We start from the raw sequence: 56,328 nt of genomic DNA on the forward strand, positions 1-56,328 counted from the left end.
GGTCGAGTCCACCAGGAACAGGTCGACGCCCTCGTCGCCGAGCCGGGAGAACCCGGCCAGGTCGGTCAGCCTGCCGTCCAGCGGCAACTGGTCGAGCTTGATGTCACCGGTGTGCAGCACCACGCCGGCGGACGTGCGGATGGCGACCGCGACGGCGTCCGGGATGGAGTGGTTGACCGGGAAGAACTCCAGGTCGTACGGCCCGAACGAGCGCCGCTCGCCGTCGCCGATCTCCACCAGCCGCGGCGTCTGGCGGTGTTCCCGGCACTTGGCCGCGAGCAGCGCCAGGGTGAGCCGGGATCCGACCACGGGCACGTCCGGGCGCAGCTTGAGCAGGAACGGCACGGCGCCGATGTGGTCCTCGTGGCCGTGCGTCAGGACCACGGCCTCGATGTCGTCCAGCCGGTCCTCGATGGCCCGGAAGTCCGGCAGGATCAGGTCGACGCCCGGCTGGTCGTCCTCGGGGAACAGCACGCCACAGTCCACGACGAGCAGCCGGCCGGCGTGCTCGAACACCGTCATGTTGCGGCCGATCTCGCCGATTCCGCCCAGTGCGACGAGGCGGAGGGCTCCGTCTGGCAGCGCGGGCGGGGGTGAGTTCGGGTTGATCACGCGTTGACTCCCAATTCGGCCTCGACGGCCTCGATGTCCTCGGTTGAAGCGGGTACCAGCGGCAGCCTCGGGTCGCCCACGTCGAGTCCGCGCACACGCAGCGCGGTCTTCGCGTAGGTGACGCCGGGCATCCGGCTGAAGGGCCGCAGCAGCGGCAGCAGCGAGTGGTGGATCGCGGTCGCGCCGACGACGTCGCCGGACTCGTAGGCGACGAGCATCTCGCGCAGCCGGTCCGCGGCGAAGTGCGAGATGACGCTGACGAAGCCGACCGCGCCGACCGACAGCCAGGGCAGGTTCAGCGGGTCGTCACCGGAGTAGTAGGCCAGGTCGGTGCCGGCGATGACCTTGCTGCCCGCGAGCAGGTCGCCCTTGGCGTCCTTCACGGCCACGATGCGGGGGTGCTCGGCGAGGCGCAGCAGGGTTTCCACGTCGATCGGGATGACGGTGCGCGGCGGGATGTCGTACAGCATCACCGGCACGCCGACCTGGTCCGCGATGGTGGTGAAGTGCGCGTACACACCCTCCTGGGTGGGCCGCGAGTAGTACGGCGTGACCAACAGCAGGCCGTGGGCGCCCGCCGCCTCGGCCTCCTTGGCCAGGTGCACGCTGTGCGCTGTGTCGTACGTGCCGGCGCCGCTCACCACGGTCACGCGGTCGCCGACCGCCTCGACCACGGCGCGGATGAGGTCTGCCTTCTCGGCGTCGCTCGTGGTGGGGCTCTCGCCGGTGGTGCCGTTGAGCACGAGACCGTCGTTGCCCAGCTCGACGAGGTGCTCGGCGAGCTGTTGCGCCTTGTCCAGGTCCACCGCCCCGCGGGCGTCGAACGGGGTGACCATGGCGGTGAGCACGTGGCCGAAGGGTCGGCCGGGCGAGGCGGTAGGACTTCCGGTCATATCCGGAAATCTACCGCGTCACCCTCCGCAAGCTGCGACGACAGCACCTACACCGCACCTACTCTGCGTACACCTGTTCGGACAGTTCGCTCTTGTCCGTGTTCCACAGCACGCAGAACACCTCGCGGCTGCCCTTGTCGTCCGAATCGCTCGGGTCCGGCTTCCACTGGTTCGACGTCGGCATCACGGCGACGTAGCGGAACTTGGTGGTCTTGTCCTCCACCGGGACCCGGTCGGACATGAAGTGCAGCGTGCAGAAGCGCTCCGCGTACTCCCGCATCCACTCGCCCTCGGGGTAGGCGCGCTTGTCCGACGAGCCGAACGGCGTGCCGACCGCGAAGACCTCGACCCGGTGCTTGTCCTCGCACGTGGTGGAGTTCACGGTGATGTTCTGCTCGACGAAGTTGTCGCCGCACTGCCCGTCGCGGAGCTCGAACTGGCTCGGCGTCATGGTGCCGTCGGAACCGTAGGTGATCGTCTCGGCCATCGCGGCGGGCGGCGAGTCGGTGAACATCCACCGGCCCAGGAACACGCCCGCGACCAGCAGCACGACCGCGGCCAGCACACCGCCGGCGATCAGCGCGTTCTTCAGCCACGGCTTCCGCACGGCGGTCGGCGCGGTGTAGTGCATGGTCGAGTTCGGCGGCACGCCGAAACCCGTCGGCGGCGTCGGCTGGGCGGCGGCGCGTTCCAGCATGGCGCGCGCCTGCGGGCCGGTGAGCCGGGCGTTCGGGTCGGGCATCAGCAGACCGGTGATCACCGCGCCGAGCACGCCGTGCGCCCTGGTCAGCCGCGGCATCTCGTTCATGATCGCGTGCAGGGTGGACGCGGTGGACGAGCGCTCGTACGGGTTGACGCCCTCCACGGCGTAGCAGAGGGTCGCGCCCAACGCCCAGAGGTCGGACGCGGGTGACGCCTCGTGGCCGTGGATGCGTTCCGGCGACATGTACGCGGGCGAGCCGATGAGGCTGCCGGCGGTGGTCAGCCGCGGGTCGTCCACGGCCTGGGCGATGCCGAAGTCGGTCAGCTTCACCCGGCCGGTGGGCGTGATCATGAGGTTGCCGGGCTTGACGTCCCGGTGCACTATGCCCGCCTGGTGCGCGGAGTCCAATGCGGACAGCGCCTGCGTGGCCATCGAGATGACCCGCTCCTGCGGCATCGGGCCGTGCGCGTTGATCAGCGTGGAGAGCGTGGCCGCCTCGACCAGCTCCATCACGATGTAGTTCATGCCGTTCTCGGCGACCACGTCGAACACGGTGACCACGCCGGGGTCGTTCAGCCGGCCCGCCGTGCGCGCCTCGCGGAGCACCCGTTCCTCCAGCACCCGGCGCTCCTCGTGCGCGATGCCGTCGGGCAGGTGGAGTTCCTTGATCGCGACCTGGCGACCGATCACGTTGTCCTGGGCGCGCCACACGACGCCCATGCCACCGCGCCCCAACTCGGCGAGCAGGGTGTACCTGCCCGCGATGACGCGGGATTGGGCGCTCACACCTTGGGGACCAGTCACCGTCACTCCTCGAAACCCGACCGCGGACCGGGCGGACGCTACTTCAGACCCTGCGAAGCCCGGTCCGGTTTCACGGTTTCGTGACTTCGTGCCCGGACGCGCGCAACGCCTGCACCGCGCGTGCCAGGTCGCCGGCCTTCACCAGCAGGTGATCTGTGTCGTATGTGGACAGGGCGAACAGGCTCACACCCGCCGCGGCCAGTTCACCCGACAACGCGGCCATGATCCCCGTAAGGGTGAACTCCAGCGGACCGCGCACGGTCAGCAGCCGCCAGCCGGGCTGCGAGGTCTCCGATCGCGGCGCCACTTCACTCGGGCACACGATGGACAGCTCGTCGGGCGTCCTGGTCACCGACACGAGACCGGGTGCGTCGAGCAGCCCGGCCGGCACCGGCGCGTCCGGGGCCAGCCTGGCGACCGTGTACTCCCCCGGCCGGACGTCGACGATCAGCCGCTTCACCGGCCGTCAGCCTTCGGTGACCAGCGGGCTGGAGGCGACCTCGGTGCCGTCGGACAGGGTGGAGATGGCGAAGTCGGCGAACACGTTGGCCGCCGCCTTCTGGAGCTGGCGCAGGCACTCCACGGCCAGGGCGCGGATCTCCACGTCGGCGTGCTCGGTGGCGCGCATGGCGATGAAGTGCCGCCACGCGCGGTAGTTGCCCGTCACCACGATGCGGGTCTCGGTGGCGTTGGGGAGGATCGCGCGGGCCGCCTGACGGGCCTGCTTGCGCCGCAGCGTGGCGCTGGGGACGTCGGAGAACTTCTCCTCCAGGCCCTTCAGCAGCTCGTTGTACGCGTCGACGCTCGCCTGCGCGGCGGCGAGGAACTTCTCGTGCAGCTCCGGGTCGTTCGCGATGACGTCCGGCTCGACCATGGCGGCGTTGCGCTCGGGCACGTACCGCTGGGACAGCTGCGAGTACGAGAAGTGGCGGTGCCGGATCAGCTCGTGCGTCAGGGAGCGGGAGATGCCGGTCATGTAGAAGGTGACCGAGCCGTGCTCCAGCACCGAGAGGTGGCCGACCTCGATGATGTGCTTGATGTAGCCGGCGTTCGTGGCGGTGGCCGGGTTCGGCTTGGTCCACGACTGGTAGCAGGCGCGGCCCGCGAACTCGGCGAGCGCCTCGCCGCCGTCGGCGTCGGTGGACCACGGGACGCCGTCCGGGGGGAAGAACTCCGTCTTCGCGATCAACTGCACCTTAGGCGCCACCGTCTCAGCCATGGCCCGAACCCTAACCGAAGCTGCCGCGAGCGCCTCTGTTCGGTCGACCGGCGCGCGTCCGTTCGCCGTGCCGGCCCTCCGTCAGCCTCGCGCCGCCCTGTGTGCCGTCATGGCGACACCACGACTTCCTTGACTAATGTCAGTTTTGGCGTCATGGTGGTGTCATGGATCTGTCGCCGTACATCGCAGCACTGCGCGAGGACCTCGCGACGGCCGCGTCCGCCGGGGACGACAACACCCGGCGCACCGCGGCCCTGCTGTCCGCAGCCTTGGAGCCCGCCGCGCGGCTCGCGCTCATGAACGCACTGTCCGACCTGGCCGCGGAGGTCACCGCGGCCCTCGACGGCCCCGTCGTCGACGTGCGGTTGGACGGACGGGACGTGCAGGTGGTCGTCACCGGCACGGCCGCTCGGGAAGAACACGAACCCGAGCCACAGGAAGTTCCCCGGCCCTCCGCCGGTGACGCCACGCGCGTCACCCTGCGGCTGCTGGACGAGCTGAAGGCCAAGGCGGAACAGGCCGCCGCGTCACAGGGCATGTCGCTGAACACATTCGTGGCGCAGGCCGTGCAGGGCGCGGTCGGCGGGCGCCGGGGCGGTCACGGTGGCGGTCACGGTGGTGGCCACAAGCACTGGGGTCCGCCGAAGGACCAGGGGGACGGCGGCTCGTCGTCCTCACGCGTCCGCGGCTGGGTGCAGGGCTGAGGGGGGATGACCATGGAAACGGATGTAGTGCGTCAGCAGAGCTTCGACGTCGACGGTGTGGTCGAGATCGACGTCGCGCTGCTCGCCGGCCGGGTGCGGGTGCACCTGGTGGACGAGCCGGGGGTGCACGTCGAGGTGAAGCACGACGCGTCGCAGGGCGAGTCGTGGACGGCGGGCCTGTCCGGCCTGCTGACCTGGGTGAACGACCAGTTCGGCAACGGGGGCGCGCAGCCGGCCGGTCCGGCGGAGGCCGTTCGGGACGCCCGGGTCGAGATGTCCGGCACCCGGCTGAAGGTGCAGTCGTCCAAGGCGCTGCCGTTGCGCGCGGTGCCGTTGGACGTCACCGTGCGGGCGCCGGTCGGGTCGCACGTGATCGCCAAGGCGGGCGCGGCGGACGTGACCGTGACGGGGGCCGCCGGGCGGTTGGAGATCCAGACCGGCACGGGTGACGTCACGGTGGACCGTGCGGACGCGTCGTCGCAGGTCAACTCTGGTTCCGGCAAGTTGAGGCTCGGGCCGATGCTGGGCGGGCTGCGGGCGAAGACCGGGAGCGGCGACATCGAGGTGTCGTCGATCGGCGGGAACACCGTGCTCTACACCGGCACCGGGCACGTGTGGCTCGGCGCCGTGCAGAACGACGTGCAGGTGCGGACGGGCAGCGGTGACGTCACGGTGGCCGACGCGGCGTCCGGGCGGATCCAGATGGGCACCGGCTCGGGTGACGTCCGGGTGGGCGTGCGGCCGGGGGTGGCGGCGCAGGTCGACCTGGTGTCCAGCTCCGGGTCGGCGCGCAGTGAGCTGGCCGTCTCGGACACCCCGCCCGAGGGCGAGGCGTCCCTCTTCATCACCGGTCGGACCGGCAGCGGCAGCGCGCTGGTGACGACGGCGACAAGTTGAGACCAGCCGCGGCGTGCGCACCCCCGATGCGCGCGCCGCGGTGCTTCAGCCGGCGTGTTAGCGGGGCGCTGCCCGACAGCGAGCCGCTGCCTGTCAGCGAGGCCCGCCTGTCAGCGAGGCCCGCCTGTCAGTGGCCCTGCCTCTCAGCGAGCCACTGGCTGCCAACGAGCCCTGCCTTCACCGGAGCCCCGCCCGTCAGCGAGCTACGGCCGTCAGCGAGCCACGGCCTTGAGGGTGGGCGCGAGGTCGCCGCGAGGCATCACCTCGACGGTGTCCAGTTCCAGCCAGTCGGCCATGTGACGCAGTTCGGCGGCCAGTTCGACCGCGACCCGGCCGATGTCCGCGGTGGGTTCCGAGTACGCGCCCTGCACGCGGAGCACGCCCGCGGCGCGGTCCGCCTTCAGGTCGACCCGGCCCACCAGCTCCCCGTCCAGCAGGAACGGGAAGACGTAGTACCCGTGCACCCGCTTCGCCGCCGGCACGTAGATCTCGATCCGGTAGAAGAAGTCGAAGATCCGTTCCGTCCGGTCCCGTTCCCAGATCAGGGGGTCGAACGGGCACAGCAGCGCCCGCCCGGTGATCCGGCGCGGCACGCGGGCCTCGACGTGCCGGTACGCGGGCACGCCCCAGCCCTGCACCTCGACGGGCTCCAGCACCCCCTCCTCGACCAGCTCCGCCACGGCCTGCCGACTGCGCGCCGGCTGGAGGCGGTAGTAGTCGCGCAGGTCCGGCTCCGTCGCCACGCCCAAGGCCGTCGCCGCACGGGCCACGAGCTCCCGTGAGCCCTCCTCGGCCGAGATCGACAGCCGCCGGGCCAGCACCTCCGGCGGCAGCACGCGCTCGCTCAGGTCGTACAGCCGCTCGAAGCTGCGCCGCGACCCCGTCGTCAGCACGCCCGCGCCGAACAGGTACTCGCACACCTTCTTGACCTCGGACCAGTTCCAGCCCCAGTGCTCCTTGGCCCGCTGCCCGCCGCCGGCCAGCGCCTTCTCGATCGCACCGGCCCCGATCGGCCCCAGCTCCTTCACCACCGCCAGGATGTCGTCCACGAGCTGCGGCGAGCGCTCGGTGATCTCGGTGTAGTTCTTCCACCAGCCGTCGCGCTTCGCCCCGGAGTGGAACAGCGGCCAGTCCTCCACCGGCACCAGGCTCGCCTCGTGCGCCCAGGACTCCACCAGCAGCCGGGGCCGGCGCGCGCTGTGCGACCACGCCGCCTCGTCCAGCAACGACGGCGCATACGCGCCTAATCTGCTGAACAACGGCATGTAGTGCGCGCGGACGGCCACGTTCACCGAGTCCAGCTGCAACAACCGCACCCGGGACAGCACCTTCAGCAGGTGCCGGCGGGTGGGCGCGGCGGCGGGCCGGGGGTCGGCGAAACCCTGGGCGCCGAGTGCGATGCGTCGGGCGACGTCGGCGCTCATCTTCTGCACGGTGCTCGTGTTCTGCACGGCAGGGATACTCCCACTCAGGTACGACATTTCCGCTCCGCCCGCACGACCAGGAGCACTGCCAGCACCACCAGCAGGCCTCCGAACAGCTGGAACACCCCGAACCGCTCGTCCGCCAGCCACACGCCGAGCACCACTGCGATCACCGGGTTCACGTACGCGTAGGTCGCCACGGTCGACACCGGCAATTGCCCCAGCACGTACACGTACGAGCTGAACGCGAGCAGCGACCCGAACACCACCAGGTACCCCCACGCCACCCACGACGACGTCGTGATCGCGTCGAACGACACCCGCTCACCGGCGACCAGGCCGACCACCGTCAACGCCGCCCCGCCGGCCAGCATCTCCACCGCCGACAACGCGAACGGGTTCGCGGGCGTGTCCAGCCGGGAGCTCAGGAACGACCCGAGCGCCCACCCGAACGCCGCCAGCAGCACCACCCACGGCCCCCACCACGACGACTCGCCCACGTCGTTCAGCACCAGCACGCCCAACCCGACGAGACCGAGGGCCACGCCCGCGTACGTCACCGGCGGCGGGCGTTCCCCGGTGAACCGCCGCATCAGCACGACGTGCAGCGGCACGGACGCCACCAGCAGCGCCGCCAACCCGGACGCCACGGACTGCTCGGCCAGCACCACCAGCCCGTTGCCCCAGGCCGGCAGCAGCAACCCCAGCAGCACCGCCGAGCCGAACTGCCGCCGCGTCATCCGCAGGCTGCCCCGCCACGCCACCAGCAGCGCCAGCACCGCACCGGCGATCAAGAACCGCGATCCGCCCGACAGCAGCGGTGGCATCGACTCGATGGTGAACCTGATGGCCAGATAGGTGGAACCCCACACCACGTACACGACGCCCAACGCTGCCCAACGCACGTCGCAGACGCTGTCACGCGGCACCCCGCGAATCACGCGGATTTCCGCCGCTAGGGTTCAGACATGGCCGACGCCACAGTGCGCACCGCGCGACCCGACGACGTGGCGGAGATCGCCCGCATCCACCGAGACACCTGGCGGACCGCCTACGAAGAGCTCGTGCCCGCCGAAGTCCTCCAGGCGATCGACGTCGACGAGACCGCCCGGACGTGGTCCGAGGCGGTCGAGCGCGGTCAGGTGTTCGTCGCCGTCGAGGGCGGGTGGACGGTCGGGTTCTGCGTCGCCGGGAAGGCCCCCGAGGACGAAGTGGCCCACGCGGACGGCTCCCTGCCCGCGGACGCCGAGACGACGGCGCTGGTCAGCGTGCTCGTGGAGCCGCGCTGGGGACGGCGTGGGCACGGCGGGAGGCTGCTCGCCACGGCCACCGAACACCTGCGTGAAGCGGGCGCGACGAGGGGTATCGCGTGGGTGCCGGAGGCGGACAAGGCCTCGATCGGCTTCTACGGCAAGGCCGAGTGGGAGCCGGACGGCACGGTGCGCACCCTGGACGCCGGTGGGCGGCCGTTGCGCGAAATAAGGGTAACCGGGGGGTTGGCACTACTACTGGCGACCTGACCGCACGGGTAGCCTCGGCCGGGTGCTCGGGTGGTTGTGCCTCACGTTCGGCATCGCGTTCGGCTCCGCGCTGCTCCCTCTGATCAGCATCGAGATCTTCGTGATCGGCCTGGTAACCCAGCAGCCGGGCATCTCGTGGTGGTGGATCGGGCTCGTGGTGGCCTTGGGCCAGGTGCTGGGCAAGATGCTGTACTTCCTCGCCGCACGCGGTTCGCTGCACCTGCCGGCGTTCCTGAAGCGCAAGGAGAAGCAGGCCAAGCCGCTGTCGCCGTGGCGGCAGAAGTGGAAGACGCGGATGGAGTGGGTGCGCCTGCGCTGTCAGCGGCACCCGCACTGGATGTTCGGCACGCACGCGGTCAGCTCGGTCGTCGGCCTGCCGCCGTTCATGTTCACCACCGTGCTGGCGGGTCTGGCGGGCATGTCGTCCTGGCTGTTCATCTCCACCGGCATGGTCGGCCGGTTCGCGCGGTTCAGCGTGCTCGCCGCGTCGCCCGCCGCGGTGGCCGGCTGGTGGCTGCACTGACCCCAGCGCCTCCAGCGGACGTGCCGCCGGCCGACGGGGCACTTGTGGACGGGCCGCCGCGTTCGTGGCGCACCAGGCGCTGCTCGGGCACCCTCAAGCCGTAGTGGTCGTGCAACTCGACCTGCTCGGCTTCGGACAGCTCCGGCCCGCCGACCCTGGGCGCGTCGTCGACCTCACGCTTGTCCACCGGCACCACGAGCCTCCGGTCGCGCACCTGGGCGCCGCGGATCGGCACCAGGGCGACCCCGCCGTCCTTGCGCACCGCGGCCCAGAGCGGACGGCCGTCCGCCAGCCACAGTTCGGCGACCGGTCCGATGGGCCGGCCGTGCCGATCGAGCACGTCACAGTCGTAGAGGCGGTCCACCGCAGCGCGATCCATGCTCAACCGGCTACCCGGCCGCCCGGAGAGCCGCACCTCGAACCACCCGGTCGTGTGACACACACCCGATAGGCGGCTCAGCCGTACAGGGCGATGGCCTTCCGCATGGTGTCGCGGGCCCGGCTCCGGTCGCCGGCCAGGTCGTACGCCTGGGCCAGCAGGAACCACGCCCGCCAGTCCTCCGGGCGCGACTCCACGTCGGCCCGGCGCTCGTCGAACCACGCGTCGGCGGCCTCCCGGTCCACCCGCCCGGACGGACGGCGCGGCAGCTCGGAGGTGTCCAGCAGGCCACCTTCCGCGTCGAGCTGCCGGGCCATCCGCTCGGTGGTGAAGCCGAACCTCAGGTTCGTCCACGCGACCCACGCGCCGATCAGCGGCAGCACCAGCACGCCGATGCCCAGGCCGATGCCGACCGGGTCGCCGGTGCCCATCAGCACCACGGCCCGGCCGCCGAGCAGCACGAAGTACACCGCCAACGCGGCGGTGATCAGGAACGCGACCGTGCGGGTGCTCACCGAACTCTCACCGGACCTAGAGGTCCATGTACTTGTCGAGGCCGACGGACAGGCCGGGGTGCTTGGCGATCGACCGCACGGCCAGCAGCACGCCCGGCATGAACGACTTGCGGTCCAGCGAGTCGTGCCGGAGCGTCAGCGTCTCGCCCTCCGTGCCGAACACGACCTCCTGGTGCGCGATCAGCCCGGCCAGTCGCAGCGAGTGCACCCGCACGTCGCCCACGAGCGTCCCACGCGCGCCGGGAGCCTCCTGGGTCGTCGCGTCCGGCATCGGGTCGACGCCCGCCGCCTCACGCGCCTGGGAGATGAGCCGGGCGGTGTGCGCGGCGGTGCCCGAGGGCGCGTCCACCTTGCGCGGGTGGTGCAGCTCGATGACCTCGACCGACTCGTAGTACGGGGCGGCCAGCTCGGCGAACCTCATGGACAGCACCGCGCCGATGGCGAAGTTCGGCGCGATCAGCACGCCCAGCTCCGGCTTCGGCGCCAGCCACTCCGCGACCGTGCCCAGCCGCTGCGCGTCGAACCCGGAGGTGCCGACGACGGCGTGGATGTCGTTGTCCACGCAGAACCGGATGTTGTCCATCACCACGTCGGGGCTGGTGAAGTCGACCACGACCTGGGCCCCGGCGTCGGCCAGGTTGAAGAGCCAGTCGCCCGCGTCGACCATCGCGACGACTTCCATGTCCGGCGCGGCCTCGACCGTGCGGCACACCTCGGCGCCCATGCGGCCCCTGGCGCCGATGACGCCTACGCGGAGTGGTTCGGCCTGGGTAGTCAAGAGATCACCTCGTGCACCTGGGACGGCAGATCGTCGGCGTGAGCGTAAGGGCCGACCACGGCGGCGGCGACGGGGCGTCGCAGCAAGTCGCGAGCCAACGCCGCGACCTCCTCCGGAGTGACCTCGTCGATGCGCGCCAGGGTCTGCTCGACGGACAGGTAGTCGCCGTAGTTCAGCTCGCCCTTGCCGATGCGCGACATCCGGGAGCTGGTGTCCTCGAGGCCCAGCACGAGCCCGCCGCGCAGCTGACCCTTGCCGCGTGCCACCTCCGCGTCGCCCAGCCCGTCACGGGCCACTGTGGACAGCACATCGCGGATCACACCGGCCACGTCGCCGAGCCGGTCCGGCTGGCAGCCCGCGTACACCGACAGCGTGCCCGCGTCCGCGTAGAGCCCGACGGACGAGTACACCTGGTACGCGAGGCCACGCCGTTCCCGGACTTCCTGGAACAGCCGCGAGCTCATGCCACCGCCCAGGGCGGCGTTCAGCACGTTCAACGCGAACCGGCGCTCGTCGTGCCGGTCCAGCCCGCGCACGCCCAGCATCAGGTGCGCCTGCTCGGTGTCGTCGGTGTGCAGCACCAGCTTGCGCGAGCCGGGGATGCGGGCCCGGCCGGCGCGCGGGGCGACGGGCGTGCCGACGCGGTCCAGCCGGTCGCCGATCTGCTTGCGCACCAGGCGCATCACCTGCGTGTGGTCGATGTTGCCCGCGACCGCGAGCACCATCCGCGGCAACGTGTAGCGCTTCTTGTAGAAGCCGAACAGCGCGTCGCGCTCCATGTCCCCGATGGACTGCTCGGTGCCCAGCACCGGCCGTCCGAGCACGTGCTCGCCCAGCAGGGCGTCGAGGAACGCGTCGTGCAGCAGGTCTTCCGGGTCGTCGTCGCGCATGGCGATCTCTTCGAGCACCACGCCGCGCTCGGTCTCGAAGTCGCGCGGCTCGCACAGCGCGTCGAACACCACGTCGCACACCAGGTCCATCGCCAACGGCAGGTCCTCGTCGAGGACGTGCGCGTAGTAGCAGGTGTGCTCCTTGGCGGTGAACGCGTTCAGCTCGCCGCCGACCGCGTCGATCTCCTCGGCGATCGCCGCCGCGGTGCGGTTCGCGGTGCCCTTGAACAGCAGGTGTTCCAGGTAGTGCGCGGCGCCCGCGACCTCGACCCGCTCGTCGCGCGACCCGACCTGCACCCACAGCCCGACGGACGCGGACCGCACGCCGGGGATGCGCTCGGTGATGACCCGCAGGCCCGACGGCAGCAGGCTGCGGCGCACGGCGACACCCGCGTCATCGCGTTCCAGCGACACCGTGCTGCCGGGCTTCTGGAGGTGTCCGAGCCTCCGCGTAAGCGGACGGCCGCGAGTGCTCGAAGCACTCGCGGCCGTCCCGTTGACGCCAGTCGTCACTGCGCGTTGGCCTCGGCCTCGGCGGGTGCGGTGTCCTGCGCGGGCGCGTCGCCGGCCGGGGCCTGCTCCGCGTCGTCGTTGACCAGCACGAGGCTGATCTTGCCGCGCTGGTCGATGTCCGCGATCTCGACGCGGAGCTTGTCGCCGACGTTGACGACGTCCTCGACCTTGTTGATGCGCTTGCCGTTGCCCAGCTTCGAGATGTGGATCAGGCCGTCCTTGCCCGGGAGCAGGGACACGAACGCGCCGAACGCCGCGGTCTTCACCACGGTGCCCAGGAAGCGCTCGCCGACCTTCGGCAGCTGCGGGTTCGCGATGGCGTTGATCATGTCGATCGCGGCCTCGGCCGACGGGCCGTCCGCCGCGCCGACGTAGATCGTGCCGTCGTCCTCGATGGAGATGTCGGCGCCGGTCTGCTCGGTGATCGAGTTGATCATCTTGCCCTTCGGGCCGATGACCTCGCCGATCTTGTCGGTCGGGATCTTGACCGACGTCACGCGCGGCGCGAACGGGCTCATCTCGTCCGGGCTGTCGATGGCCTCGGCCATGACCTCCAGGATGGTCAGCCGCGCGTCCCGCGCCTGGCCCAGGGCAGCGCCCAGGACCTCGGACGGGATGCCGTCCAGCTTGGTGTCGAGCTGGAGCGCGGTGACGAACTCCTTGGTGCCGGCGACCTTGAAGTCCATGTCGCCGAACGCGTCCTCGGCGCCGAGGATGTCGGTCAGCGCGACGTACTCCGTCTTGCCGTCGACCTCGTCGGACACCAGGCCCATGGCGATGCCCGAGACCGGCGCCTTCAGCGGCACGCCGGCGTTGAGCAGCGACATCGTGGACGCGCAGACCGAGCCCATGGACGTCGAGCCGTTGGAGCTCAGCGCCTCGGACACCTGGCGGATCGCGTAGGGGAACTCCTCGCGCTTGGGCAGCACGGGCATCAACGCCCGCTCGGCCAGCGCGCCGTGGCCGATCTCGCGGCGCTTGGGCGAGCCAACGCGGCCGGTCTCACCGGTGGAGAACGGCGGGAAGTTGTAGTGGTGCAGGTAGCGCTTGTGCGTCTCGGGGGACAGCGAGTCGATCTGCTGTTCCATGCGCAGCATGTTCAGCGTGGTGACACCCAGGATCTGGGTCTCGCCGCGCTCGAACAGCGCCGAGCCGTGCGCCCGCGGGATCAGCTCGACCTCGGCCGACAGCGACCGGATCTCGGTGAGGCCGCGGCCGTCGATGCGCACCTTGTCGCGCAGGATGCGCTGGCGGACGAGCTTCTTGGTCAGCGAGCGGAACGCGGCGCCGACCTCCTTCTCGCGGCCCTCGAACTGCTCGGCCAGCTTCTCCAGCACCGACGCCTTGATCTCGTCGATGCGGGACTCGCGCTCCTGCTTGCCGCCGATGCTCATCGCCTGGGCCAGCTCGCCGGACGCGGCCTGCTCGACGGCCTCGAAGGCGTCGGGCTGGTAGGCCGGGTACGTCGGGAAGTCGCCGGTGGCCTTCGCGGCGACCTGCGCCAGCTGCGCCTGCGCGTCGCACAGGGCCTTGATGAACGGCTTGGACGCCTCCAGGCCCGCCGCCACGACCTCTTCGGTGGGCGCCGGGGCGCCCTCGCCGATCAGGTCGATGACGTTCTCGGTGGCCTCGGCCTCGACCATCATGATCGCGACGTCGTCACCGACGACACGGCCGGCGACGACCATGTCGAACACGGCCTTCTCCAGCTGCTCGTGGGTCGGGAACGCCACCCACTGGCCCTCGATGAGCGCCACCCGGACGCCGCCGATGGGGCCGGAGAACGGCAGGCCCGCGAGCTGCGTGGACGCGGACGCGGCGTTGATCGCCACCACGTCGTACAGGTCCTGCGGGTTCAGGCTCATCACCGTGATGACGACCTGGATCTCGTTGCGCAGACCGTCCACGAAGGACGGGCGCAGCGGCCGGTCGATGAGGCGACAGGTCAGGATCGCGTCGGTCGACGGGCGGCCCTCGCGGCGGAAGAACGAGCCGGGGATGCGGCCCGCCGCGTACATGCGCTCCTCGACGTCCACCGTGAGGGGGAAGAAGTCGAAGTGCTCCTTGGGGTGCTTCGACGCCGTCGTCGCCGACAGCAGCATCGTCTCGTCGTCCAGGTAGGCGACGACCGAGCCCGCCGCCTGGCGGGCCAGGCGACCGGTCTCGAAGCGGATGGTGCGGGTGCCGAACCGACCGTTGTCGATCACGGCTGAAGTCTCGTGGACCTCGATGTCCGTCGTCATATAGGTACTCCTCGTCATGCGGGTCACATCGCGCTCAGGGCGCGGGATCGCGGTTCGGACGAGGCCGGTCTTCGATCGAAGTCCCCTGGGTTTCGTACCAGGGGGCCACTACCGAGGACCGGCGAACTGTCGTCCCGTGCGCCGCGCGTGCTTCCCTCGTCTTTGTTGTCGATTACACCGAGGGGGAGTGACCTGGTGGTCACTCCCCCTCGGCTCGTATCACCTGCGCAGGCCGAGCCGTCCGATGAGGGCGCGGTAGCGCTGGATGTCCACCTTGGCCAGGTAGTTCAGCAGCCGGCGACGCCGGCCGACCAGCAGGAGCAGCCCACGACGCGAGTGGTGGTCGTGCTTGTGCATCTTGAGGTGCTCGGTCAGGTCGGCGATGCGCTTGCTCAGCAGCGCGACCTGGGCCTCGGCCGAACCGGTGTCCGTGTCGTGGACGCCGTACTCGGTGAGGATGGTCTTCTTCTGCTCGGTGGTCAGTGCCACGTGCTTGTTACTCCTTGTACTGGTGAGTGCCGTGCGGCCCCGCGAGAGCGGGGTAGTCGGTACAGGCCGCCACGGACCGCAGCCAGACCCAACTGTCGAGGTTACCAGCAGTGGTCGTGCCCTACGCGTTTGACGTGCTCAAGGGCACCTCAGGGGCACTCTGTCGAGCACCGTGTAGCCCTCCGCCGGACGGCTGCGGACCAGCGCGACCTCCGTGGCCGTCCACTCACGACCGGTGAACTCCACGTGCGGCAGCACACCGCCGCGGGCGACCGTCAGGTGCGGGTGCCAGTCCGGCGGCACGTGGGCCGCCTCGCCGAGTTCGGCCAGCGCACCGTCCACTCCGATCCAGAGCACCTGCCGGAACGTGCCGCTGCCGTGCAGCCGCAGCACCGGCGCGGCCACCCGGTCCAGGCCGGCGAGCGGGTCGACGGGCTCGACCTGGCCGAAGAACCGGACGGTGAGGTGCCAGCGGGCCGGGTGCAGCCAGCGCAGCCGCGGGTACGCCGCGCGGAACGGGCGGAGCGCGTCGTGCAGCTCCTCGACGACGTCGTCGGGCGGGAAGATCGCGGAGAACAGGCTCACGTGCCGGCGCTGTCCGTGAGGCGGGCGCTCAGGCCTCGCGGCCCTTGCCCGCGCGGCGCAGCAGCTCCGCCAGCGCCGGGAAGTCCTCGCCCAGCACGTCGGCGGCCTGCGACAGCTCGCGGCGGTCGGCCAGGCGGCGCAGGAACGGGAACACGGCCTCCTCGTCCACACCGTTGACGGGCAGTGACTCGCGGCTCACGGTCGGTTTCGACTGCCGCACGTCGTCCAGCGCGCGTTGCAACGCCTCGGGGCTGCCACCGGCCACGTCCGGGGTGAGGACCTTGCGCTCCAGCATGATCATCCGGGCCAGCACGGAGGGGTTGCCGATCTTGGCCCGGCGACCGCTCATCACCTGGCTCAGCATGGGGGCGCTGATCCCGAGCACATCCGCCAGCTGCGCCTGGGAAACGCCGAACGCGACCACCAGCCGGCGCACCCGGTCGCCCAGGGGCTCGCCGTACCACTCCCGCTGCAACGCGAGATTGCGCTGGACGATGTTGTGGTCCTCCACCTTCGCCTCTCCCCTGACCCGACGACGTGAAAGGCATCCTGCCAGGTCGCCGGGTGTCGCACGGGCGGTTCCACCCACCTGGTCCACTCGTCAGGCTTCGTCCGGGTCCGCCAGGAGTTCGCGGGCCACGGCCACGTCGCGGTGCATCTGCTCCAGCAGCGGCTCGACGCCGTCGAACTTCTCCATGTCGCGCAGCCGGTCCACGAAGTCCAGCGCCACGCGCTGGCCGTAGAAGTCCTCGTCCACGTCCAGCACGAACGCCTCGACCCGCCGTTCCCGGCCGGAGAACGTCGGGTTGGTGCCCACGCTCACCGCGGCCTTGAGGCGGCGGCCGGAGCCGTGCACGAACCAGCACGCGTACACACCGTCCGCGGGCACGGCGGCGAACCGCGGGGTGGACAGGTTGGCCGTGGGGAAGCCCAGTTCCTTGCCGCGCCCGTCGCCCCGCACCACGATGCCCTCCAGCCGGTGCGGCCGGCCGAGCGCGTGCGCGGCGGCCGACACGTCGCCCGCGTCGATGCACGCCCGGATGTAGGTGGACGAGTACGTCACCCCGTCGTCGGTCACGAGATCCGCCCCTTCGGTCACGAAGCCGAACCGCTTGCCCAGCGCGCGCAGCAGCTCCACGTTCCCCGCGGCCTTGTGGCCGAACGTGAAGTTCTCCCCCACCACCACGGCCGCCACGTGCAGCCGGTCGACCAGCACCTCGTGCGCGAACTCGTCGGCCGGCGTGCGCGCCACCTCGGCCGTGAACGGGATCACGCAGAAGACGTCCACGCCCAGGCCCTCGACCAGCTCGGCCCGCCGGTGCAGGCTGGTCAGCTGCGCCGGGTGGCTGCCCGGACGGACCACTTCGGACGGGTGCGGGTCGAAGGTGATCAGGACGCACGGCACGCCCCGCTCCTCGGCCAGCCGCACCGCCCGGTCGATCAACGCCTGGTGCCCGCGGTGCACACCGTCGAACACACCGATGGTCACGACGCAGCGGCCCCAGCCGCCCGGTAGGTGTTCCAGCCCTCGCCAGCGTTGCACGCGGGCAAGCCTACGGGTTGCGCCGGACGTCCCGGCCGGCCTGGGAGTCGAGGCTGATCGGACCGGCCGGGCCGGACTGCACGGTCTGCACCACGTCGCCGCTCAGGGCGCCGGTGATGCTGTTGTTCACGGTGGTGTTGTTCGTGGTGTTGTTGGTGGTGTTGTTCACAGCGAGGGTGGGCGCCTGCGGTGTGGCCGGTTGCAGGCGCACGGCGACGACCACGCCCACGGCGGTGAGGAGCACGACCGCCACCCAGGCCCACGGACTCGCGCCGACGTCCGTGGCCAGGTTGATCGCCACGCCTGTCGCCGAGGTCACCACGCCGGCAGCGGCCGGCCACACCCATCCCGCCATGGCTTCCACCGTAGGGCTCAGCCGGCGGAGTTGAGTACCACCAACGGCTTGGCGATCGGCCCCTCGTCCTTGGCCAACGCCACCACGTGGCCGTCCGGGCCGAAGACGCCGTACGTGCCGTCCAGCCCACCGGCGGCCAGGCGCTGGCCGTGCGACAGGGCAACCGCCTCGCCCGGCGCGATCTCACGGCGGGGGAACGCGGTGGACACGGCGGCGTCGAGGTCCAGCGACAGGCCGGGCGCGGCTTCCAGCTGCTCCAGGGTCTTGGCCACGCGCAGGTCGAACGGGCCGACGCGGGTGCGGCGCAGGGCCGCCAGGTGACCGCCGACGCCCAGGTCCGCGCCCAGGTCACGGGCCAGCGCGCGCACGTACGTCCCGGACGAGCACTCCACCATCACGTCGAGTTCGGTGGCGTCGCCCTCACGGCGGATCGACAGCACGTCGAAGCGGTGCACGGTCACCGGTCGCGCCGGGATGTCCACCACCTCACCGGCCCGGACCCTGGCGTACGCGCGCTTGCCGTCGATCTTCACCGCGCTCACCGCGCTGGGCACCTGCTCGATCGGCCCGGTCAGCTTCGCCACACCGGCCCGGATCGCGTCCTCGTCCACTTCGGACGCGTCGGCCGTCGACAGCACCTCGCCCTCGGCGTCGTCGGTCGTCGTGGCGGAGCCGAGGCGGATGGTCGACAGGTACGCCTTGCTGTCCAGCGCCAGGTGGCCCAGGAGCTTCGTGGCCCGCTCGATGCCGAGCACCAGCACGCCGGTGGCCATCGGATCGAGCGTGCCCGCGTGCCCGACCTTGCGGGTGCCGAGGATGCGACGGACTCGGGCCACCACGTCGTGCGAGGTCATGCCGTCGGGCTTGTCGATCACGACGAGACCCGGCGGAACGGTCGGCTTGGCAGGACGGGCGGGAGAAGTTGCGGACACAGCCGGGGATCCTAAGCCTCGCCCGCCTAGGCGTCCGCGAACACGTCCCAACGCCGGCGCCGCAGCTGCACCGGCACGGCCTCGCCCCGGTCCTCCGCGGCGAACACCGCGGCACGCGCCCGACGCCACCACACGACCGTGCGCCACACGCCGACCAGCAGCACCACGACCACGGACAGGAACGCGAGCCGGTACGCGTTCGGCGCGGCCACGAAGGGCTCGACCACGTCCAGCACCACGCCCACGACCAGCGCGGTGAACGTGATCGCGGCGAACCCGCCGACGTTGGCCACGCCGGTCGCCGTGCTCACCCGGTGCAGCGGGTTGTAGTCGCGCACCAGCGCGAACGCCACGCCGGACACCGGGTTGCCCACCGCCAGCACCGCGAACAGCACGTACAGCGCGGGCGTCGGCAGCACGCCGCCCGGCCAGCCCAGGAGCACCACCCAGCACAGCATCGCCACGCCCAGGTACGTGCCGACGATCGGCATCCGCCACACCGGCCGGGCGCCGATCACCGTGCCCAGCACCGGCCCGGCCACCATCCCCACCAGCACCAACATGCTCAGCACGGCGGACGCCGAGGTGCTCGACAGGCCCTGCGCCTCGACCAGGTACGGGAACCCCCACAGCAGGCCGAGCATCGCGGGCGCGGACATCGACGTGAAGTGCAGCCAGAACCCGAGCCGCGTGCTCGGCTCACCCCACGCGTCCTTGACCTTCGCCCCCACCGCGCGCAGCGGCACCGGTTCGACCACCGGCTGCGGCACGCCGTCCGGCACCTCGCGCACCCGCCACGCGACCACCGCCGCGTACAGCGCCGTCCCCAGACCCGCGATCAGGAACGTCACCGTCCAGCCGACGTTGTCCAGCAGCAGCGTCAACGGCACCGTGGCGACCATGTTGCCCGCGCCGCCCAGCGCGGCCGACAGCGTCATGACCAGGGTGAACCGGCGTGGCGGGAAGTGGGCGGCGGCGAGGCGCAGCACGCTGACCCACGTCATGGCGTCGCCGATGCCGAGCACGGCGCGTGCGGCCAGGCCGAGGGGGTAGGACTCGGCGAGCGCGAACATGACCTGGCCGGCGCCCATGAGCAGGGCGGCGGCGGTCAGCACGCGGCGCGGGCCGAAGCGGTCCACCAGCAGGCCGGTGGGGATCTGCATCAGCGCGTAAAGGCCGATCTGGAGCACGGTGAACGTGCCCAGCGCTGCCGGTCCGACGGAGAAGCGGTCGCCGGCCTCCAGGCTGGCCACGCCCAGCGAGGTCCGGTGGAACAGGGCGGCGATGTAGACGATGACGGCGGTTGACCAGATCAGCCACGCTTTCTTGGTGGCGCGATCGACCGGCAAGGCGGTTCTCCTAGGTCTTCCGTACGGCGGCACTCCCAGTATCGAGAAACAGTTGCCTATTGTTAACAATTCCCGGGGTGCCGCTCACCACACCGCGCCGACCCTCGCCCACTCGCCCGACCGGGTCCTCAGCAACACCAGGACCAGCCGCAACACCATGAACGCGGAGAGTCCGCTCCAGATGCCGACCAGCCCCCAGCCGAACGCGTAAGACGCCCACACCAACGGCAGGAACCCGAACGCCGCCGAGGCCAGCGTCGCCGTGCGCAGGAACTTCGCGTCACCCGCGCCGAGCAGCACACCGTCCAGCGCGAACACCACGCCCGCGATCGGCTGCAACGCCACGAAGAACCACCAGGCGTGCGGGATCTCGTCCAGCACGGCACGGTCGTTCGTGAACAGCAGGGGCAGCGGGCCGGACAGCGCCGCGAAGATCACGCCGAGCAGCACGCCGAACCACAGCCCGTACCCGGTGACCTGCCAGGCGAACCGGCGAGCCTGCTCCCGCCGTTCCGCGCCGAGCGCCGCGCCGATGATCGACTGGGCGGCGATGGCGAGCGAGTCCAGCAGCAGCGCGAGGAACGTCCACAGCTGCAACACGACCTGGTGCGCGCCGAGCGCGCCGACCGACGTGCGTGCGGCCACGGAGGCGGCGGACAGGAAGCAGGCCTGGAACGCGAGGCTGCGCAGCACCAGGTCCCGGCCGAGGCCGAGCTGGGCGCGCATCCGGTGGTGGTCCGGCCGCGGGCTCACCCGCTCGGCGCGGAACGCCTTGAGGAACAACCCGGCCGACAGCGCCTGCGCGATCACGTTGGCGATGGCCGAGCCCTCCAGGCCCCAGTGCGCGCCGTGGACCAGGATCGGGCACAGAACGGCCGAGATGGCGTTGCCGATGAGCACGTACCGCAGTGGCCGACGGGTGTCCTGCACACCGCGCATCCAGCCGTTGCCGGCCATCGTGACCAGCACGAACGGCGCGCCGAACAGCGCGATGCGCAGCCAGGAGACGGCGTTGTCCGCGACCTCGCCCTCACCGGCCAGCAGCCGCGCGGCGGGTCCGGCCAGCAGTTGCCCCAGCAGGATCACGACCGCGCCGACGGCCAGCGCCAGCCACGTCGCCTGCACGCCCTCCTCCACGGCCTCCTGCCGGCGGCCCGCGCCGAACAGCCGTGCGGTGCGCGCCGTGGTGCCGTAGGACAGGAACGTCAGCTGCGTCGCGACCTGCGTGAACAGCACGCCGCCCAACGCCAGCCCGGCCAGCGGCAACCCACCGAGGTGCCCCACCACGGCCGTGTCCACCAGCACGTACAGCGGCTCGGCCGCCAACACCACCAGCGCCGGCGCCGCCAGCCCGAACACCCGCCGCGCCGAAACCCGCTCCTCCACCCGAACCCCCAACGTTCAGAACGCGCGAGTCCTACGTTCAGGACCCGTGAGTCCTACGTTCAGAACAACCGTGTCCTACGTTCAGGACCCCTGAATTCAACGCTCAGGACGACGCGGCCACGGTGCTCAGGGCGGCGCGCAGGTCGGCGAGGACCTTGTCGGCCGGGCCACTCGCGGTGAAACCGGCGGCCATCCGGTGGCCACCGCCACCCAAGAGCTGCGCCACCTCACGCACGTCCACCCGGCTCACCGCGCGCAACGACACGGACCACGACGACGGCCGCAGCTCCTTGAGCACCGCCGCCACCTCGGCCTCGGCCGTGGTGCGCACCAGGTCGACCACGCTCTCCACCTCCTCGGGCCGCAGCCCGGAGGCGTCCTCCAACGTCACCACCGCGTGCACGAAACCCAGCCCGCCGGCGGCCTCCGGCTCCAGGCACGCCCGGCCGAGCACCTTCGCCAACATGCTGAGATACCCGAACGGGTGACAGTCCATCAACGGCCGGGCCACCGCCTCGCCGTCCACGCCTGCCGCCAGCAGCCTCGCGGCCACCTCGTGCGTCGACGCCGACGCGTGCCGGAACGACCGCGTGTCCGTCACCAGACCCGCGTACACGGACCGAGCCACCGGCTCGTCCAGCTCCACGCCCAGCTCGTCCAGCAGCCGCAGCACCACGATCGCGGTCGCCTCGGCCCGGTCGTCCACCACGTTCACGTGCCCGAACCGGGGGTTCGACACGTGGTGGTCCAACACCACGACCACACCGGCGGTGGACACCCGATCGGCCAACGGCCCGAGCCGCTCGACACTGCCCGTGTCCAACGCCACCAGCACGGGCGGCGCGGCGGGCACCTCCGACGCGGGCACCAGCAGGCCCGCCACGTCCAGGCTCCGCAAGGTCTCCGGCACGTCGTCCGGCGCGCCGAACGACACCCGGACCACCGCCCCGCGGCGGTGCAGGGCCAACCCCAGCGCCAGCGCACTGCCCAACGCGTCCGCGTCGGGGTTCACGTGCGCCAACAGCGTGACGTCGGCGGCAGTGGACAGGACGTGGGCGGCCTCGGCGAGGTCGGCGGCCAGGTCGTCGGACGAGCTCGGGTCGTTGTGCACGACAAGAACGCTAGTCGGCCACGACGCCAGTCCGCTCGGACGCTAGTCCGCGTCCTCGGCTTCGCGCGGCGCCTTGTACGGGTCGGGCTCGCCCGCCGGCTGCGCACCGTGCGCGATCCGGGCCACCTCGGCGTCCAACTCCCGCGCCTTGGCCAGCAGCTCGTCCATCCGACGTGCCTCCTGCGGCACGTTGTCGGTGACGAACGCCAGGGTCGGCGTGAACCGGACACCGGTCTGCTGGCCGACCATCGTGCGCAGCACGCCCTTGGCGCTCTCCAACGCCGCCGCCGCGCCCGCGAGGTCCGGCTCGGAGTCCAGCTTCTCGCCGAGCACGGTGTAGTAGATCGTGGCGTCGTGCAGGTCGCCGGTCACCCTCGTGTCGGTGATGGTCACGCGGGCCAGCCGGGGGTCCTTCACCTCGTGCTCCAACGCGGAAGCCACGATCTGCGAGATCCGCTTGGCGAGCTTGCGAGCCCGTGCCTGGTCGGCCACGGCGCTCCCCTCCTGTCGTCAGTTGCTAGTCGTCCTCCGGCCCGACCATCCGGTGGCGGGCGGAGAGAAGTTCCAGTTCGGGCCGTCCGGCCACCAGCCGCTCGCAGGCGGCCATGACGTCCCTCACATGCTCGGCGTCGGCCGCTACGGCCGCCACTCCGATCAGGGCACGGCGGTGCAGGTCAAGGTGGCCCGCCTCGGCGACGGACACCTCGAACTTGCGCCGCAACTCGGCCACGATGGGCCGCACCACGGACCGTTTCTGCTTCAACGAGTGGACGTCGCCGAGCAGCACGTCCAGCTCAAGGGCACCCACGAACACAGATGATCACCAGGTGTTCAAGGGTGCGGGGCCGCCACCAGGACGGCCCCGCACCTGGCTGAAGACGATCAGGCGCGCGGCTTCTCGCGCATCTCGAACGTCTCGATGATGTCGCCGACCTTCAGGTCGCTGTAGTTGCCGAGCGTCAGACCACACTCGAAGCCCTCGCGGACCTCGGTCGCGTCGTCCTTGAACCGGCGCAGCGAGCTGATCGGCAGGTTCTCCTGCACGACGTTGTTGTCGCGCAGCAGGCGGGCCCGGGCGTTGCGCCGGATCTCGCCCGACATCACGAGGCAACCCGCGATCGTGCCGACCTTGGAGGACTTGAAGACGTCGCGGATCTCCGCGCGTCCCAGCTGGACCTCTTCGTACTCCGGCTTGAGCATGCCCTTGAGGGCCTGCTCGATCTCGTCGATCGCCTGGTAGATCACCGTGTAGTAGCGGACGTCAACGCCCTCGCGGTTGGCGAGTTCGGTGGCCTTGCCCTCGGCCCGGACGTTGAAGCCCAGGACGATGGCGCTACCCGCGACGGCGAGGTTGATGTCGCCTTCGGTGATGCCACCGACGCCACGGTGGATGACGCGGAGCTCGACGTCGTCGCCGACCTCGATCTTCATGAGCGCGTCCTCGAGGGCCTCGACGGTACCCGAGTTGTCGCCCTTGATGATCAGGGTGAGAGCGCTCGTCTCCTTCAGCGCGGCGTCCAGGTCCTCCAGGCTGACGCGCTTGCGCTTCGCGGCGTTCATCGCGTTGCGGTTGCGGGCCTGGCGGCGCTCGGCGATCTGCCGGGCCACCCGGTCCTCCTCGACCACGAGGAACGTGTCACCCGCGCCGGGCACCGAGGTGAGGCCGATGACCTGCACCGGGCGCGACGGGGTCGCCACCGTGATGTCCGCGCCGTGCTCGTCGACCATGCGGCGCACGCGACCGTAGGCGGCGCCCGCCACGATCGAGTCACCGACGCGGAGCGAACCGCGCTGCACCAGCACCGTGGCCACCGGACCGCGACCGCGGTCCAGGTGAGCCTCGATGGCGACGCCCTGCGCCTCCATCTCCGGGTTGGCGCGGAGGTCGAGCGACGCGTCGGCGGTCAGCAGGATCGCTTCCAGCAGGCCGTCGATGTTGATGCCCTGCTTCGCCGAGATGTCGACGAACATGGTCTCGCCGCCATACTCCTCGGCGACCAGCCCGTACTCGGTGAGCTGCTGACGGATCTTGGCGGGGTTGGCCCCCTCCTTGTCGATCTTGTTCACCGCGACCACGATCGGCGCGTTGGCCGCCTGGGCGTGGTTGATCGCTTCCACCGTCTGCGGCATCACGCCGTCGTCGGCCGCCACCACGATGACCGCGATGTCGGTCGAGTTCGCACCACGCGCACGCATGGCGGTGAACGCCTCGTGACCCGGGGTGTCGATGAACGTGATGAGGCGCTCGTTGCCTTCGAGCTCCGTGTTCACCTGGTAGGCGCCGATGTGCTGGGTGATGCCACCCGCTTCGCCCTCGGCCACCTTCGCGGTGCGGATGGTGTCCAGCAGTCGCGTCTTACCGTGGTCGACGTGGCCCATGACGGTCACGACCGGCGGACGGATCTGCAGGTCCTCCTCGCCGCCGGCGTCGTCGCCGTAGGTGATGTCGAACGTGCCGAGCAGCTCGCGGTCCTCCTCCTCGGGGGACACGACCTGCACGTTGTAGTTCATCTCGGAGCCGAGCAGCTCCAGGATCTCGTCGGACACCGACTGCGTCGCGGTGACCATCTCGCCGAGGTGGAACAACACCTGCACCAGCGAAGCCGGGTTGGCGTTGATCTTGTCGGCGAAGTCGGTCAGCGAAGCGCCACGCGGCAGGCGGATCGACTCGCCGTTGCCCTTGGGCAGACGGACACCGCCGACCGAAGGCGCCTGCATGTTGTCCATGTACTCCTGGCGCTTCTGCCGCTTCGACTTGCGGCCACGACGCGCCGGACCACCTGGACGGCCGAAGGCGCCCGCGGCGCCGCCGCGTCCACCGGGACCGCCACCGCCACCGGGACGACCGCGGAAACCGCCACCACCACCGGCCGGTGCGCCACCGCCACCGCCGCCACCGCCGCCGGGGCGGAAGCCACCGCCGCCGCCACCGCCGCCACCAGGACGGAAGCCGCCACCGGCGCCGCCACCGCCACCGCCGCCGCCACCGGGGCGGAAGCCGCCACCAGCGCCGCCGCCGCCACCGGGACGACCGCCGCCGCCACCGCCGCCGCCACCAGGACCGCGGCCACCGCCGCCGCCACCGGGGCCGCCGGGACCACGACCGCCGCCACCGCCGCCGCCACCAGGGCGGGGCGCGGGACGACCGGGCATCATGCCCGGGTTCGGCCGGGGCGGCATGCTGCCGGGGTTGGGACGAGGACCGCCGGGACCGCCGCCGGAGCCACCCGGACGGGGGCCGGCCGGACGCGAGTCAGCGGGCTTGGGACCGGAGGGGCGCTCGCCGCCGCCGGGCGTGGCCGGACGCGGTGCCTGCGGACGCGGCGCGGGTGCGCCACCGCCGACACCGAAGGGGTTGTTGCCCGGACGCGGGGGCCGCGGACCGGCAGGCTTGGGAGACTGCGGGCGCGGCGGGACCACGGACGGGGGGGTGTTCTGAGCTGCCGCGGGCTGCTGCTGCGGCGGGGGCGCCACGCGGGGGCCGGGACGCGGGCCGGGGCCACTCGTCTTCGGCGCCTGCTGGGGTGCCTGCTGCGGCTGCTGCTGAGGCGCGGCGGCCGGAGCCGGAGCGGGAGCCGGGGCCGGAGTCGACGCGGCGGCCGGGGCGGGCGCCTGCGGCTGCTGCTGGGGAGCAGCGGCCGGGGCGGCCGGTTCCGGCGTGGCGGCGGGCTTCGGGGCCGGGGGCTTCGGCGCCATCGGCTTCGGGCCGGGCATCGGACGCGGACCGGGCTTGCCGGCGGGTGCCGGCGGGCGCGGGGTCGTCGTCTCGCTCTTGGTCTCGGCCGAGGGCGCGGGCTTCGGGGCCGCCGGGCGGGCGCCCGCCGGCTTGGCCTTGCCGTCGCTCTTGGCGTAGGCGTCACGAAGCCGCCGGGCCACGGGGGCCTCGACGGTGCTGGACGCGGACTTCACGTATTCGCCCTGATCGGCGAGCTTCGTCAGTAGTTCTTTACTCGTGACACCGAGCTCTTTGGCGAGCTCGTGCACGCGGGCCTTACCTGCCACTGCACTCCTCTGTGAGGGAGGCCGGCGGGCAAGTCCCGTCGACCTCGTCTTAACGTCGCGCGTTCATGTCTTCAGCTTCACGGCTGACTCATGACGGGTCGACCTGCTTCCTTGCTTCCTGCTGGTCACGGGGCGATCCCGCGACCTCCTTCCCACACTGCGCGAGGTGAACGCGCACGCCTTCGACGTCGAGCGACCCCTGGACCCTGAAGGCCCGGGGGAACGCCCGTCGCTTCTCGGCGTTGCGGAGGCAGTCCGGATCGGGGTGCAGCCATGCTCCCCTACCGGCCAACCGTCGACGCGTGTCCGGGACCACAGTCCCGCCCACGACCACCACGCGCAGCAGCTCGGAGGGCAACGTCCGAGCGCGGCACCCTATGCACGTACGAACCGGGCCGATGTGCGCGAATTCCGATCCCCGACGTTGAACCACTGAGAAGTCTATCCCCTGTTGCCTAGTCGGCCGAACCGGATGTCGCCGCGCCCGCCGGAGCGGACCCGCCGGCCTCCGCGTCACTGCGGATGTCGATGCGCCAGCCGGTGAGCCGGGCGGCGAGCCGGGCGTTCTGGCCCTCCTTGCCGATGGCGAGGGAGAGCTGGAAGTCCGGCACCACGACCCGGGCCGTCTTGGCGCGTTCGTCGAGCACCTTGACAGAGACAACCTTCGCCGGTGACAGGGCATTCCCGACGAACGTGGCGGGGTCGTCGGAGTGGTCGATGATGTCGATCTTCTCGCCGGCCAGCTCGCTCATCACGTTCCGCACCCGGGCGCCCATCGGGCCGATGCACGCGCCCTTGGCGTTGACGCCGGGCACCGTGGTGCGCACCGCGATTTTCGAGCGGTGACCTGCCTCACGTGCCACCGCGGGGATCTCGACGGTGCCGTCCGCGATCTCGGGCACTTCGAGGGCGAACAGCCTGCGCACCAGGTTGGGGTGGGTGCGCGACAGCGTGATCTGCGGGCCGCGGGTGCCGCGGGACACGCCCACGACGTAGCACTTGAGCCGTGAGCCGTGCTCGTAGGACTCGCCGGGCACCTGCTCGGCGGGCGGCAGCACGCCTTCGGTGTCACCGATCTGCACCACGACCATGCCGCGGGCGTTCGCGCGGGCGTCGCGCTGCACCACGCCGCCGATGATCTCGCCCTCCTTGGCGGAGAACTCGCCGAACGTGCGCTCGTGCTCGGCGTCGCGCAGGCGCTGGAGGATGACCTGCCGGGCGGTGGTGGCGGCGATGCGGCCGAACCCCTCCGGGGTGTCGTCCCACTCCTCCAGCACGGAGCCGTCCGGGTTCAGGTCCTGCGCGAGGACCCGCACCGCGCCGGTCTTGCGGTCGATCTCCACCCGCGAGTGCGAGTGGTGGCCCTCGGTGTGCTTGTAGGCGGTCAGCAGGGCGGTCTCGATGGCTTCGAGAACCGTGTCGAAGGGGATGTCCTTGTCCCGTTCGATCGCCCTTAGAGCGGCGATGTCGACGTTCACTCCGACTCCTCCTTCAGGTGCTTGCCTTCGAGGAGCGCGAGCTCGTCGACCGGCGGCTGCTTGAACTCGACTTCGACGACGGCGCGCTCGATCGTCTTGTACTCGACGCGGCGCAGCTCGCCCTTGACCAGCAGCACGACTCCGGCGTCGTCGGCCTCGCCGACCCGGCCGAACCACTCGACCTGATCCGGCTGCTTGACCTTCACCAGCCGCAGTCGGTTGCGCTTCCAGTGGCGCGGTTTGGTCAGCGGGCGGTCCGCGCCGGGCGAGGTGACCTCGAGCGTGTACGACCCCGCGATCAGGTGCTCGTGGGCGTCGAGCGCGGCGGACACGGCTCGGCCGACCATCGCCAGCTCGTCCGACGTGATGCCGTCGTCGCCGTCCACGACCACCTTGACCAGCCTGCGACGCCCAGCCTGGTTCACGTCGAGCAGCTCGAGGTCGAAGCCGAGTGCCTCGACCTCTTCTCGCACGACGGGTGCTAGCTGCGCGGCGAGTTCTCCGCGCGGCGGGCTGGACACGTGGTGACTCCAAGTCTTTTCGAGTGCAGAGGGCACGGCAACCCCGACCGACGCTGCACTTCGCCGGCCGTGGTCGCCCAGACTATCCCTTTCGGCGAGGTCCCACGTGCCACGGGCGAGGGCGCGGCTCTGGCAGGATCGGCACACGTGACCGGAAGAACGGCGTTCAGCAGGCGCGGAGTGCTGCTGGCGGCGGCCATCGCGCCGCTGGCAGTCGCGTGCACCACACCCCCGCCCCCGCCACCCCCGCCGGACCCGCTGTCGGAGCTGGTGAAGACGGCGCTGTCGGACGCCGCGCTGGCGACGGCCGTCGGCGCGCCGGAGACGGCCGCGGCGCGGGCCGAGCACGCCGCGAAACTCCAGGCTGAGGTGGACCGGGCGACACCGCGGGTGCCCGGGTCGTCGGTTCCGCCGACGACGTCGGCTTCGGTGGCTCCGCCGCCGGGCGCGTCACGGGAGGCTCTGGTGCCCGCGTTGCAGGCGGCGCAGAAGCAGGCGGGTGACCTGGTGGCGTCGACGCAGTCGTACCGGGTGGGACTGGTCGCCTCGGTGGCGGCCGGGTGCGCGAGCCTGGTGGAGGCGTTGTCGTGAGCGTGGAGTCGATGCAGGAGGCGCTGCGCGCCGAGCACGCGGCGGTGTGGACGTACGGGCTGGTCAGCGCGTTCATCTCGGTGCCGCAGCAGGTGGCGGCGGTGGCCGACGGCGCGAACGCGCACCGGGCGCGGCGGGACGTGACGGAGCGGTGGCTGCGGGACGCCGGGGCCACTCCACAGCCACCGGCGGCGGCCTACCTCGCGCCCCAGCCGGTGGACAGCGCGGCGTCGGCTATCGCGGCGCTGGTCTCGGTGGAGACGGACGCGTGCGTGGCCTGGCGCGGGGTGCTGGAGCGGACCGAGGACGGGACGCTGCGGACGTCGGCGCTGGACGCGTTGACCGTGGCGGCGGTGCGGGCGACCCGGTGGCGCAAGGCGGCCGGGCTGACGCCGGCGTCGATCCCGTTCCCGGGCGCCGGCGTCGGCTGACGCCGGCGGGGTCAGGGGATCAGGTCTGCGGCGAGGCGCATGGCGTCTTCGCTGATCCGCTTCATCAACTGGATGTGCCTGGTCTCGTCGGGGCCGTGGACGGCCGAGTCAGACTCGATGATGATCACGTCGAGGTCCCTCTGCTCCGACGCGAAACCGCCATTGGCCAGCGTGAGCATGTTCGGCACCCGCACCGCGCCGTCCTTGACCAGGTCGTTGACGTTGCCGGTGCCGTCGCGGGTGGTCAGGTCCTTGAGCTTGGCGGCGTCTTCGACGGTCTTCATCCGCACCACGGACACGGATGTGTAGACCTTCACCCCGTCGGGGGTGGTGGTCGTGTACAGCCCGCGAGTGAGCTGCTGGCACGGCGTGGTGGTCAGGAAAACCTTGGTCGGCCCGTACGCGTGCGGCGCGCAGTCGCTGTCCTTGAGCGGCTCCGGCACGTCCGGCGACTTGACGAAGGTGAACTCGCCGGGCGGCGCGGACGTCGGGGCGGGTGTGCCGGTCTGCTCGTTCTTCGGCATCACGACCAGCCAGACCAGCCCGGACACCACGGCCACACCGACCAGCCCCAGCCCTTTGAGCACCAGCCCGCGACGGGACGGCTTCGGCGCGGGCGGCCGGGGCGGCGGCGAGTTCAGCAACGAGTCCAACTGACCGATCTCCGACCGCCACAGCGGCGCCGTGTCCGACGTCCGGATGGGCGGGATCCGCTGCGTCACCTCTTGGGGTGATTCGGGAGGAACCGACACAAAGACTCACGGTAACGGACGGGCGTCAGCCGAGCGCCTTGAGCACCAGATCGACATCGGGCACGGCGTTGTACAGGTGAAACGCCAGCCGGACCCGTCCGGCGCGCAGACTCGACCGAACTCCGGCGGCGGCCAGCCGCTCGCTCGCCGACGGCAGGTCCAGCGACACGATCGCGGATCCGCGCGCGGGCAGCCCGAGACCGGCCAGGAGGGTGTCGGCGAGCGCCACGTTGTGGTCGCGGACCGCCGCCAGGTCGAGCGAGGCGAGGTACGTCAGCGACGCCGCGGCGCCGACCTGGGCCAGCCAGCCGGGTGAGATGTCGAGCCGCCGGGCGTCCGGCGCGAGGCGCAGCGGCAGCCCGTAGACCGTGGTCCAGGGGTCGTCACCGGCGTACCAGTTCGCCGCCGCGGGCACCGTGCGCTCCAACGCCGAGGGCGAGCACGCGAGCCACGCGCACCCCCGCGGGGCCATCAGGAACTTGTAGCCGACGGCGACCACCCAGTCCGCCCAGTCCAGTTCGAGCGGCAGCCAGCCGGCCGCCTGGGAAGCGTCCAGGAGCACCGGCACGCCGGTCGCGCGGAGCCCTTCCAGGTCCACGATCCGGCCGTCGACGGACTGCACGACGCTCACCGCGACGAGGTCGTGCGAGCCCGCTTCGGCCACGATCTCGTCCAGATCGACTTCGGTGACCCGCAAGCCCCGCGCCGCGAACGGGAACGTCAGGCTGGTGAACTCGCCTCGCGCCACCAGCACGGACGCGTCGGCGGGCAGGCCGGCGGCCACCAGGGCCACGAGCTGGGAGCCCGACGCGCCCATCGCCACACGTTCGGCCGGCACGCCCACGAGCTGCCCGAACGCGGTGCGCGCCGCGGCGACGTGGGGGTCGAAGTCGGTGGGGCGGTCGAGGCCCGCCGACCACCGCCGCACGGCCTCGGACACAGCGGCGGCGGCGGGTGCGGGCGGGACGCCGATGCCGGCGGTGTTCAGGTAGCCGAGGGGGACGTCGAAGGTCGTGCCGAACGATGAGCGCATGAGGCCATCACAGGGGCTCGCAGGCCTCGGCGTCCACCGGAAAACCGTCAGTGCAGGCTGATCACGTTCCTGGTGACCTTGGCCGCCGCGTCGGAGCACAGGAACGCCACCACGCCGGCGACGTCCTCCGGCTGCGACACGTCGTGCTCCGCGCGGACCGCGTCGTTGACCCAGCCGGTGTCGGTGACGCCCGGCTTGACCACGTTCGACGTGATGCCGTGCGGCCACAGCTCGGTCGCCGCGGCCATGGCGTAGTTGTCCAGCGCCGCCTTGGCCGCGCCGTAGGTCACCTCGCTGGGGAACCCGAGCGGGCCGCCCGACGTGAGGCCGACGATGCGTCCCCAGTTCCCGCCGCGGGCGATGTGCCGCCGGGCGAACTCGGCGATCAGCAGCGCGCCGGCCCGTGCGTCCACCGCGAACTGCGCGTCGAACGTCTGCGCCGTCACCGCCCCCAGCAGCCGGCCGAACTTGTCGGTCTCGGCGGCCAGGAACGTGTCCTGGACCCAGGCGGACGCGTTGTTGACCAGGATGTCGACCGGTCCGAAGACCTGTTCGGCGGTGTCGAACAGCATGGCGGGCGCCAGCGGGTCGGTGAGGTCGACCTCGATCGCGTGCGCCTTGCCGCCCGCCTCGGTGATGGCGGCGACCACCTCGTCCGCGCCCGACTCGCGGGCGGTGAAGTACTCCTGCGGCGTGCTCGGGTCCGGCGGGGGCACGAAGCGCAGGAACGTGATGAGGACGTTGACTCCCTGTGCCGCGAGGGCCTTGGCGGTCTCGGCGCCGATGCCCTGGTTGGCCCCCGTGACGATCGCGGTATGGATCACGATCCGCATCCTGCCTGATCGGGGGACGGCGTCGCATCGCAATTGCGGGTGGTCGGACGTGCGGCGTTCGTAAGCTCTGGGGTCATGCGCAGTGAAGAGATCGAGATCCGCACCGGGTCGGCCGAGGTCGTGCACGACCTGACCCGTGCGTGCGAGGACTTCCTGGCCGAGGTGGACGGCGACGGGCTGCTGCACGTCTGGGTGCCGCACGCCACCGCCGGTCTGGCGGTGCTGGAGACCGGCGCGGGCAGCGACGAAGACCTGCTGGCCGCGCTGCGCGAGCTGCTGCCCGCCGACGGCCGGTGGCGGCACCGGCACGGGACGCCGGGTCACGGCCGTGACCACGTGCTCCCCGCGCTGGTGCCGCCGTACGCGACGATCCCGGTGCTAGGCGGTGTGCTGGCGCTGGGCACCTGGCAGTCCGTCTGCCTGGTCGACACGAACGTCGACAACCCCGTCCGCAAGGTCCGGCTGTCCTTCCTTCCCGGCTAGGCCCTTCTCCGGCAGGACCTTCTTGGGCAGAAGCAGGACGGCCAGACCGACCGCGGCCATGCCCACGAACACCCACACCTGGGCGGTGTCGGGCGAGCCGCCGTTCAGCAGCGCGCGCAGGCCCTCGGCGGAGAACCGGAACGGCGTCCACGACCACAGCAACGCGCGGTAGACGGGGTCGAGCAGTTCCGGCACCTGACCGGCGACAGCGGGCGCGATCAGGTACATCGGTCCCAGCAGGGCCATCGCGCGGATGCCGAGAAGCCGCAGCAGAGCGCCCTGGACCAGGGCGAACGCCCCGGCGAGCAGGGCGAGGTAGCCGAGCACGTCCCAGCCGAGCGGCAGCGCCGAGTCCCACAGGGCGAAGAAGCCCGCCACGACCGCGACGCCCAGCACGGTCGCCGTCGTGGCGCCGACCAGCCTGCTGACCGTGTTCGGCCTGCGTGCCAGCGCCGTGAACGCCGCCCCGGCGATTAGACCCGTGATCCACAGCAACGCGCTCGCGGCCAGTGGCGCGGTCCGACCCGCGGCGGACGCCGGGTTCAGCATGAGGACCTGCGCCTGCATCCCGGCCCCTTGCGTGACGCCGGCGAGCACCTGCTGGGCGACCTGCGTGCCGGACGGGTTCACCGCGCCGGACAGCACCACGGTCGCGCCGGCGGGCGCCAGTTCGAGCACGCCGTAGACCTCTTGGCGGGACAGCAGGTCCCGCGCCTCCCCCGGTGTGGTCACGCGCCACGTGACCTCCGCCGTGCCCGCACCGGCGAGCTTGTCGGCGACGCCGCGCAGCTGTGGTGGCGCATCGGGGCCCACGGCGACCGCGAGCGGCACCGCCTCCGGGTGCACGGTCGCCTGGACGCCGAACGTCACCAGACCCAGCACGAGCGCGATCAGCGCGCCCACCACGGCGGTGGCCACAGCGGTGACCGCCGGCGGTCGGTCGTGCAGTGCGGCCATGTCGTCCTCCTCGTAGTCGATCGGATCGGAGTTGATCGGATCGCGTAGTTCATCAGGTGTTGAATTCGACGCTACGCCGCGCCCACGAGAGAAGTCAACGTGTGCTGAATTCCTCGGAGAGGTCCGGGACGGGGAACCGGCACGGTACGGTTTCGCCGTGACTTACCCAGGTGACGGCCAGTCCGGCTGGGGCGGCCAGCCCGGCCAGGGCGACTGGGGGCCGCAGGACCACGGCCATGCGCAGCAGGGCTACCCGCAGCAGGGTTACGGCGGTTCGTACGGCGGGCTCGGCGTGTTCTCCGGCGGCGCCGAGCCGCCGCCCAAGAAGGACAAGACCAAGCTGTGGCTGGCGGTCGGCGCGGTCGTGCTCGTGCTCGTCGGTGCCGGCGTGACGACCTACGTGATGACCCGCCCGGACGCCCCGGCGCCGATCGCCCAGAACACGAGCAGCAGCGCGCCCACGACGACCACCACCGCGAAATCGACTGCGAAGTCGACCACGAAGTCGAGCGCGCCGAACACCACCTGCCAGCCGGTCCAGCCCGGCTGGAACTGCCTGCCCGTCCCCGGCCTGTCGTACAGCTACGACGTGCCCAAGGGCTGGTCCCCCTCGGACGGCCACGCCGCGGTCGAGGGGATGACGGACGTGAAGCTGACCGGCCTGACCGTCGTCGGCGCCTACGACTGCGAGGGCCGGGGCTTCACCCGCGGCGGCGCGGGCGGCGTCGTGGTGCCTCAGACCGACCTGGCCGCGGTGGCCAAGGACTTCGCCCAGAAGCTCGGCACCCAGTTCTACGAGTCGGCGCCCCAGTTCGACGTGAAGCTGAGCGAGCCGAAGCCCGTGAAGGTGCCCAACAAGCCGGCTGAAATCGAGGGCGTGCAGGTCGACGCCACCATCACCACGTCCGGTGACAAGTGCCTGGCCACCAAGGGCATGGTGAAGGTGCTGGTGCTGCGCGGCGACAAGGGGTTCCACGTGTTCATGTCCAACGGCGACCTCGAAGGCGGTCCCGCCGAGCCCAAGCCGCCGACGGAGGCCGACCTGCAGACCATGGTCGACTCCGTCCGGGCACTGAGCCGGAGCTGAGCCCGTGAGCTACTCCGGACTGGGCGTCTACCAGCAGCAACCGCCACCGAAGCCACCGAGCCGCGCGCCGTTGTGGATCGCGCTCGCCGTGGTCGGCGTGCTCGCCCTCGGCGGCGGCGTGACGGCATTCGTGGTGCTGAACTCCAAGAGTGAGGCCACGCCCACGTCGTCCGGGTCGACGCCGACGTCGACCACGCCGTCCGGGCCGGAATGGCAGCCGGTGGAGGACTCGCAGTCAGGCCTGGAGTACGAGCTGCCGCCGTCGTGGGAGTCCACCGGCGCCGGCGCGTCCGGGCCGGTGCGGATGTCCACGTCGTACGTTTCGCGGCCGTTCCAGTGCCAGGGGCGCAGCATGATCCAGGCGCAGGCGATGGCCGGAACTGCTGCCGACGACGACCTGGAGAAGGTCGCCACCGACCTGGTGAACCGGATCGCGGCCGGCGGGTACACCGTCAACGGCGCGCCGCCCGAGATCGCCGAACCGCAGGTCGAGTCCGGTGACTCCGCGGAGCCCGAGGTGGTGCGGGTCAGCGTCTCGGTGACGCCGAAGTCCGCCAGCGCCTGCTACGCGCCCAAGGCCACGGTCAGCGCGGTGGCGTTGCGCAACGGTAAGAAGACGTCGGTGTTCGTGCTGAACGTCGCCGAAGGCGGGCCGCACGTGGCCGAGGGGCCGTCCGACGACGACGTGAAGCGGATCCTGGAGAGCGTGCGGCTGTCGTGAACACCCTGGTGCTGTGGGACATCGACCTGACGCTGATCAACGCGAGGGGTCTCGGCCGCGAGTGGTACCGCACCGCGTTGCGCGCGGCGGCGGGCCTGGACCTCGTGCACCCGCTCAATTTCGGTGGCCGCACCGAGCGTGCCATCACGCTGGAGATGCTGGCGTCGCACGACCTCGAGCCCACCGAGGAACTGGTCACGCGGCTGCACGCGGAACTGATCGACGTGGCCGCTCGGGAACGCCACCTGCTGCCGTCACACGGGCACGCGCTGCCGGGTGCTTTGGCGGCGCTGAAGGCGTTGGCGGCGCGGGAGAACGTCGTGCAGTCGCTGGTGACGGGGAACCTGGTCGAGATCGCCCGGTACAAGCTGGCGGCGTTCGGGCTGGACGAGCACGTGGACTTCGAGATCGGCGGCTACGGCTCGGTGTCCGAGCACCGACCCGCGCTGGTGCTGGAGGCGGTGCGGCTGGCCTCCGCCAAGCACACCCGCGAGTTCCGGTCCGTGGTCATCGGCGACACGCCGCACGACGTGGACGCCGCACTGCACCACGGCGCCGTCGCCATCGGGGTGGCGACCGGCGGCAGCAGCGTCGCGGAACTGCGAGAGGCGGGCGCGCACATCGTGCTCACCGACCTCTCCGACACCGCGGCTGTTCTGAGCGCGGTGCTGGATGGCCGCTGCTCCGCAGACGGCGGCTCGGTCGCCTGACAGTCGCTCGCTCGCGCCTCATTTCCGGCGATCGAAAAGCGTGATCACCGGAAATGAGACCCGAACGAGTGACGCGACCTCGCGTGCTCAGCCCCTGACGACCTCGAGCAGGTGCTGAACGGCGGCGCCGAGCGCCACCTCGGTCCGCTCACCCGTGCGGCGGTCCTTGACCTCGACCAGGCCGTTCACCAGGCCGCGGCCCACGACCAGGATGGTCGGCACACCGATCAGCTCGGCGTCCGCGAACTTCACGCCCGGGCTCGCCTTGCGGTCGTCCAGCAGCACCCTCAGGCCGGACGCCGACAGCTCCTCAGCGAGCTTCGCACCGCCCGCGAGCAGCGTCTCGTCCTTGCCCGCGACGACCACGTGCACGTCCGCCGGCGCCACGTTCCGAGGCCAGATCAGACCGCGGTCGTCGTGGCTCTGCTCGGCGATCGCGGCCACCAGGCGGGACACGCCGACGCCGTACGAGCCCATGGTGATCCGGACGGGCTTGCTGTCCGGACCCAGCGCGTCCAGCGAGAACGCGTCCGCGTACTTGCGGCCCAACTGGAAGATGTGCCCGATCTCGATGCCGCGCGCGGCGACCAGCACGCCCTTGCCGTCGGGTGACGGGTCGCCCTCGCGGACCTCCGCCACGTCGATCGTGCCGTCGGGGGTGAAGTCACGGCCGGCGACGAGGTCCACCACGTGGTGGTCGGCCTTGTCCGCGCCGGTGACCCACGCCGTGCCGCGCACCACGCGCGGGTCGGCCAGGTACCGGACGCCGTTGGCCTGGAGCGCCGCCGGGCCGATGTAGCCCTTGACCAGGAAGGAGTTGCGGGCGAAGTCCGCCTCCTCCAGCATCGCCACCTCGGCCGGCTCGACCGCCGCCTCCAGCCGCTTCAGGTCGACCTCGCGGTCGCCGGGCAGGCCGATGGCGAGGAGCGTCCACTCCTTCTCGCCGGGCTTCCGGGTCTTCACCAGGACGTTCTTCAGCGTGTCCGCGGCGGTGAAGGTGCGGTCCGTGTTGGCGTTGAGGAAGGTGACCAGGGACTCGATGGTCGGCGTGTTCGGCGTGTGGTGCACCTGCGCCTCGGGCTGCGCCGCCGGGTCCTGCTCGGCGGGCGCGGGCGTCGTGACCGCCTCCACGTTCGCCGCGTAGCCGGACTCCGTGCTGCGGACGAAGGTGTCCTCGCCGTTCGGCGCGACCGCCAGGAACTCCTCCGACGCCGAGCCGCCCATCGCGCCGGACGTGGCGGAGACGATGACGTACTCCATGCCGAGCCGGTCGAAGATCCGGATGTAGGCGTCGCGGTGCTGCTGGTAGGACTCGGCCAGGCCCTCGTCGGTGAGGTCGAAGGAGTAGGAGTCCTTCATCACGAACTCACGGCCGCGCAGGATGCCCGCGCGGGGGCGTGCCTCGTCCCGGTACTTGGTCTGGATCTGGTAGAGCGTGACCGGGTAGTCCTTGTAGGACGAGTACTCGCCCTTAACGGTGAGCGTGAACAGCTCCTCGTGGGTGGGGCCGAGCAGGTAGTCGGCGCCCTTGCGGTCCTTGAGGCGGAAGATGTTGGGGCCGTACTCGGTCCACCGGTTGGTCGCCTCGTAGGGCTCCTTCGGCAGCAGCGCGGGGAACTGGATCTCCTGGGCGCCGAACGCGTCCATCTCCTCGCGCACGATCTGCTCGATGTTGCGCAGCACCCGCAGACCCAACGGCAGCCACGAGTAACCGCCTGGCGCGACGCGGCGCACGTAGCCGGCGCGGACCAACAGCTTGTGGCTGGGTACTTCGGCGTCGGCCGGGTCCTCGCGCAGGGTGCGCAGGAACAGCGACGACATCCTCGTGATCACGGTGGGTGCTCCTCGTGGGCGGGTTGTCCGGAAAGGGTAGTGAACCGGGCCTGATCAGTTCCAACGGGTTCCTTCTCGCGGGCCCGGTCGTCCGTTCTGGTCGTGGGTGGTCGTCTGTTCAGCTCGTGGTCGGGTCGTCCGTTCTGGTCGTGAGCGGGTCGTCCGTTCGGCCCGTGGGCGGGTCGTCCGTTCAGCCGGCCGCGAACCTCCTTCCGCCGACCGTGAACTCGCGCTTCCCACGCTCCGTCCCGTGATGGTCTTGCCCCATGGACATCGTTTTCGTACACGGGGCGTGCGTGCGTGACGCGGCTTGGTGGTGGCACCGCATGGTCGAGCCGCTGGAGGCTTTCGGCCTGCGGTCGGTCGCCGTGGAGCTGCCGAGCTGTGGGGCCGGGGGTGACCTGGAGGCGGACGTGTCGGCGGTGGTCGAGGCCGTGACCAAGCCGTCGGTGCTGGTGGGCCACTCGTACGGGGGTGTGGTGATCACCGAGGCGGCGAGTCGGGTGGACGTGTCGCACCTGGTGTACGTGGCCGGGACGGTGCCGTCGGCGGGAGACTCGCTCTCGTCACTGGCGGCGCCCGGGCCGCCACCGCCGTTCCTGGACTTCGACTTCGACGGGGGAACGGTCGGAGCCGTGAGTTCGATGTTCGCGGAGCTGTTCATGCAGGACTGCGCCCCCGAACTCGTGTCCGGCGGGGCAGAACGGTTGACCAGGCAGTCCCTGGCGGCGTTCGGCCAGCCCGTGACCGTGGGGGTGTCCGCGCCGTCGACGTACGTGGTGTGTGCGGAGGACCGCGCTACGCCGCCGGCTGTGCAGCGGGGGTTCGCGGCGAAGACGGATCGGGTGGTCGAGATGGCCGTGGGCCACCACCCGTTCTTGTCCCGGCCGGTGGAGTTGGCGCTGGTCATCGCTGCGTCGGCCGGAATTGTCGGTGGTCAGGTCTAGCGTGCGGCGGTATGACGTTCGAGATCGGGATGATCACCATCGACACGACGGATCCGCAGCGGCTGGCGGAGTTCTGGACCAAGGCGCTCGGTATGTCGATCAAGCAGGACTGGGGCGAGTTCCTGGTGCTGGCGGCGGACGGTGAGGGCTTGCAGCTGGGGCTGCAGCGGGTCGATGACCCGACGCCGGGAAAGAACAGAGTCCACTTCGACACCCACGTAGCCGACCGCGTAGCCGAAGTCGCCCGCTTGGTGGGACTGGGGGCGACAGAAGTAGGCGAACACACCGTCCCCGGCCTGACGTGGACCGTCCTCGCCGACCCGGACGGCAACCAGTTCTGCATCGGCCAACCAGGCTGACCTGCGGGTTCCCGGCCTCAGGATCGCTCCGAGGTCACTCTTCCGAGCTAACCGGATATGAATGGGCAACTTTCCGCGGACGAGCCGCGTTGCCGGGAAAGAAGGAGGCGGCACGGCGCGGCGGGGACTCCAGGGACGCTGACTCCAGGGACGCTGCGGGACTTCAAGGATCAGACCCGCAGCACTCGGTGGAACGATCGGACCACAGTGCCCAGCGGAAGGACCAAACCGCAGCGACCTCGGCGGATCGGACCGCAGGGGGAGGATCGGACCGCAGGGCTCGCTCTGAAGAGGGACCTCGTGGATCGGACCTGGTCTGAAGAGGGACCTTGTGGTTCGGACCGCGGGGGGTGGTTCGGACCGCGGGAGCGGCGCGGATCGGACTGCGGATCGGACTGCGGATCGGACTGCGGATCGGACTGCGGATCGGACTGCGGGGGCCGGCCCGAACTAAGGGAACTGCGCGAGCGCCTAGGCTGGCCCGTCGTGTTGGTACTGCTCCCCCCGTCGGAGACCAAAGCCCTCGGCGGCTCCGGCGCGCCGCTCGACCTCGACCAGCTCTCGCACACCGAGCTCACCCCGGTGCGAGGCAAGCTGGTCGACGCACTGGTCGACCTCGCGGCGGACGTTCCCGCGAGCCTCGCCGTGCTCGGCCTGTCCGAGCGCCAAGCCGGTGAGGTGGAGCGCAACGCGGAACTCCGCAGCTCCCCCACACTGCCCGCCCTCGCGCGGTACACGGGGGTGCTTTACGACGCGCTTGACCTCGGGTCGCTCACCAAGACCGAGAAAGCCCGTGCCTCGGCGCGGCTTGCGGTGGCGTCGGCGTTGTTCGGCGTCGTCGGCGGTGGGGATCCGATTCCGGCTTACCGGCTGTCGGGCGGGAGCGTGTTGCCGTCGGTCGGGCCGCTTGGCGCGTTGTGGCGGCCGGTGTTGGAACCGGTGCTGGGGTCGGCCGACGAGTTCGTCGTGGACCTGCGGTCGAGTCCGTACACGTCCCTGGCCCGCATCCCCGGTGCCGCGGTGGTCCGCGTGGTCACCGAGGATGCGAAGGGGCGGCGGAATGCGGTCAGCCACTTCAACAAGGCGCACAAGGGGCGGCTGGCTCGGGCGATCGTCCAGTCGCGGGCCGAGCCGAGTGACCTCAAGGGGTTGATCAGGGTGGCGGGTAAGGCCGGGATGCGGGTCGACCTCACTGGGCCAGGCACCGCTGATCTGATCCTGGGAGATTGACTTGTTGGAGATTGACCGGCCTGCGGGCGACGGTGACGTGAGGTTGGGGCCGGCGCTGCGGCTGGGTGTCGTGCGTGGGCTCGGTGTCGTGCGTGGGCTCGGTGTCGTGGCTTGTGGTGGCGTGTAGGTCCGCCTGCATCCGGGGCACGTCTCGGTCCTCGACCTCACTACTACCGGCGAGGCGGCTACCCAGGCGGAACTGGCGGTGGTGGTTGCGCTCCAGGCCGTAGACGACCAGCGCCACTACGGCCAGCACGAACAGGATCGAAGTCATGGCACCAACTCTGCGGTGCACAAGATACTGCCACAATTGGCAGTTGTGCCGTTGTGCATCAAAATCCTGCCAAGTACCGTGAACGCATGCTCCGCACCGTTGCCGCCGTGGTCATCGACGGGCTCGCGCCGTTCGAGTTCGGCGTGATCTGCGAAGTCTTCGGCATCGACCGCACCGACGAAGGCGTCCCGCCCTTCGACTTCCGCGTCTGCGGCGAACACCCCGGCAAACCCGTCACCACCAGCGTCGGCGCCACCCTCACCCCGAACCACGGCCTCGAGGCCCTCCACCAAGCCGACCTGGTCGCCGTCCCCGCCGCCACGATCCGCGCCGACTACCCACCCGCCGTCATCGAAGCGCTCCGCGAAGCCAGCCGACGCGGCAGCACGTTGCTCTCCGTGTGCAGCGGCGCCTTCATCCTCGGGGCGGCCGGTCTGCTCGACGACCGCCGCTGCACCACCCACTGGCGCCACGTCACCGAGTTCGCCGAACGCTTCCCCAACGCCAAGATCGACCCGGACGTCCTGTTCGTGGACGACGGCGACATCGTCACGAGCGCGGGCACCGCTGCGGGCATCGACGCGTGCCTGCACATCGTCCGCCGCGAACTCGGCGCGGCCACCACCGCCACCATCGCGCGCCGCATGGTCGTCGCACCGCAACGCGACGGCGGTCAACGCCAGTTCGTCGCGCTGCCTACGCCTCCGCACCAGGCGGACAGCCTCCAGCCGGTGCTCGCCTGGCTCCAGGACCGGCTCGACGACGAGCACACCATCGCCAGCCTGGCCGACCAGGCGAACATGTCGGAACGGACGTTCGCCCGCCGGTTCGCCGCCGAGACCGGCACGACCCCGCACCGCTGGCTCACCAGCCAACGCGTCCTGCGCGCCCGCCAACTCCTGGAGGAAACGCAGCTCACCGTCGAGGACGTGGCCCACCGCTGCGGCTTCGGCACGGCCGCGTTGTTGCGGCACCACTTCACGTCCGTGGTCGGCCTCTCACCAAAGGATTACCGACGGTCGTTCGCCCACCGCTGCCCGCCGAACGCGTGACAGAGTGCAGCTACCTGTCACCTGTTTGTGACGATAGTGCCAGAATGACCGCGTGAGCCTCGACACACCAGGCGGCACACTCGGCGACCCGCCCGCCGAACCGATCGTCCCCGAGTTACTCAGGGGAATCACCGCAGACCTCCGCACCGACACCCTCGACGCGCCGGAGGCGTTGAAGCGCGTGTGGTCCGGACTCTGCCTCGCCCGCCTGCTCGGTCTGCGCCTCGCCCTGACGGACCGGAAGTGGCGGCAGCGGCAGGTGAACGCCGAGTCCGTGGAACACCAACTCGCCCGCGATCTCGGCACCACGGCGACGTTCGCCGACACCGCGCTCACCCTCCCGTCCGACCCGACGCCCAGACCGCTCGCGGAGGACGAGGTCGAAGACGCGGTGCGGGCCTTGGTCGAGTTCAGCGCCGAAGCCCGGACCAGGATGCTCACGACCGCGCCGCAAGCCTCCGAGTGGCACGACGAACGCGTGCTGCGGCACGACTCGCTGGTGATCGGCGGACTGGCCGCGGCCTGGTTGGGCAACCGCGGCAGCTACCGCGTGGACTCACCACAAGGCCCACAAGGCCCACAAGGCCCACAAGGCCCACAAGGCCCGCAAGGCCCGTAAGGCCGGTAAGGCGCGCAAGCCCCGCGAGGGACCCGTAAGCCTCGCAAGGGAAGTGAGAGCCACAAGCGCAGGCACAAGAAGAAGCGGCGGGATAAATCGGTTGCCGCGGACCCGCGGGGCACGGCAACCTGTTCCCGTACGCGCAGAGCGCCGGTGGTGGAGACCACGGCGGAGTCGAGGAGGTGCCAGATGGCTACAGCTGTCCGGGACGTGGCACCGACCCGTCCGCTCGCCCCGCACTCCTGACGCGAAGGACCACACCGCGCCGGGTGGGGCGATCACTCCCCTTCACCTGGAGCACATCCAGTGCGCGAGCACGAGCATTACGCAGATTTCGAATCCGATTTCGACCACGCCGACGACCTCGGGTGGCAGGTCAAGAAGGCCAAGAAGGCCTTGGCACGCACCGAGGGCGACGTCGAGCCGGGCCGTCGGGGCCGGCTCACCGAAGAGGCCAAGGACCGTCTCGCCCAGATGCGGGAGGACGCGGTCGCCGCGGACGTCCCGCCGGACGGCGACCGGTGGTCCACCTGGGGTGACGCCGACCAGGGGCCGAAGCCGTACCCGTCGTGGCTGGTCACCGACCTGTCCGCGGTGGACCGCGAGCTGGGCGTCGTGAAGACCGGCAAGGAGGCGGACGTCTTCCTGCTGGAACGCGCCATGCCCGGCACCGACCGCTCCTGCCTGATGGCGGCGAAGCGGTATCGCAGCAACGATCACCGGCTGTTCCACCGGGACGCGGGCTATCTCGAAGGCCGGCGGATGCGGCGGTCGCGGGAGATGCGCGCGATGGCGAACCGCAGCGCGTTCGGCCGGAACCTCATCGCGGAGCGGTGGGCGGTGGCCGAGTTCGCCGCGTTGACGACGCTCTGGAAGTTGGGCGCTCCGGTGCCCTATCCGGTGCAGCGTGACGGCACCGAGTTGTTGTTGGAGTTCGTCGGCACGGACGGTGCGGCGGCGCCGCGGTTGGCGCAGTTGCGTCCGGAACCGGACGAGTTGCTGGGGTTGTGGCGGCAGCTTGTGGACGCGTTGAGCGTGATGGCGTCCGCGGGTCTGGGGCACGGCGACCTGTCGGCGTTCAACCTGATGGTGCACGACGGGCGGCTGGTCGTGATCGACCTGCCGCAGGTGGTGGACCTGGTGGCGAACCCGCGCGGGCCGGAGTTCCTGGAGCGGGACGTGCGCAACGTCGCCGGCTGGTTCACCGGGCGGGGCCTGCCGCCGGAGTTGGCGGAGCCCCGTGAGGTCACCGAGATGCTGTTGGACCTGGCGGGGTTGCGCTAACGGCCGGGCCGACGCTGAACAGGGGCCAGATCACGTCGAAGACGGTGTCCGGCGACCGCGGTTCGTCGGTCGCGAGCCAGTGGTAGACGAGCGGTCCGAACAGCAGGTCGCGCACGAGCTCCGGGTCGGCATCGGCCCGGAGCTCGCCGCGTGCCACGCCGCGTCGGACGATCTTGTCGACCAGGGCGTGCCGGTCGGCGAGGAATCCGTCGACCAGGCCGGGCACCCGTCGTGCCTCGGCGTGCACGGCGAGCACGACCCACGAGAGTCCGTCGACCAGCGCGGTCGCGAGGCGGAGCAGGTCTTCGCGCGCGCTGCCGGTGTCCGGGTCGGTCATCGGGATGACGTCGGTCAGCAGCACGTGGGCGACGAGGTGGAGTTTGGTGGGCCATCGCCGGTACAGGGCGGGTCGGCTCACGCCGGCGCGGGCGGCGACCGCGTCGAGGGTCAACGCGTCGAAGCCGACGTCCTCCAGCAGGTCGAGCGTGGCTTTGCTCAACGCTCGGTCGATGTGGGTGCTCCGCGGTCGTCCAGACATACGTTACATCATGTAACGTAAGTGCCATGGTCAGCAAGAAGGTCACGTGGGGCCTGCTCGCCGCGTGGGTCGTGCACGATCTCGAAGAGTTGGCGACGATGGCCCGGTGGACGCGGCGGCACCGGCACGTGCCGACGACCACGACACCGGAGGCGGCGATCGCCATCGGCGTGGTCGGGGTGGTCGTCGCAGCCGCGGCGGCGGACGGCGCGCGCACCGACGGCCGGTCGCGGTTCTTCCAGTCCGTGCTCCTGGGTTTCGGGTTGCACGCAGTCACGCACGTGGCGAGCAGCGCGGTTTTCCGTAGCTACACACCCGGTGTGCTCACCGCGCCGACGGTGGTGGCCCCGTTCAGCCTGTGGGCGTGGCGCCGGCTCAGCCGTGCGGGCGTCCTGGCAAAGCCCTCGTCACGTGCGCTTTTGTGGTTCCCGGTGATCGTCGGGGGTGCGCACGGGATCGCCCGCCTGGTCATGCGTGTGCGCGAGAACACCGCCAGGGTGCCCGACTCCGCCGAATGATCGGCTAGACTGAGTGGTGCACCGCCCGGTGGCGCCGAAAGAGCGCGCCCCAGGCCGCCAGAGTGGCCGGTGGTGCGTCCCAACCACTATCGGCGCGACCGCGCGCCGGGCCCGTCCCCGCGATCGCGCCTGCTGAAGCAGAGCAATCTCCGAGACGTGCCGTGTCCCGGAGGTTTGTTTTGCCGACAATGTCCCAAGGCCGTTCCGAGCGCCCGCAGTTCCGCAGTTCCCGCAGTAACAGGCGCCCAGGCCAGGGCAACCGTCGTCCCGCTTCCGCGGTGGAGCAGGCGACGACCATTCCCGACCACGTCGAGAGCACGATGCCCGAGGGCCCGCTGCCCTCGTTCGCCGAACTGGGTCTGTCCGACGAGTTGCTCGGCGCCCTCACCCAGGCCGGCATCATCGATCCCTTCCCGATCCAGGCCGCGACGCTGCCCGACGCGATGGCCGGCCGCGACGTCCTGGGCCGTGGCCAGACCGGCTCCGGCAAGACGCTGGCCTTCGGCCTGGCGCTGCTGTCCCGTCTCGCGGGTGGCCGGGCCAAGCCGTTGAAGCCGCGCGCCCTCGTGCTGGTGCCGACCCGCGAGTTGGCGATGCAGGTCGAGGAAGCCCTCAACCCGTTCGCCCGTTCGCTGGGCCTCTGGTGCCGCACGGTCGTCGGCGGCACGTCGTTCCCGCGTCAGATCGACGCGCTGCGCCGTGGTGTCGACCTGCTGATCGCGACCCCCGGCCGGTTGTCGGACCACGTCCGGCAGGGCACCGCCGACCTGTCCGAGATCATGTTCACCGCGCTGGACGAGGCCGACCAGATGGCGGACATGGGCTTCATGCCCCAGGTCCGGGCCATCCTCGACCTCACCCCGCAGGACGGGCAGCGACTGCTGTTCTCCGCGACGCTCGACGGCGACGTGGACAAGCTGGTCCGCCAGTACCTGCACAACCCGGTGGTCCACTCGGTCTCGCCGCCCACGGGCAGCGTCACCACGATGGAGCACCACCTGCTGTTCGTGTCCGCCGAGGACAAGCAGAACGTGGTCACCGAAGTCGCCGCGCGCGAGGGCCGCACGATCATGTTCGTGCGCACCAAGCACCACGTGGACAGGTTGACCAAGAAGCTGCGGTCGATGGGCGTGCACGCGGGTGCGTTGCACGGCGGCAAGGCGCAGAGCGCGCGTACGCGGGTGCTCGGCCAGTTCCGCGAGGGCTCGATGCCGGTGCTGATCGCCACGGACGTGGCGGCGCGCGGCATCCACGTGGACGACGTGAGCCTCGTCGTGCACGTCGACCCGCCGGCCGACCCGAAGGACTACCTGCACCGTGCCGGTCGCACGGCGCGTGCCGGGCAGTCCGGGACGGTTGTCACGCTGGTCACGCACGACCAGCGGCGCACCGTTCAGGGCCTGACCGCGCGGGCGGGCGTCCGTCCGACGTCGACCAAGGTCCGTCCCGGTGACGAGGACCTGATCCGCATCACCGGCGCGCGGGTGCCCAGCGGCATTCCCGTGGTCGAGCCGGAGGTCCCCGTGCGCGCTCGTCGCGGCGGTGGCGGTCCGCGTCGCAGTGGCGGTGCGGGCGGCGGCGGTTTCCGCGGTGGCCGTTTCGACGGTGAGCGTGGCCGTGGCGGCGCGGCGGCGGGTCGTCCTCGCCGGGTGGCCAGCACCGGCAGCACCCAGCACTAGTTCACAGCACTAGTTCACAGCATTTGGTTCGCGGGCACGGCTTCACAGCGCTGACCGCGGGCTCGACGGCCCGGAATTGTCGGACCGTTCTGGCAGGATAAAAGCAGGGGTCCCCTTGGCGGGGGACCCCTGCTTTGCGTTTCCTGGCCGTGGTGCGGAACTCAGCAGGGACGGAAGAGCCGTACCCCTGGAGGTTCTCGTCCCACACCCAGCCCGCGATGTCCTGGCCCACCACGCGTACCCACGTCCACGTGTTGCCGTAGTCGTTCGTCGTGTAGCAGTGGTAATGCAGGCGCGTGCTGCTGTCGATGGAGCAGTCCCCGTACGGCCCTCTCGACCGCACCGGCACACTCGACTTGGACGGGTAGCCGTTGTTGTACGAGTCCTTCGCCGAGTGCGTGTGGTAGCTGTCCGGCCTTGGCTGGAAGCACGCAGGCGGATCGCCGGGGACGCCACCGCGGAACCGGCGGCCGAGACCCGGAGGGTTCCGAGGCCCTCGGCCAGCGCTTCTTCGTCGATCTCCTGCCACCGCCCCCGTAGCGCCGACCGCGCACCCTCGACCACCGCCGCGAGCACCGACATGAGGTCGTTTCGGGGATTGTCCGGGATGGCAGGCGTTCTGCGCGCTTATGATCTTCGGATGCCCGATTCCAGACCGGCGACGTCATGACTACCGGTGTCCGGTGGCCTCGACAGGTGGCCGCACTCGTCGGCCTGGTCGTCGGTCTGACGGTGTACTCGTGGTTGCACAACTTGGCGGGAACGGATGTCGCGGCGGCGACGGCGAACGCCCAAGCGCTGCAATCACTGGAACGCTCGCTGAACCTCGACATCGAACTGGCGGCCAACCAGTGGCTTGCCCGGAGCCCGGTGCTGACGCAGTCGGCGGTGCTGTACTACCGCTTGTACTACCTGCCGCTGGCCGCCGTGTTGCTGTGGGTGCTGTTCTTCCGCAACGAAGTGTTCCCCACGGTCGTCCGCACCCTGATCGTGATGGCGCCCTTGGCGTTGCTCGTCTTCTGGCTGCTGCCGATGTCCCCACCTCGGTTCGCACTGCCCGGGATCGTCGACATCGTGGCCGAGCACGACCTGTTCAACCGCGGCGCGTCGCGTGATCTGACGAACGGTCGCAACCACTTCTCGGCGATGCCGAGCCTGCACGTCGGATGGTCGGGGCTGTGCGCCTACGCCGCGTGGTTGGGCGCACGCGGCACACATCCACGTCTCGCCCTGCTCGCCTGGCTGTTCCCCGCCGGGATGGTCGCCGTCGTCTTCACCACCGGCAACCACTACGTCCTGGACGTGGTCGGGAGCGCGCTGCTGCTGACGACCTCGATCGCCGCGGCGGCGGCTTGGGGGCGGTGGCGCTGGGCCCGAACACTGATGTCGCCGGTCGGCTGAGGCCCATTCAGCTCAACAACGCGTCGGCGCGCGTGGTGCGCATGTGCAGGACGTGCCGCCCCTCGCGCCGCGTCGTGACCAGGCGGGCCGCACGCAGGACGCCGATGTGCTGGGACACGGCACCGGCCGTGACGCCCAGCGCCACCGCCAGATCCGCTGTGCTCTTCGGCGCTTCGAGCAACGTCAGCAAGTGCGCGCGCGTGCGGCCGATCAGAGCGGCCAGGTCGTCCGGTGTGCTCCGGTCCTCCCACAGCGTCCCGATGCCGCGCGCCGGGTAGCGCAGCACGCCCTGGCCGACGGGGTCGATCGCGATCCACGCCTTCGGCCAGCAGAACACGCTGGGGCACAGCACGAGTCCGTGTTCGGCCAGGTCCACCCGGTGTTCGGGCTTGCGGTGCAGGACGAGTTCGCCGTCGGCCCACGTGACTTCCGGGTGCAGGTCGTGGAACACGGCCTCGACGCCCTTGTCCGCCAGGGTCGCCGCCCGTGCCGCGATGTCCGCCTCCAGCACCGCCGTGATCCGCTTCCAGTGCGGTGCGATGAGCACTTCGTGGCAGCGCCGGATGACGTCGGCCTCAGGCTGCCGCACGTCACGCAGTTCCGCTTCCAGGTCCGGCATCCGCACGTCCGGCACGGGCATCAGGTCGGCCGGTTTCGCGGGGCCCTCCAACCGGGCCAGCAGCGTGTCCAGGCCGGTGATCCCGTCGACCCGTTCCCGCGCCCACCGCACCCACGGCAGGTGCACGGCGTGCGCTCCCGGGGTGCGCAGCCCGTCGACCGCCATGACCGTCTCGAACACCGCGGAGTAGGCGAACCTGACCTTGGCCAGCCCCACCCCGGCCAACCGGACCCACACCGCCACGCCGACCCCGTTCCGCACGGCCCGCCATTCCGGCCGCAGCGAAAGCATTGTCCCACCGAGGGGTGTGGCCTGCCCTACCTCCGGGTGTCCCGCCCGCACCAGTGATCGCGGCGGCCCGTCGGTCGAGGCTTGTCCCATGACGAAGACGTGGCACCGGCCGACCCTCTGGGTGGCCGTGGTGATGGCGGTGGGCGCGGTGGGGTGCGCGGTGGCTCTGCTGGTCGACGGGCGGGTGCTGCAAGGGGAATCGGTGTGGGCGAAGCCGTTCAAGTTCTCGGTGTCGCTGGCGGTCTACTCGGCGACCCTGTCGTGGATGCTGTCCCTGCCGCACAGGGGACGCCGGTGGACGTCGGGCCTCGGCACCGTGATCGCGGCGATCATGTTCATGGAGGTCGGGCTGATCGCGGTCCAGGCCGGACGGGGCATGTTCACCCACTACAACACGTCCGACGAGCCGCTGAACGAGTTCCTCCAGAGCACGTTCGCCCTCGCGATCCCGGCGATGTTCCTGGCCAACATCGCGCTGGCGCTGGTCCTGTCGTTCCAGCGGTTCGGCCGGCCGGACGTGCGGTGGGCCGTGCGCGGCGGGCTGTACCTGGCGGTCCTGGGCATGTTCACCGGCTACCTGATGGTGTTCCAGATCGGCAAGCGGGTCACGGCGGTGGACGCGGGCGGGCGGCCGGCGGAGTTGGTCGGCGGGCACAGCGTCGGCGTGCCGGACGGTGGACCGGGGATGCCGCTCACCGGGTGGAGCACCACCGGTGGCGACCTGCGCGTCCCGCACTTCGTCGGGATGCACGGCCTCCAGGTGATGATCCTGCTGGCACTGGGCCTGGCCGCGTTCGGGCTGGTGGAACGCGTCCGCACCCGACTGGTCGGCGTGGCCGCGTTCGGCTACCTCGGACTGCTCGCGCTGCTCACGTGGCAGGCGTTGCGCGGTGAGTCGCTGGTCCACCCCGGCGGCACGACGTTGGCCGCCCTGGGCGGGCTGGCCGTGGTCGTCGCCGCCGGGGCGGCATGGGCGGTCAGGAGCGGAACGGGAGTTCCTTCGCCAGTCCGGCAACCGGTCCCACAACGATGATCGCGGGCGGGCGGATGCCGTGCTCGGCGATGTCGGCGGCCAGGGAGTCCAATGTGGACCGGACGACCTTCTGCGTCCGCGTGGTGCCCTCCTGGATCACCGACACGGGGGTGTCGCCCGGCCGGCCCGCCATCAACGCGTCCGCGAACGCCGCCGCCCGCTCCACGCCCATGAGGATCACGACCGTGCCGCTCAGCCGGGCCAACGCCGACCAGTCGACCAGCGATCGCGGGTCGTCCGGCGCGACGTGGCCGGACACGACCACCACCTCGTGCGCCACGCCGCGGTGCGTGACCGGCACGTCCGCCAGCGCCGGCACGCCGAACGCGCTGGTCACGCCCGGCACGACGGTGACCGGAACGCCCGCCTCGGCGCACGCGATCAGCTCTTCGAAGCCCCGGCCGAACACGTACGGGTCACCGCCCTTGAGGCGGACCACGAACTTGCCCGCCTTGGCGTTCTCGACAAGCGTGGTGTTGATGAAGTCCTGGGTCGCGGCCCGCCCGTACGGGATCTTCGCCGCGTCCACCACCTCGACGTGCGGCGGCAGTTCGTCCAGCAGCTCACGCGGCCCGAGCCGGTCGGCGACCACGACGTCCGCCCTGGCCAGCAGCCGGCGACCGCGCACGGTGATCAGGTCCGGGTCGCCGGGGCCGCCGCCGACGAGCGCCACGCCCGCGGGCTGGTCGTGGTGGTCGGCGATGGAGCCGTCGCGCAGCGCGGACAGCAGGCCGTCGCGGACGCTCGCGGAACGGCGGTGCTGCCCGCCGGCGAGGACACCCAGCAGCAGGCCGTCGTGCGCGCCGACCGCGGGCGTCACGGCGGTGCCCTTCACGGCCACGTCGGCGCGCACGCAGAACACGCGGCGCTCCTCGGCGTCCGAGGTGACCCGGGCGTTCACTTCGGGCGAGGATGTGCAGGCCAGCACGTACCAGGCGCCGTCCAGGTCGCCGTCGGTGTATTCGCGGGCGTGCCACGTCGCCTCGCCGCCCTCGACGATGCCCTGGACCGCCGGGGTCACCTCGGGCGAGATCACCTCCACCCTCGCGCCCGCCGCGACCAGCCTGGGCAGCCTGCGCTGCGCGACCGTGCCGCCGCCGACGACGACGACCCGCCGACCGGTCAGGTCGAGGCCCACGAGGTAGTGCTGTTCACCGTGCATGGGTAGAAGCATCCACACCGGACATGTCCTGTCCAACCCTGGTGCTCACATCACGAGAACCTCGAACCCGGCGGCGAGCCTGCCGCCGAACCGCGCGCCCGTCTGTTCGGCCGCCTCGCGCAGGAACACCTCGGGCTGTCCCATGTCGCCGCCCAACGCCTCCAAGTAGGCCTTGTGCTCCCGCAACGACGCGACACCGAGGTCGAACGTGTCGGTCAGGTCCACCGCGTGCCCGCCGTACGGGGAGGCGTTGACTGCGACGAACCGCACACCGCTCCACGGCTCCAGATCGAGGTCGCGGAACACCCACCGGTTGGCGGCGTCCCGGACCGCGTCGATGACGGCCCGGCCGACGGCGGCGTGGTCGGCCATGTTGAGGAACCCGCCGGGGAACGTCTCGTGGTGGTTGCCGGTGATCACCACGTCGGGGCGGTGCCGGCGGATCGCGGCGGCGATGTCGCGGCGCAGCGGCAGGCCGTACTCGATCATCCCGTCGGGGTGGTCCAGGAACTCCACCACGTCCACGCCCACGACGGCGGCACTGGCGGTCTGCTCACGCACCCGCAACGGCCCGGCCTGCTCCGGTGGCAGGGTGTCGATCCCCGCCTCACCCCGGCTGGCCAGCACGTATGCGACGTGCTTGCCCTGCGCCGTCCAGCGCGCGATCGCGCCGGACGCCCCGTACTCCAGGTCGTCGGGGTGCGCGACCACCGCCAACGCCCGCTCCCAGTCCTCCGGCACCGGTTCCAGATCAGGCAGGTCCGACATGCAGACGACGCTACGCCGGCCCGATGGGTGCCCGCTGGTCCGGCGCGAACTCGATCCGGGCGTGCCCGCGACGACTGGCAGCGGACCCGGGACGTGCCTCGGACGTGCCCACGGCCGGAGAACCACCCGGTCGTGGGCACGTCCCGTGGACTACAGCTGCGCGGTGATCGTGGAGTAGTACGAGGCGATCCGCGCGTACACGCCGGGGTAGCCGGCGAGCGCGCAGCCGCGGCCGAACGACGTGGCCCCGATCAGCTTGCCCCCCGCGACCAGCGGGCCGCCCGAGTCACCCTGGCAGGTGTCCGTGCCACCGTTCGGGTAGCCGGCGCACACCATCGAGGTCGGGCTGTAGTTCGAGTACGCGGTCCTGCAGGTGGCGTCGGACGTCACCGGCACGGTCGCGCCGAGCAGGTAGCGGGACGCCGAGCAGCCGGAGCAGGTGGTGCCCCATCCGTAGATCCGTGCGCTCGTGCCCGCCGCGTACAGGGCCGTGTCGGACGGGGTGGCCAGCGGCAGGTAGGTGGACGAGATGCTGGTGCCCAAGGTCAGCACCGCGACGTCGTAGCCGGAGCTCGCGGTCCGGTAGCTGGGGTGCACCCAGATCCGGCTCACCGTGACGACGCGGCCCGCCGTGCTCTGCTTGTCGTCGCGGCCGTGCACCACGCGGGTGCTCGACGCGGTGCGCCCGCTCACGCAGTGCGCGGCGGTGACGACCTTGTTCGCGCGGACGAGCGTGCCGCCGCAGAACTGGCTGCCGGTGCTGGTGGTCAGGTACACGACCCACGGGTAGGTGCTGGTGGACACGCGCGAGCCGCCGACGATGTACGGCGACACACCGGTGTCGGACGTGTCGGCCGAGGCGGGCGCGACGGTCATCAGGGCTATCGCGGCCACGGCCGCGGCCAACGAGGTGATCAGGCGATGCAGGGTTTTCGCCATGTCGATCCTTCCAGGGCAGGGATGCGCCGTGTCGCGGCGCACACTCCCAGCTAGGACCAAGACGGCGAACCCGACAAGGGCCTTTAGAAGGCTGCGGACGGCTTCACAGTTGACGAGTGACGCCCGTCACGCGAACGACATCGGCGTGAATCGGCCCGGCAACAACCGGCCCGGCGCCCGAATCCACGAACGCCACCGCCGCGCCCGCTTCGGCCAACCGCACCGCGCCGTCCGTCCGCACCCGTGTGCCGGGCCTCAGCAGGTGGCGGACCTGTGCCACGCATTCGGCGTTGCCGACCACTACCGACGCCCGCCGCAGCTCGGCCTCGGCGCGCGGTGTGCGTTCGTCCGCGTCACCCGGACCCAGTCCCACCAGCGCCAACCGGCCGCGCGGCAGCACGCGTGCGGCGGCGACCGTCACCCCTTCGCCCTTCACCTTCTCGGCGGCGATCTCCACCCGGCCGCCACCGGACAGCTGCACCGCGCCGCGCAACGCCGCCGCCTCGGCCACGCTCGGGATGCCGATGGCGAGTTCCGCCGGGTTCGGCACCGGGATCACCGCCAGCTCCTCGCCCGGGTAGGCGAGCAGCGGCGCGGTGGTCGAGTCGTGCCAGAAACCCCAGTCCTCCAAGGCGTCCGCGATACCGGGCTCGGCGACCTTGCGGTCCAGCGTGGCGAACGCCCGGACGGCGCGCAGGTCCAGCCCGCGCTGCTCCTCCAGCTGCGCCAACGCCGCCGACACGGCCGACGCCGTCACCCCCGTGCTCGATCCGACGCCGACGACGAGCGTGCGCGGAACGATCCGCACCAGGCCGTCCGGCTGCGGTCCCTTGGGCACGCGGTCGTCCACCAACACCGTCCAGGCGGGCCCGTGCCCGTCCATGACCACGTTGTCCGGCAGGGCGGGCAGCGGGAAGCCGAGCGGGTTCGCCAGCACCACCGGCTCGCCCGCGCGCACCGCCGCGCCGCACCCGACGAGGTCGCCGTCCACGGTGGCGTCCAGCAGCTCCACCAGCTCGTCCAGCGGCGAGTCCGACGACGCGGACGTCGTCACCGGTCGCACGCCGAGCACGTCCGCGACCCGTTCGGCCAACGCGTCCGCGCCGCCCAGCAGCGCCACCGCGTACCCGCCGTCCACGCACACCACGCCCGGGTCGGACCGTTCGTCACGCAGCAACGGCGCGACGAGCCGCACGGTCGCCTCCGTGCCGAGGAAGAACACCGCCGACCCCAGCCGCGGCCACAACGCGCGCAACGCGGGCCTTACCGGACCGTCCGGCACCACCGCGTCCGGCCCGAGGAACCCGGCCAGCTCGACCGCGGCCCGCCGCCCACGCCCGCCGGCGGCGAACACCCCGATCAAGCCTTCTTCCTTCCGTTCAGCACGGTCACCGGGTTGGTGGCCAGCAACGTGCCGCCGGTCAGCCGGGCGGCGGACAGCTGGCTGCCCTCGACCTCGTAACCGGCCTCCAGCAAGGCGTCCCGTGCGGGCACCACGCGGTCCAGGTCCGGGGTCGCCACCACGATCCGCCGGGCGCCCGACCGCACGCACCGCCGCACCACGTCCGGGCCACCGCCGCCGACGAACACCGCGTCCGGCCGGGGCAGCTCGCCCGCGTCGGCCAGCTCCGCCTCGACCACCCGCACGTCCACGCCGTGCGCGGAGGCGTTGGCGATGATCCGCACGCACTGCACCGGGTCGCGTTCCACCGCGACGACCGCCGCGCCGAGCCGCGCGCACTCGACGCCGATCGCGCCGGGGCCCGCGCCCACGTCCCAGATCAGCACGCCGGGGCGCGGGCCGAGCCGGGCCAGCACCAGCGCCCGCACCTCGGCCACCGCGATCATGCCTTCGCGGTGCGCGAAATCGTCGTCCGGCAACGCCCAGCCCTCGCCCTCGGGCGCGAAGTTCTGCTCCGCCAGGCACAGGATCGCGCCCGGCTCGGACCACGGCCGCGCCACCGCGTCCGCCGGGTCCACAGTGGACAGACCGGCGGCGGACTCGACCACCAGCGTCCGCCGCCACCCGGCCAGCCCGCGGGCCAGCTCGGCCGGGTCGGCGCCGGACACCACGACCGCGGGCCGCGCCCGGCACACGTTCAGCGCGTGCCGGGGGCCCACCGCCTCGGCGTCCACCACGGTGACCTCGGCCCAGGAACGACCGGCTTCGGTGACGAACCGGTGCAGCGCGACGACGTCCATGTCAGTTGGCACGCCTGTTCTTCTTCGTCCGCGATCCGGTCGGCTTGCGCGGCGTCGTGCTCGCCCGCACGGTGGGCGGCGAGGGCTTCGCGGCGGCGGCGACCACCGGCTTGGGCTTCGGCTTCGCCTCCGATTCCGCGGGCCGCGGCGCACCGGTCACCGGCCCGGTTTCGGCGACCTCGCTTGGGGCGGCCTCGTTTTGGGCCGGCTCCGGCACCTCCACGACCAGTTCCAGCACCGGCTCGCGGACCGGCTCGGGCTTCGCCTTCGGCTGCCCGGGACGCTTGGTGCGCGCCCTCTCCTGCCAGTCGTGCACCGCCGACCACGCCGCCGCCGACGGCGACTCCGGGTCCGGCCGACTCTCCGTCAACGGCTGGACGCCCCGCGACTGCCGGCTTTCCGACTGCCGGCTTTCCGACGGTGGCTGGACGTCCGGCAGTGGTGCGGAATCCAGCAGTGGCTGGACATCCGCGACCGGCCGGACCCGCTTGGACCACTTCGACGTCCGCGGCCGGCGCACCGGCTCGTCACCCTCGACCACCGCGGCACGGCGGCGGGGCGTGGACTGCGCGAGCACCTTGCCGATCAGGAACAGCGTGGTGCGGTAGAGCTTGTGCTCCTTGACGCACGCCTCCAGCTCGCCGAGCGTGGTCTGCGCGACCGTCTCGTCCGGCCAGGAAACCTTGTACGCCACCACGACCGGCGTGTCGTCCGCGTAACCACCCGCACGCAACTGCTCGACCAGCAGACCGGTGCGCGCGCCCGACGCGGAGATCGCCATCGTGGTGCCGTGCGCGGCGAACTCCCTGATGTGCTCGGCGCTCTCGGGACCGGCCAGCAGCAGCGACTGGGCGACGTCCGAAGTGGTCAGCTCACGGCCGACGGACGCCGCGGCGGCGGAAATGTGGGACACGCCGGGCACCACGTCGATCTCCAGGCCCAGCCGACGGCACACGTCCTGCTGGTCGCGCAGGCCGCCCCACAGCGCCGGATCGCCCGCGTGCAGCCGCACGACCTTCAGCTTGCCCGCCGACGAGCGCCGGTACACCTCGGCCACTTCGGACTCGGTGACCCGGGAGAAGTCGACCAGCTCGGCGTCCGGGCGGGCGTGCTCGCGCACGCACTCGACCTCGATGACACCGGGCGACCACAACACGACGTCGGCCTCGGCTATCCGCTTCGCGCCGCGGACGGTGATGAGATCGGCGGCGCCGGGACCGGCGCCCACGAAGGAGACCCGACCAGTCATCACAACTGCTCCCCACGACGTGTTCGGCTTGGTGGGCAAGGACCGTACCGCGCGAGCGCGATCCGCTGTCGAGTGGCCGCTATCGAGTGGCCTCGAAGCGCACGGACTCGGTCGCGCAGGCCCGCACGAAGCGGGTCACGGCTTCCGGTGACGACGCCGGATGGGTGTGCAGGTACGACGCGTGCACGCGGCCGACCACGAATCCCTCGGCCACCGGGCGCAGGTCGTGGCCGCGCCACTGCCAGGCCGGGCGCGCGCCGTGCGGGACGCTCAACGCGGTGCGGTGGAACTCGTGCCCGGTGATCCGGGAGCCGGCGCGGGCCAGCACGGAGTCCCGTGGTGCGACGGCGTCGCGGTAGCCGAGC

General features: G+C 71.4%; 62 protein-coding genes (2 of these 62 running past the window's edge). 20 read left to right on the forward strand and 42 right to left on the reverse strand.

The annotated features are described in order from the left end of the window. The 5 genes from F4560_RS24445 to thyX form a co-directional block, all read right to left on the reverse strand. Window positions 1–612, reverse strand: partial view of a ribonuclease J gene (locus F4560_RS24445; RefSeq protein WP_312869455.1) — the start only. It extends 1,071 nt beyond the left edge of the window; 612 of the gene's 1,683 nt are visible here — the first part of the coding sequence; it begins with the start codon at window positions 610–612; its stop codon lies off the left edge, out of view. Beyond that, window positions 609–1,505 (reverse strand): 4-hydroxy-tetrahydrodipicolinate synthase, encoded by an 897-nt coding sequence (gene dapA / locus F4560_RS24450; protein WP_184923557.1) that lies wholly within the window; start codon window positions 1,503–1,505, stop codon window positions 609–611. Before dapA ends, F4560_RS24445 begins: the two co-directional genes overlap by 4 nt. 58 nt (window positions 1,506–1,563) lie before the next feature. After that, complete coding sequence (locus F4560_RS24455; RefSeq protein WP_184923559.1) at window positions 1,564–3,012, reverse strand: serine/threonine-protein kinase; 1,449 nt, start codon at window positions 3,010–3,012, stop codon at window positions 1,564–1,566. Window positions 3,013–3,082: 70 nt separating this feature from the next. Next, window positions 3,083–3,472: an ACT domain-containing protein gene (locus tag F4560_RS24460; RefSeq protein ID WP_184923561.1), complete on the reverse strand. Its 390-nt coding sequence runs from the start codon at window positions 3,470–3,472 to the stop codon at window positions 3,083–3,085. Window positions 3,473–3,478: 6 nt separating this feature from the next. Continuing rightward, entirely contained in the window at window positions 3,479–4,231 is a 753-nt protein-coding gene (gene thyX / locus F4560_RS24465) for an FAD-dependent thymidylate synthase (protein ID WP_033437719.1), read from the reverse strand. 164 nt (window positions 4,232–4,395) lie between these two features. Here thyX and F4560_RS24470 point away from each other — a divergent pair, with 164 nt between their 5' ends. Together F4560_RS24470 and F4560_RS24475 are read left to right on the forward strand one after the other, a co-directional pair. Beyond that, the gene (locus F4560_RS24470; RefSeq protein ID WP_184923563.1) at window positions 4,396–4,935 is read left to right on the forward strand and encodes a toxin-antitoxin system HicB family antitoxin; all 540 of its coding nucleotides are present in this window, start codon (window positions 4,396–4,398) and stop codon (window positions 4,933–4,935) included. A 12-nt stretch (window positions 4,936–4,947) separates the two neighbouring features. Then, window positions 4,948–5,832 carry a DUF4097 family beta strand repeat-containing protein gene (locus tag F4560_RS24475; RefSeq protein ID WP_312869456.1) on the forward strand — a complete coding sequence of 295 codons (885 nt, stop codon included), beginning with the start codon at window positions 4,948–4,950 and terminating at the stop codon, window positions 5,830–5,832. A 212-nt stretch (window positions 5,833–6,044) separates the two neighbouring features. Here F4560_RS24475 and F4560_RS24480 read toward each other — a convergent pair whose 3' ends face one another. Both F4560_RS24480 and F4560_RS24485 read right to left on the reverse strand, forming a co-directional pair. Next, a complete protein-coding gene (locus F4560_RS24480; protein ID WP_184929364.1) occupies window positions 6,045–7,256 on the reverse strand; it encodes a winged helix-turn-helix domain-containing protein in 1,212 nt (403 codons plus the stop codon). Window positions 7,257–7,300: 44 nt separating this feature from the next. Next, on the reverse strand, window positions 7,301–8,161 hold the full coding sequence (locus tag F4560_RS24485) for an EamA family transporter (RefSeq protein WP_184923567.1): 861 nt from the start codon (window positions 8,159–8,161) through the stop codon (window positions 7,301–7,303). A gap of 63 nt (window positions 8,162–8,224) precedes the next feature. Here F4560_RS24485 and F4560_RS24490 point away from each other — a divergent pair, with 63 nt between their 5' ends. Continuing rightward, the gene (locus F4560_RS24490; protein ID WP_184923569.1) at window positions 8,225–8,776 is read left to right on the forward strand and encodes a GNAT family N-acetyltransferase; all 552 of its coding nucleotides are present in this window, start codon (window positions 8,225–8,227) and stop codon (window positions 8,774–8,776) included. Between the two features lie 22 nt (window positions 8,777–8,798). Then, window positions 8,799–9,299, forward strand: a complete 501-nt coding sequence (locus F4560_RS24495) for a YqaA family protein (protein WP_184923571.1) — start codon at window positions 8,799–8,801, stop codon at window positions 9,297–9,299. On the opposite strand, the gene F4560_RS24500 is transcribed toward F4560_RS24495, so the two are convergent. The 20 genes from F4560_RS24500 to rimP all read right to left on the reverse strand — a co-directional run bounded on the left by F4560_RS24500 (window position 9,247) and on the right by rimP (window position 28,368). Next, window positions 9,247–9,678 (reverse strand): PRC-barrel domain-containing protein, encoded by a 432-nt coding sequence (locus F4560_RS24500; RefSeq protein ID WP_184923573.1) that lies wholly within the window; start codon window positions 9,676–9,678, stop codon window positions 9,247–9,249. The genes F4560_RS24495 and F4560_RS24500 overlap by 53 nt on opposite strands. 77 nt (window positions 9,679–9,755) lie before the next feature. After that, window positions 9,756–10,193: a tetratricopeptide repeat protein gene (locus F4560_RS24505; protein ID WP_184923575.1), complete on the reverse strand. Its 438-nt coding sequence runs from the start codon at window positions 10,191–10,193 to the stop codon at window positions 9,756–9,758. Between the two features lie 16 nt (window positions 10,194–10,209). Further along, window positions 10,210–10,971, reverse strand: coding sequence for a 4-hydroxy-tetrahydrodipicolinate reductase (gene dapB / locus F4560_RS24510; RefSeq protein ID WP_221483626.1), 762 nt, complete (start codon window positions 10,969–10,971; stop codon window positions 10,210–10,212). Beyond that, the gene (locus F4560_RS24515; RefSeq protein WP_376775339.1) at window positions 10,968–12,275 is read right to left on the reverse strand and encodes a M16 family metallopeptidase; all 1,308 of its coding nucleotides are present in this window, start codon (window positions 12,273–12,275) and stop codon (window positions 10,968–10,970) included. Before F4560_RS24515 ends, dapB begins: the two co-directional genes overlap by 4 nt. Before the next feature lie 95 nt (window positions 12,276–12,370). Beyond that, entirely contained in the window at window positions 12,371–14,617 is a 2,247-nt protein-coding gene (locus F4560_RS24520; RefSeq protein WP_246477878.1) for a polyribonucleotide nucleotidyltransferase, read from the reverse strand. Between the two features lie 219 nt (window positions 14,618–14,836). Then, complete coding sequence (gene rpsO / locus F4560_RS24525) at window positions 14,837–15,106, reverse strand: 30S ribosomal protein S15 (RefSeq protein ID WP_033437709.1); 270 nt, start codon at window positions 15,104–15,106, stop codon at window positions 14,837–14,839. Window positions 15,107–15,244: 138 nt separating this feature from the next. After that, on the reverse strand, window positions 15,245–15,691 hold the full coding sequence (locus F4560_RS24530; protein WP_184923581.1) for a 2'-5' RNA ligase family protein: 447 nt from the start codon (window positions 15,689–15,691) through the stop codon (window positions 15,245–15,247). Between the two features lie 28 nt (window positions 15,692–15,719). Then, window positions 15,720–16,202, reverse strand: coding sequence for a helix-turn-helix domain-containing protein (locus F4560_RS24535; protein WP_184923584.1), 483 nt, complete (start codon window positions 16,200–16,202; stop codon window positions 15,720–15,722). 90 nt (window positions 16,203–16,292) lie between these two features. Next, entirely contained in the window at window positions 16,293–17,234 is a 942-nt protein-coding gene (locus F4560_RS24540; RefSeq protein ID WP_184923586.1) for a bifunctional riboflavin kinase/FAD synthetase, read from the reverse strand. A 10-nt stretch (window positions 17,235–17,244) separates the two neighbouring features. Next, window positions 17,245–17,589 (reverse strand): hypothetical protein, encoded by a 345-nt coding sequence (locus F4560_RS24545; RefSeq protein ID WP_184923588.1) that lies wholly within the window; start codon window positions 17,587–17,589, stop codon window positions 17,245–17,247. A 17-nt stretch (window positions 17,590–17,606) separates the two neighbouring features. Continuing rightward, window positions 17,607–18,521 carry a tRNA pseudouridine(55) synthase TruB gene (truB, locus tag F4560_RS24550; RefSeq protein WP_184923590.1) on the reverse strand — a complete coding sequence of 305 codons (915 nt, stop codon included), beginning with the start codon at window positions 18,519–18,521 and terminating at the stop codon, window positions 17,607–17,609. A 26-nt stretch (window positions 18,522–18,547) separates the two neighbouring features. Then, window positions 18,548–19,870, reverse strand: coding sequence for an MFS transporter (locus F4560_RS24555; RefSeq protein WP_184923592.1), 1,323 nt, complete (start codon window positions 19,868–19,870; stop codon window positions 18,548–18,550). 84 nt (window positions 19,871–19,954) lie between these two features. Next, window positions 19,955–21,256 (reverse strand): MATE family efflux transporter, encoded by a 1,302-nt coding sequence (locus tag F4560_RS24560; protein ID WP_312869457.1) that lies wholly within the window; start codon window positions 21,254–21,256, stop codon window positions 19,955–19,957. Window positions 21,257–21,359: 103 nt separating this feature from the next. After that, window positions 21,360–22,367, reverse strand: a complete 1,008-nt coding sequence (locus tag F4560_RS24565) for a DHH family phosphoesterase (RefSeq protein WP_312869458.1) — start codon at window positions 22,365–22,367, stop codon at window positions 21,360–21,362. A gap of 42 nt (window positions 22,368–22,409) precedes the next feature. Further along, window positions 22,410–22,859, reverse strand: a complete 450-nt coding sequence (gene rbfA, locus F4560_RS24570; RefSeq protein ID WP_184923596.1) for a 30S ribosome-binding factor RbfA — start codon at window positions 22,857–22,859, stop codon at window positions 22,410–22,412. Between the two features lie 25 nt (window positions 22,860–22,884). Continuing rightward, complete coding sequence (locus tag F4560_RS24575; RefSeq protein WP_184923598.1) at window positions 22,885–23,181, reverse strand: DUF503 domain-containing protein; 297 nt, start codon at window positions 23,179–23,181, stop codon at window positions 22,885–22,887. A gap of 68 nt (window positions 23,182–23,249) precedes the next feature. Beyond that, complete coding sequence (gene infB, locus F4560_RS24580; protein ID WP_184923599.1) at window positions 23,250–26,369, reverse strand: translation initiation factor IF-2; 3,120 nt, start codon at window positions 26,367–26,369, stop codon at window positions 23,250–23,252. A gap of 88 nt (window positions 26,370–26,457) precedes the next feature. Then, on the reverse strand, window positions 26,458–26,886 hold the full coding sequence (locus F4560_RS24585; protein WP_312869459.1) for a YlxR family protein: 429 nt from the start codon (window positions 26,884–26,886) through the stop codon (window positions 26,458–26,460). Then, the gene (nusA, locus tag F4560_RS24590) at window positions 26,825–27,847 is read right to left on the reverse strand and encodes a transcription termination factor NusA (protein ID WP_184923603.1); all 1,023 of its coding nucleotides are present in this window, start codon (window positions 27,845–27,847) and stop codon (window positions 26,825–26,827) included. Before nusA ends, F4560_RS24585 begins: the two co-directional genes overlap by 62 nt. After that, a complete protein-coding gene (rimP, locus tag F4560_RS24595) occupies window positions 27,844–28,368 on the reverse strand; it encodes a ribosome maturation factor RimP (RefSeq protein WP_184923605.1) in 525 nt (174 codons plus the stop codon). The genes nusA and rimP overlap by 4 nt, the downstream gene beginning before the upstream one ends. A 147-nt stretch (window positions 28,369–28,515) precedes the next feature. Here rimP and F4560_RS24600 point away from each other — a divergent pair, with 147 nt between their 5' ends. Next, the gene (locus F4560_RS24600) at window positions 28,516–28,959 is read left to right on the forward strand and encodes a hypothetical protein (RefSeq protein WP_184923607.1); all 444 of its coding nucleotides are present in this window, start codon (window positions 28,516–28,518) and stop codon (window positions 28,957–28,959) included. Next, window positions 28,956–29,390 (forward strand): ferritin-like domain-containing protein, encoded by a 435-nt coding sequence (locus tag F4560_RS24605; RefSeq protein WP_312869460.1) that lies wholly within the window; start codon window positions 28,956–28,958, stop codon window positions 29,388–29,390. The genes F4560_RS24600 and F4560_RS24605 overlap by 4 nt, the downstream gene beginning before the upstream one ends. A gap of 11 nt (window positions 29,391–29,401) precedes the next feature. Here F4560_RS24605 and F4560_RS24610 read toward each other — a convergent pair whose 3' ends face one another. The 3 genes from F4560_RS24610 to F4560_RS24620 are packed head-to-tail and all read right to left on the reverse strand — an operon-like array spanning window position 29,402 to window position 31,999. Beyond that, window positions 29,402–30,142, reverse strand: coding sequence for a hypothetical protein (locus tag F4560_RS24610; protein WP_184923608.1), 741 nt, complete (start codon window positions 30,140–30,142; stop codon window positions 29,402–29,404). Between the two features lie 25 nt (window positions 30,143–30,167). Further along, window positions 30,168–31,175 (reverse strand): aminotransferase class V-fold PLP-dependent enzyme, encoded by a 1,008-nt coding sequence (locus F4560_RS24615; protein WP_184923610.1) that lies wholly within the window; start codon window positions 31,173–31,175, stop codon window positions 30,168–30,170. A 47-nt stretch (window positions 31,176–31,222) separates the two neighbouring features. Continuing rightward, a complete protein-coding gene (locus F4560_RS24620) occupies window positions 31,223–31,999 on the reverse strand; it encodes an SDR family NAD(P)-dependent oxidoreductase (RefSeq protein WP_312869461.1) in 777 nt (258 codons plus the stop codon). 84 nt (window positions 32,000–32,083) lie between these two features. On the opposite strand from F4560_RS24620, the gene F4560_RS24625 reads away from it, so the two are divergent. Next, the gene (locus F4560_RS24625; protein ID WP_184923615.1) at window positions 32,084–32,491 is read left to right on the forward strand and encodes a YjbQ family protein; all 408 of its coding nucleotides are present in this window, start codon (window positions 32,084–32,086) and stop codon (window positions 32,489–32,491) included. Here F4560_RS24625 and F4560_RS24630 read toward each other — a convergent pair. Then, on the reverse strand, window positions 32,387–33,448 hold the full coding sequence (locus F4560_RS24630; RefSeq protein WP_184923617.1) for an ABC transporter permease: 1,062 nt from the start codon (window positions 33,446–33,448) through the stop codon (window positions 32,387–32,389). The two genes, F4560_RS24625 and F4560_RS24630, sit on opposite strands and share 105 nt — an antisense overlap. Window positions 33,449–33,605: 157 nt before the next feature. Here F4560_RS24630 and F4560_RS24635 point away from each other — a divergent pair, with 157 nt between their 5' ends. Genes F4560_RS24635 through F4560_RS24645 form a run of 3 tightly spaced genes read left to right on the forward strand, consistent with a single transcriptional unit; the run spans window position 33,606 to window position 35,966 of the window. After that, window positions 33,606–34,535, forward strand: a complete 930-nt coding sequence (locus F4560_RS24635) for a DUF8017 domain-containing protein (protein ID WP_184923619.1) — start codon at window positions 33,606–33,608, stop codon at window positions 34,533–34,535. A 4-nt stretch (window positions 34,536–34,539) separates the two neighbouring features. After that, a complete protein-coding gene (locus F4560_RS24640; protein ID WP_184923621.1) occupies window positions 34,540–35,256 on the forward strand; it encodes a DUF8017 domain-containing protein in 717 nt (238 codons plus the stop codon). After that, the gene (locus F4560_RS24645; RefSeq protein WP_312869462.1) at window positions 35,253–35,966 is read left to right on the forward strand and encodes an HAD family hydrolase; all 714 of its coding nucleotides are present in this window, start codon (window positions 35,253–35,255) and stop codon (window positions 35,964–35,966) included. The genes F4560_RS24640 and F4560_RS24645 overlap by 4 nt, the downstream gene beginning before the upstream one ends. 87 nt (window positions 35,967–36,053) lie before the next feature. Here the strand turns inward: F4560_RS24645 and F4560_RS24650 are convergent, their stop codons facing one another. Beyond that, window positions 36,054–37,799, reverse strand: a complete 1,746-nt coding sequence (locus tag F4560_RS24650; protein WP_184923623.1) for a proline--tRNA ligase — start codon at window positions 37,797–37,799, stop codon at window positions 36,054–36,056. A gap of 266 nt (window positions 37,800–38,065) precedes the next feature. Between F4560_RS24650 and F4560_RS24655 the strand changes: the two genes are divergently transcribed. The 3 genes from F4560_RS24655 to yaaA all read left to right on the forward strand — a co-directional run bounded on the left by F4560_RS24655 (window position 38,066) and on the right by yaaA (window position 40,335). Beyond that, entirely contained in the window at window positions 38,066–38,746 is a 681-nt protein-coding gene (locus tag F4560_RS24655) for an alpha/beta hydrolase (RefSeq protein ID WP_184923626.1), read from the forward strand. 11 nt (window positions 38,747–38,757) lie between these two features. Then, the gene (locus tag F4560_RS24660; protein WP_184923628.1) at window positions 38,758–39,105 is read left to right on the forward strand and encodes a VOC family protein; all 348 of its coding nucleotides are present in this window, start codon (window positions 38,758–38,760) and stop codon (window positions 39,103–39,105) included. A 486-nt stretch (window positions 39,106–39,591) separates the two neighbouring features. After that, window positions 39,592–40,335: a peroxide stress protein YaaA gene (yaaA, locus tag F4560_RS44930; RefSeq protein ID WP_184923630.1), complete on the forward strand. Its 744-nt coding sequence runs from the start codon at window positions 39,592–39,594 to the stop codon at window positions 40,333–40,335. Here yaaA and F4560_RS24670 read toward each other — a convergent pair. After that, window positions 40,295–40,609 carry a hypothetical protein gene (locus F4560_RS24670; protein ID WP_184923632.1) on the reverse strand — a complete coding sequence of 105 codons (315 nt, stop codon included), beginning with the start codon at window positions 40,607–40,609 and terminating at the stop codon, window positions 40,295–40,297. The two genes, yaaA and F4560_RS24670, sit on opposite strands and share 41 nt — an antisense overlap. Window positions 40,610–40,695: 86 nt before the next feature. On the opposite strand from F4560_RS24670, the gene F4560_RS24675 reads away from it, so the two are divergent. The 3 genes from F4560_RS24675 (at window position 40,696) to F4560_RS24685 (ending at window position 43,564) form a co-directional block, all read left to right on the forward strand. Next, window positions 40,696–41,661: a GlxA family transcriptional regulator gene (locus tag F4560_RS24675; protein ID WP_184923634.1), complete on the forward strand. Its 966-nt coding sequence runs from the start codon at window positions 40,696–40,698 to the stop codon at window positions 41,659–41,661. 52 nt (window positions 41,662–41,713) lie between these two features. Further along, window positions 41,714–42,280 (forward strand): hypothetical protein, encoded by a 567-nt coding sequence (locus F4560_RS43750; protein ID WP_221483629.1) that lies wholly within the window; start codon window positions 41,714–41,716, stop codon window positions 42,278–42,280. A gap of 306 nt (window positions 42,281–42,586) precedes the next feature. Next, on the forward strand, window positions 42,587–43,564 hold the full coding sequence (locus tag F4560_RS24685) for a serine protein kinase RIO (RefSeq protein ID WP_184923636.1): 978 nt from the start codon (window positions 42,587–42,589) through the stop codon (window positions 43,562–43,564). Here F4560_RS24685 and F4560_RS24690 read toward each other — a convergent pair. Beyond that, window positions 43,527–44,102: a TetR/AcrR family transcriptional regulator gene (locus F4560_RS24690; RefSeq protein ID WP_184923637.1), complete on the reverse strand. Its 576-nt coding sequence runs from the start codon at window positions 44,100–44,102 to the stop codon at window positions 43,527–43,529. The genes F4560_RS24685 and F4560_RS24690 overlap by 38 nt on opposite strands. 26 nt (window positions 44,103–44,128) lie before the next feature. On the opposite strand from F4560_RS24690, the gene F4560_RS24695 reads away from it, so the two are divergent. The 3 genes from F4560_RS24695 (at window position 44,129) to F4560_RS24705 (ending at window position 47,700) form a co-directional block, all read left to right on the forward strand. Beyond that, complete coding sequence (locus tag F4560_RS24695) at window positions 44,129–44,620, forward strand: HXXEE domain-containing protein (RefSeq protein WP_184923639.1); 492 nt, start codon at window positions 44,129–44,131, stop codon at window positions 44,618–44,620. Between the two features lie 188 nt (window positions 44,621–44,808). Next, the gene (locus tag F4560_RS24700) at window positions 44,809–46,299 is read left to right on the forward strand and encodes a DEAD/DEAH box helicase (protein ID WP_376775341.1); all 1,491 of its coding nucleotides are present in this window, start codon (window positions 44,809–44,811) and stop codon (window positions 46,297–46,299) included. A 696-nt stretch (window positions 46,300–46,995) separates the two neighbouring features. Next, complete coding sequence (locus F4560_RS24705; RefSeq protein WP_312869463.1) at window positions 46,996–47,700, forward strand: phosphatase PAP2 family protein; 705 nt, start codon at window positions 46,996–46,998, stop codon at window positions 47,698–47,700. A 7-nt stretch (window positions 47,701–47,707) separates the two neighbouring features. Here the strand turns inward: F4560_RS24705 and F4560_RS24710 are convergent, their stop codons facing one another. Continuing rightward, complete coding sequence (locus F4560_RS24710; protein ID WP_184923646.1) at window positions 47,708–48,610, reverse strand: ArsR/SmtB family transcription factor; 903 nt, start codon at window positions 48,608–48,610, stop codon at window positions 47,708–47,710. A gap of 88 nt (window positions 48,611–48,698) precedes the next feature. On the opposite strand from F4560_RS24710, the gene F4560_RS24715 reads away from it, so the two are divergent. Further along, window positions 48,699–49,643 carry a hypothetical protein gene (locus tag F4560_RS24715; protein ID WP_184923648.1) on the forward strand — a complete coding sequence of 315 codons (945 nt, stop codon included), beginning with the start codon at window positions 48,699–48,701 and terminating at the stop codon, window positions 49,641–49,643. Here the strand turns inward: F4560_RS24715 and cobA are convergent. The 7 genes from cobA to F4560_RS24750 form a co-directional block, all read right to left on the reverse strand. Next, on the reverse strand, window positions 49,588–50,805 hold the full coding sequence (gene cobA, locus F4560_RS24720) for a uroporphyrinogen-III C-methyltransferase (protein WP_184923649.1): 1,218 nt from the start codon (window positions 50,803–50,805) through the stop codon (window positions 49,588–49,590). The genes F4560_RS24715 and cobA overlap by 56 nt on opposite strands. Before the next feature lie 45 nt (window positions 50,806–50,850). Continuing rightward, window positions 50,851–51,573, reverse strand: a complete 723-nt coding sequence (locus F4560_RS24725) for a PIG-L deacetylase family protein (protein ID WP_184923651.1) — start codon at window positions 51,571–51,573, stop codon at window positions 50,851–50,853. 150 nt (window positions 51,574–51,723) lie between these two features. Beyond that, entirely contained in the window at window positions 51,724–52,512 is a 789-nt protein-coding gene (locus F4560_RS24730; RefSeq protein ID WP_184923653.1) for a S1 family peptidase, read from the reverse strand. A gap of 103 nt (window positions 52,513–52,615) precedes the next feature. Next, a complete protein-coding gene (locus F4560_RS24735; RefSeq protein WP_312869864.1) occupies window positions 52,616–53,866 on the reverse strand; it encodes a cobalamin biosynthesis protein in 1,251 nt (416 codons plus the stop codon). Between the two features lie 5 nt (window positions 53,867–53,871). Beyond that, the gene (locus tag F4560_RS24740; RefSeq protein ID WP_184923658.1) at window positions 53,872–54,726 is read right to left on the reverse strand and encodes a bifunctional cobalt-precorrin-7 (C(5))-methyltransferase/cobalt-precorrin-6B (C(15))-methyltransferase; all 855 of its coding nucleotides are present in this window, start codon (window positions 54,724–54,726) and stop codon (window positions 53,872–53,874) included. Continuing rightward, window positions 54,716–55,963, reverse strand: a complete 1,248-nt coding sequence (locus tag F4560_RS24745; protein ID WP_184923660.1) for a cobalt-precorrin-4/precorrin-4 C(11)-methyltransferase — start codon at window positions 55,961–55,963, stop codon at window positions 54,716–54,718. Before F4560_RS24745 ends, F4560_RS24740 begins: the two co-directional genes overlap by 11 nt. A 79-nt stretch (window positions 55,964–56,042) precedes the next feature. After that, a protein-coding gene (locus F4560_RS24750; RefSeq protein ID WP_184923662.1) for a cobyrinic acid a,c-diamide synthase CobB crosses the window boundary here: on the reverse strand, window positions 56,043–56,328 show its 3' portion. 1,088 nt of this gene lie beyond the right edge of the window; 286 of the gene's 1,374 nt are visible here — the last part of the coding sequence; its start codon lies beyond the right edge, outside the window; it ends in the stop codon at window positions 56,043–56,045.

The organism is Saccharothrix ecbatanensis (assembly GCF_014205015.1).
GTDB lineage: Bacteria > Actinomycetota > Actinomycetes > Mycobacteriales > Pseudonocardiaceae > Actinosynnema > Actinosynnema ecbatanense.

Bases quoted from the DNA above. Each gene is read 5' to 3' on its own strand.
- dapA (WP_184923557.1), bottom strand. From the start codon at position 1,505: ATGACCGGAAGTCCTACCGCCTCGCCCGGCCGACCCTTCGGCCACGTG.
- thyX (WP_033437719.1), bottom strand. From the start codon at position 4,231: ATGGCTGAGACGGTGGCGCCTAAGGTGCAGTTGATCGCGAAGACGGAG.
- F4560_RS24470 (WP_184923563.1), top strand. From the start codon at position 4,396: ATGGATCTGTCGCCGTACATCGCAGCACTGCGCGAGGACCTCGCGACG.
- F4560_RS24475 (WP_312869456.1), top strand. From the start codon at position 4,948: ATGGAAACGGATGTAGTGCGTCAGCAGAGCTTCGACGTCGACGGTGTG.
- F4560_RS24480 (WP_184929364.1), bottom strand. From the start codon at position 7,256: ATGAGCGCCGACGTCGCCCGACGCATCGCACTCGGCGCCCAGGGTTTC.
- F4560_RS24490 (WP_184923569.1), top strand. From the start codon at position 8,225: ATGGCCGACGCCACAGTGCGCACCGCGCGACCCGACGACGTGGCGGAG.
- F4560_RS24500 (WP_184923573.1), bottom strand. From the start codon at position 9,678: ATGGATCGCGCTGCGGTGGACCGCCTCTACGACTGTGACGTGCTCGAT.
- F4560_RS24520 (WP_246477878.1), bottom strand. From the start codon at position 14,617: ATGACGACGGACATCGAGGTCCACGAGACTTCAGCCGTGATCGACAAC.
- F4560_RS24545 (WP_184923588.1), bottom strand. From the start codon at position 17,589: ATGGCGGGATGGGTGTGGCCGGCCGCTGCCGGCGTGGTGACCTCGGCG.
- F4560_RS24615 (WP_184923610.1), bottom strand. From the start codon at position 31,175: ATGCGCTCATCGTTCGGCACGACCTTCGACGTCCCCCTCGGCTACCTG.
- F4560_RS24625 (WP_184923615.1), top strand. From the start codon at position 32,084: ATGCGCAGTGAAGAGATCGAGATCCGCACCGGGTCGGCCGAGGTCGTG.
- F4560_RS24630 (WP_184923617.1), bottom strand. From the start codon at position 33,448: ATGGCCGCACTGCACGACCGACCGCCGGCGGTCACCGCTGTGGCCACC.
- F4560_RS24655 (WP_184923626.1), top strand. From the start codon at position 38,066: ATGGACATCGTTTTCGTACACGGGGCGTGCGTGCGTGACGCGGCTTGG.
- F4560_RS24660 (WP_184923628.1), top strand. From the start codon at position 38,758: ATGACGTTCGAGATCGGGATGATCACCATCGACACGACGGATCCGCAG.
- F4560_RS24670 (WP_184923632.1), bottom strand. From the start codon at position 40,609: ATGACTTCGATCCTGTTCGTGCTGGCCGTAGTGGCGCTGGTCGTCTAC.
- F4560_RS24675 (WP_184923634.1), top strand. From the start codon at position 40,696: ATGCTCCGCACCGTTGCCGCCGTGGTCATCGACGGGCTCGCGCCGTTC.
- F4560_RS24690 (WP_184923637.1), bottom strand. From the start codon at position 44,102: ATGTCTGGACGACCGCGGAGCACCCACATCGACCGAGCGTTGAGCAAA.
- F4560_RS24695 (WP_184923639.1), top strand. From the start codon at position 44,129: ATGGTCAGCAAGAAGGTCACGTGGGGCCTGCTCGCCGCGTGGGTCGTG.
- F4560_RS24700 (WP_376775341.1), top strand. From the start codon at position 44,809: ATGTCCCAAGGCCGTTCCGAGCGCCCGCAGTTCCGCAGTTCCCGCAGT.
- F4560_RS24710 (WP_184923646.1), bottom strand. From the start codon at position 48,610: ATGCTTTCGCTGCGGCCGGAATGGCGGGCCGTGCGGAACGGGGTCGGC.
- F4560_RS24715 (WP_184923648.1), top strand. From the start codon at position 48,699: ATGACGAAGACGTGGCACCGGCCGACCCTCTGGGTGGCCGTGGTGATG.
- cobA (WP_184923649.1), bottom strand. From the start codon at position 50,805: ATGCACGGTGAACAGCACTACCTCGTGGGCCTCGACCTGACCGGTCGG.
- F4560_RS24725 (WP_184923651.1), bottom strand. From the start codon at position 51,573: ATGTCGGACCTGCCTGATCTGGAACCGGTGCCGGAGGACTGGGAGCGG.
- F4560_RS24730 (WP_184923653.1), bottom strand. From the start codon at position 52,512: ATGGCGAAAACCCTGCATCGCCTGATCACCTCGTTGGCCGCGGCCGTG.
- F4560_RS24745 (WP_184923660.1), bottom strand. From the start codon at position 55,963: ATGACTGGTCGGGTCTCCTTCGTGGGCGCCGGTCCCGGCGCCGCCGAT.